The organism is Polaribacter sp. Asnod6-C07, assembly GCF_045063625.1.
Classification (GTDB): Bacteria; Bacteroidota; Bacteroidia; order Flavobacteriales; family Flavobacteriaceae; genus Polaribacter; species Polaribacter vadi_A.
The window spans coordinates 2,537,146-2,594,816 of sequence record NZ_JBEFOF010000005.1; the positions used below are offsets into that span (position 1 = coordinate 2,537,146).

Below are 57,671 nucleotides of genomic sequence, written 5' to 3' on the forward strand. Positions count from 1 at the left end.
AAATCAGTAGCCATTTTTAAAGCTTCTGGTTCTTCTGGGTTTGGCGATTTTACAGTAGGGAAATCTCCATCAGGTTTTCTTTGTTCTTCTACAATATGTACATCATTATAACCAGCACCAGCCAAAGCATCTGGCACAGACATAATTGATGTTCCGTGTAAAGAAGTAAAAACAATTTTTAAATCTTCTCTTTTAATATTTTCTGATAAAGAACCATTTTTTACAGATGCTTTAATAAAAACATCATCTACATCTTTACCAATTACTTCAATCAAATCTTCGTTTGCATCAAATTTAATTTCAGAAAAATCTAACGAATTTACTTTGTTGATAATTCCACCATCATTTGGCGGAACAATTTGACCACCATCTGCCCAGTACACTTTGTAACCATTATATTCTGGCGGATTATGAGAAGCTGTTAATACAATACCAGCATCGCAACCTAAATGGCGAACTGCAAAAGACAATTCTGGTGTTGGTCTTAAATCTTCGAAAAGAAAAACTTTAATGTTATTTGCAGATAAAACATCAGCAACAACCTTTGCGAATTTTTTACTATTATGTCTACAATCGTAGGCAATAACAACGCTTAATTGTTCTTTTTCTACATTTTCAATTAAGTAATTAGATAAACCTTGTGTAGCTCTACCTAATGTATATTTGTTAATTCTATTAGTACCAGCACCCATTAATCCTCTCATTCCTCCAGTTCCAAAAGCCATGTCTTTATAGAATCTATCTGCTAAATCATCAGGATTATTAGCAATTAATTCTTGAATTTCTGTTTGAGTTTCTTCATCAAAAATTGGAGTTAACCATTGTTTAGCTTTGTCTAAAATTTCGTTCATTTTAATAGATTTTTTTGAGTTGGTGATATTTTTAGTAATACAAATATACTATTTAGAAATTGAGTTTTTCTTTAATTTTGTAGTGTTTTTCACCGCTTTTTGTTTTTATGATTAGCTCTCCTATAAAACCAGCTAAAAATAATAAAGTTCCTAGAATCATAGAGGTTAAAGCAATATAAAACCAAGGATTGTCGGTTACTAAAATAGTTTTTATTCCGTTAAAAACTTTATAAAGTTTGTAAGCGCCAATGTAAAATGCAGATGTTGTTCCAAATATAAACATTAAAGTACCCCAAAGACCAAAGAAATGCATTGGTCTTTTTCCAAATTTTGATAAAAAGGAAATGGTAATTAAATCAAGAAAGCCATTTATAAAACGATCTATACCAAATTTAGTTTCGCCATATTTTCTGGCTTGATGTTGCACTATTTTTTCACCTATTTTATTAAAACCTTCGTTTTTTGCTAAAACAGGAATGTATCTGTGCATTTCTCCACTAACTTTTACGGTTTTTATTACTTCGTTTTTATAAGCTTTTAATCCGCAGTTAAAGTCGTTTAATTTTAATCCTGATGTTTTTCTGGCAGCTGCATTAAAGAGTTTAGAAGGAATGTTTTTAGTGATTACATTATCGTATCTTTTCTTTTTCCAACCAGAAATTAAATCGAAATCTTTATCAATAATTAAATGGTATAATTCTGGTATTTCTTCTGGATTGTCTTGTAAATCAGCATCCATAGTAATTACAACTTTACCTTTTGCTAATTCAAAACCTGCATCTAAAGCTTGGGATTTTCCGTAATTTTTTTGAAAACGAATTCCTTTAACTTCATTATTTTTTTTTGATAGTTGCTCAATAACATTCCAAGAAGAATCTGTGCTACCATCATCAATAAAAATAACTTCATATAAATAACGATTGGATTGCATAACTTTTGCAATCCAATCGAATAATTCTTGTAAAGATTCTTCTTCGTTAAGAAGTGGTATTACTACCGAAATTTCCATATAGTGAGTTCAAAAAAATTAATTTCAAAAAATCAAAGTTACAATTTTATGAATTATTGAACGCTAAACTTTAAATTTTAGTAAGTTTCTTCTTCTGATTTTTTCATAATTGCTGCTGTAATTGCAGTTATTACAAATCCCATAAATGCAGAGATAGCTAAAATCATTGCAGAAATTATTGCAGGGCTTTGAAACTTTTCTGAAGATTCTGTAAAAGTTTCAATTTGTTCTTGTGTTAAACCAGCATCTAACCATTTTTGTTGTTGAAACTCCATACCCATTTTCTGAAAATCAGGTTCAATCACAGTTGTAAATAAAAGGGTGTAAATAACGGTAATTACTGCACTAACCATTACAATACCCATTCCTATTTTTAAACCTTCACCCCAAGACATAAAGCCTCCATTATTAGTTTTAAAAGCTTTTAGCCCAAGAACAACAAAGGCTATAGTAGCAATTAAACCTACTACATTGCTTACCCATTGCAATTCAAAAGATTTGCCCATAGCATATAATACTAAAGCAACAATAACTCCTGTTAGTCCTAAGTATAGTCCATTATTTAAAATAATACTTTTACTATTTGTTTTGTTTTCCATTTGTGTTTTAAATTTAGTTAGTTGTACAAATATAATATATGAATTCATTTTGATACTTTTTTTTAAAAAATATTCAAAACATCTTATTAGTATACAATACTTTACAAATGTTACAATAAATTTATATTAATTTTTAATTGTTAGTATAAAAATAGATTGTAAATTTGCAGTGGCAAGTCCTACACAACTAGCTCCCTTTGAATCCCCCAGGGTGGGAACACAGCAAGGGTATTAGGTTGTAGCAGTGTGATGTAGATAGCTTGCCATTTTTTGTGCCTTAAATTTACGTTTCTTCTTTTATCTTTTCTGATATTTGTTTCATAATTATAATTTAAAAAAAACATGTCTAAAGTAGTCTTAGTTACTGGAGCTTCTTCTGGAATAGGAAAATCGATTGCAACTTTTTTAAGCGAAAAAGGCTTTACTGTTTACGGTACAAGTAGAAATCCAAAAAACATAGATAGTTTTTCTTTTCAATTAATTGCTTTAGATGTTTTAAAAGTAGATACAATTAATAGAGCAGTAGATTTAATTATAGAAAAAGAAGGCAGATTAGATGTTTTGGTAAATAATGCAGGAATGGGTATTACAGGTCCTGTAGAAGATACACCTACAAATGAAATGCGCGCTGTTTTTAACACTAACCTTTTTGGTGCTATTGATGTTATGAAAGCAGTATTACCACAAATGCGTAAACAAAAATCAGGTACAGTAATTAATGTTACTTCTATTGCAGGTTATATGGGGTTACCTTTTAGAGCTGCATATTCTGCATCTAAAGGTGCTTTAGAATTAGTTACAGAAGCAACAAGTATGGAGGTAAAAAACTTCGGAGTTAACGTTGTAAATGTAGCACCTGGAGATTTTGCAACTAATATTGCAGCTGGTAGATACCATACACCAGTTTTTGACAATTCTGCTTATAAAGAGAGTTACCAAGCAAGTTTAGATTTAATGGATGCTCATGTAGATCATGGAATGGACCCTATAGAAATGGCAAAAACAGTTTACAGAATCATCAACAATAAGAGCCCTAAAATTCACTATAAAGTGGGCGATTTTATGCAGAAATTTTCTATTGTTTTAAAACGTGTTTTACCAGATAAAATGTATCAGAAATTATTAATGAACCATTACAAGCTCTAGTTTTCTATGCTAATGTGTTCTTCTGCAGTTTCGCTTAAATAAGTTTCTAAAATGTTTATTTCGCAATTTATAGCATCAAAATCTAATTTTATATAGCCATAGAAATTTTGATCATTTCTAATGAGTTTTAGCGCATAATAATCATCTTTTTCGTTTGCAAATTCCTTTTTGTAAGTTAAATTATTCTGAAGAAAAAAGTTGTAGTTTTCATAAGGTGCATCAAATTCATAAAAAACATCTAGAGAGTTTCTAACATCAGCAGAATCGAATTTATTTGCATCATAACTTCTTGTATCTTCTGTAGAAAATGGTGGTTCAAAAATTACTGGAAAAGGAATGCTTACTCCTTTAGGAGAAAGAATTTCATTAATTTCTTCGTCTGTAGAAACCAATTTTATGTTATACGCTACAAAATTTGGTGTGTTTGCAAAGTCTACAACTTCATCAGCAAGTAGGGTGTAATCTGTTGTTCCGTCTTTGTCTAAATCTATTTCAATTGATAATTTGTCTGCAAAACAAGCTGAAAAGTAAGTGTAATTTGTGTCTTCTACTATATAATCATCAATAGTAAAATCTACCCAAAAATTAAGTGTTTTAATTAATTTATCATGATGATCTCTATAAGTTATTTGTCCAGAAAATTTTTCGTCAATTTCCCAATTTTGTACGCTAACTTCTAAAACATAAACTTGAGTTAAGGCACTTATATCTGCAGTGCTTCCTTCGTAAAACTCATAACCATGATCTATCTGTAAACAATCGTCTATCTTGTTAAAAACAAAATTTAGAGTTTCTGTAGTATTGTTATCATTTAAGTCTTTGGTGTAATTGATTCTAACAGAATTATCAGAATAACTTCCTTGCCAAATGGCAGATTCTGAGTTGTCTAGAACAACTACATTATCTGATGCTGTAACACCAATATCTGATAAGTCACATAAAATAGTGCCTTCTATACCTTCTTCTGTGTTTACAGTATCGCAAGAATATAAAATTGATAACAATAAAATTAATGTTAAGTATTTATAAATTTTCATTTAAGATTTAATTTTTTGAACTTTTAAAAAAGGTATTTGTTAAAGTTAGACACGTAAAAAATGACAAAGTTTAATTTAAAACAAAAAAAAGATCATATTTGTTATATTTTTAACCAATTTGTGTTAAAACTTATAATTATTTTTTCTGTTAAAGAAATCATTGTAACTATATTTGCTACAAATTAATCATAAATTTTCAAAAAGATGAAATTTTTTATAGATACTGCAAATTTAGAACAAATAAAAGAAGCACAAGCTTTAGGTATTTTAGATGGTGTAACTACAAATCCCTCTTTAATGGCTAAAGAAGGTATTACTGGTCAAGACAATATCATAAATCATTACAAAGAAATTTGTGATTTAGTTGAGGGTGATGTTTCTGCAGAAGTTATCTCTACAGATTTTGATGGAATGGTAAAAGAAGGTGAAGCTTTAGCTGCCTTAAATCCGCAGATTGTGGTAAAATTACCAATGATAAAAGATGGTGTAAAAGCGTGTAAATATTTTTCTTCTAAAGGAATTAAAACGAATGTAACTTTAGTTTTTTCTGTTGGGCAAGCATTATTAGCAGCTAAAGCAGGTGCTACTTATGTATCGCCATTTTTAGGACGTTTAGATGATATTTCTACAGATGGAATGAACTTAATTTCTGAAATTAGATTAGTTTTTGATAATTATAATTTTGAAACTCAAATTTTAGCAGCTTCTGTGCGTAATACAATGCATGTTGTAAATTGTGCTAAGTTAGGTTCTGATGTAATGACAGGTCCTTTAAGTGCAATAGAAGGATTGTTAAAACACCCTTTAACAGATAGTGGTTTAGCTAAATTTTTAGCAGATTACCAAAAAGGAAACTAGAAGCCCATCCTAACCTTCCCTAAGGGAAGGAACTGTTGTGGTAATTGAGTGTGGAAAATGTTTATTTGAAGCTATTTCCTGCTTTCCACTATATCTTTTTGCCAAAAAAGCAAAAAGGATGTCGTTTCAATCAGGGCTAAACTTGTTTGCTAATTAATAGCTCATTTAAAAGATACAGAAACTCTAAATTAATGTAATTTGGAGTTTCTTTTTTACCAAAATATATAAGTTAGAAATAAAATATTTCTAAATGAAACAAATAGAACAGCAAATTTTATCTAGTAACAGTTCCTCTCCTTTGGAGAGGTTAGGGGAGGTTATTTTTCCAAAAAAAGAACTCGCACAACTTGTAATATCTGCCTGTCATCAATTTAATATTGATACTATTGTTGTTTCTCCTGGTTCTAGAAATGCACCTTTAACTATTGGTTTTTCTAATCATTCAGAAATAGAAACGTTAAGTGTTGTAGATGAAAGATGTGCTGCTTTTTTTGCTTTAGGGATTGCTCAGCAAAAACAAAAACCAGTAGCAGTTTTATGCACTTCTGGTTCTGCTTTGTTAAATTATTATCCAGCAATTGCAGAAGCTTTTTACAGTAATATTCCATTAGTTGTAATTTCTGCAGACAGACCAAAACATTTAATAGATATTGGAGATGGACAAACGATTCGTCAAGAAAATGTGTTTGAAAACCATATTTTATTTTCTGCAAATTTAATCGAAAACCCAAAATTTATTGCGCGAAACTCGCAGTTAATTGGTGAAGCTTTACAAATTGCAACATCGCAAAAAGGCCCTGTACATATTAATGTTCCTTTTGATGAACCTTTGTATGAAACTGTTAAAGAATTAAAAACGTTTCATTTTCCTAATATTTCTATGAGTTCTTTGGACAACTCAAATATCAATTATCAAAATTTAGCAGAAATTTGGAATACTTCTGATAAAAAAATGCTAGTAATTGGTGTTAATTATCCAGATGAAGAATTACACAATTTAATGAATTTATATTCTGATGATGAATCTGTTTTAATTTTTACAGAAACAACATCAAACTTATATCATAAAAAGGCAGTAAATTCTATAGATCAATTAGTTTTCTCTTTAGATGATGCTCAATTTCAAGAATTACAACCAGATATACTAATCACTTTTGGAGGTATGATTGTTTCTAAAAGAGTTAAAAAGTTTCTTAGAGAATATCAACCAAAACATCATTGGAATATTGATGAGAAAAAAGCAACCAATACTTTTTTCTCTTTAAGTGAATTTATTCAAACAAAACCTGTAGATTTTTTCTCAAATTTTAATAGAATCATCACAAAAAAGAAAAGTGATTATCAACCAAAATGGTTAAAAATTAGAGATTATAGAAGGGAAAAGCATACTGAATATTTATCGCAAATAAAGCATTCAGATTTTAAAGTTTTTGAGCAAGTTTTAAAGAGTATTCCTCATAATTCAGATTTGCAAATTAGTAACAGCGCAATTATTAGATATGCGCAATTATTTGAATTAAAAAACACGTTACGTGTTTTTTGTAATCGAGGTACAAGCGGAATTGATGGTAGTACATCAACAGCTATTGGGGCTGCTTTTGCAAGTGAAAATCAAACGGTCTTTATTACTGGCGATTTAAGTTTTTTCTATGATTCTAATGCTTTATGGAATAAAAATATTCCTAATAACTTTAGAATAGTTTTAATAAATAATTCAGGAGGAGGAATTTTTAAAATAATTCCTGGTCCATCAACCACAAATGCTGCAAAATATTTTGAAACGCCACATTGTTTAACTGCAGAATATTTATGCAAAATGTATGGTTTCGATTATTTACAAGCATCATCAACAGAAATAGTTACAAAAACATTAAATGGATTTTATGCAAAGTCAGAAAAACCAAAAATTTTAGAAATTTTTACTCCAAGTGCAGAAAATGATTTAATTTTAAAAGAATATTTTAAATATATAAAATAATGGATTTACAAGACGAGTATCAAGAAGGAGATATCAATTTAAAGGAAGGAGAAAAAGTTCAGTTAGTTATAGAAAATGAAACTGGATTAGGATATTCTGTGTTAATAAATGAAGAATACGAAGGTTTACTTTTTAGAAGCGAAGTTTTTCAGGATTTAGAAGTAGATATGGAGGTTGTTGGATATATCAAACAAATTCGTGAAGATGGTAAAATAGATGTTTCTCTTAGACCACAAGGTTTTAGAAATGTAATTGATGCAGATGTAGAAAAAGTATTAGAAAAATTAAAAAGTAGTAGAGAAGGTTTTTTGTTATTAACAGATAAAAGTTCGCCAGATTCTATTCGTTTTCATATGAAAATGAGTAAAAAAGCCTTTAAAAAAGCGGTTGGTAATCTTTACAGAAATAAACTAATTGTAATTAAAGAAGATAGAATTGAGCTTTTAAATCAGTAAGTAGTATACCATCTAAAGTTGGCAGTCATTATTATTGAATAAAATTATTACTGCCAACAGCATACTAAAACACTATCAACTAAAATTACTGCCCACCTAATCTTAAAATATTTTCATAATAAGCATCAGAATTTGGGTCTGCAGGATCCATTTTTCCATAGCCAATTTTGTAATATTTTAATGCTTTTTTAGTCATTTTTGCAGACTCGTAATAACGACCAATATAATATTCGCCTAAAGGTGAAGTTGGAAATATCTTTAGAATCATATCACCAAAATCTCTTAATCTTTTTCCATCTTCTTTTTCAATGATAATGTTTTCAATTGCATAAATATCTCTTTCTCTAATACCTAAATTCGTTCCGAATAAAAATTCAATTTCTAAATATTTATTTTCTAAATAGTAAATAGCGTCTTTAGGTGCCAAGTCTTTAATTTTTTCATCATATTCTTCTTTCGATATTGCAGAATATACTTCAAACATTTTAGTCATTGCTCTAGGTATTGCTTCGTGAATTGCAGAAACAGTACTAGCAGTTGTAATTACATCATTTATTACATTAAAATTTTTAATTTCTAACTCAGATAATGCTTGCTGAACTTTACCAATTTTCTCTGATTTACTTTTAGAAAAAGAATCAGAATTATTAGTGTAAAAATAAAATGTATTGTCTTCTTTTGCGAATTTTGGTAAATTATAGGTTTGTAATTCGCCAATTATAAAATCAGAAAAATTAGGATTTATACAAATAAAAGAGTTGATAAAAGCAGTGTTTTCTTTTAGAAAATGAGAAACCATATTTGCAGAATAACCTTGCCCAATTAAAGAAATATAAGGTGATGTTCTGTAATTACTTTCCATATGAAAAATGACTTCATCTCTAATAAAATCATAAAAATAACGAGCTGTAGTTGTAAAAGTTCCATTAGATCTATTAAAAGAAATGTCTTCTTGTTTGGTTTCTTCCATAGAAATACCAACAACAATTTGTTTTGGTGCTTTATCTCTTTTTGCAAATAAAATTGAACTACCTACATAAGAATCAAACATATATTCCTCATCTAAAACTATGGTTAAAGGATAATTTTTTATGCTGTCTCTTTCATAGCCTTCAGGCAAATAAATCTTTATATCTCTGGTCGTTTCTAAAATATCAGATTCTAATGCTGTAACAATTGTTTTTTGAGAAAAACCGACAAAAGAAAAAAGAATAAATAATAATGTGAGTGTTTTCTTAATCATAAGTTAGAATGTTTATTTTTGCTGATGATGATTTTTGTTCTCTTAAAGAACGTACAAAATACAAAAATATGATACAACCTGAATGGGAAACTGCCAAAGTTTACGAAGATATAACTTATAAGAAATGCAATGGGGTAGCAAGAATAGCATTTAACAGACCAAATGTTAGAAATGCTTTTAGACCAAAAACTACAAAAGAATTGTATGATGCTTTTTATGATGCAGGTGAAGACACTTCTATTGGTGTAGTTTTACTTTCTGCAGAAGGACCAAGTACAAAAGATGGTGTGTATTCTTTTTGTTCTGGAGGCGATCAAAAAGCTAGAGGCCATCAAGGTTATGTGGGTGATGATGGTTATCACAGATTAAATATTTTAGAAGTTCAAAGATTAATTAGATTTATGCCAAAAGCAGTTATTGCTGTTGTTCCAGGTTGGGCAGTTGGTGGTGGTCATAGTTTACATGTGGTTTGCGATTTAACTTTAGCATCTAAAGAACATGCAATTTTTAAACAAACAGATGCAGATGTAACTTCTTTTGATGGTGGTTATGGATCTGCATATTTGGCAAAAATGGTAGGTCAGAAAAAAGCAAGAGAAATCTTCTTTTTGGGTAGAAATTATTCTGCTCAAGAAGCTTACGAAATGGGAATGGTAAATGCTGTAATACCTCATGATGAGTTAGAAGACACTGCTTATGTATGGGCACAAGAGATTTTAGAAAAAAGTCCGACTTCTATAAAAATGCTAAAATTTGCAATGAATTTAACAGATGATGGAATGGTTGGCCAGCAAGTTTTTGCAGGTGAAGCCACACGTTTAGCTTATATGACAGACGAAGCAAAAGAAGGTAGAGATGCTTTTCTTGAAAAAAGAAAACCAAATTTCCCTAAAAAATGGATACCATAGACAATTGTAAATTTTAGAATTATGAATTACGAATATTGAATTCGTAATTTAAAATTAATAATTCATAATTAAAAAGAATGAAATCACAAATAGTAACTTTTTTAATAAAATGTCCAGATCAAAAAGGATTGGTTGCAAAAATTACCAGTTTTTTTTATGAAAAAGGATTCAATATTTTAAGTTGTCAGCAATATGTAAATTCAGTAGAAGATATGTATTTTATGCGTATTCGTTTAAATGCTGAGGGTACAAATATCTCTAAAGTAGAATTAGAAAATAGTTTTTTAGAATTAGCAGAACCTTTACAATTTAATTGGTCTGTAAATTATGGCGATGAAAAGCAAAATGTGGCAATTATGGTTTCACATACAAGTCATAATTTATACGATTTATTAGAGCGTTATAAAGAAGGTAGTTTAAATTGTAACGTAAAAATGATAATTAGTAATCACAATAAATTAAGACATATAGCAGAAATGTTTAATGTGCCTTTTTATCATTTACCTGTTACTAAAGAAACCAAATCAGATCAAGAAGAACAAGTAAAGCAATTGTTAGACTCTAATGAAATTGATTTAGTTGTTATGGCTAGATATATGCAAATTTTATCATCAGATTTTATTAATTATTATAAGGATAGAATCATTAATATTCATCATTCTTTTTTACCAGCTTTTCAAGGAGCAAATCCATATAAAAGAGCTTATGAAAGAGGAGTGAAGTTAATTGGAGCAACTGCACATTATGCTACAGAAGATTTAGATGAAGGGCCAATAATTGAGCAAGATGTAAAACCGGTAACTCATGAAAGTACTACTCAGACTTTAAAAAGAATTGGTGCAGATATTGAGAAGTTAGTTTTAGCAAGAGCAGTTAAATGCCATTTAAACAATCAAATAATTGTGTCTGGAAATAGAGCAATTGTTTTTCCAGAAGCAGGAGAGTAAAAGCCCCTTTTAATTTATCTAAAGGGAAAAAAGTTAAAAGTAATAGTAATCTAATAAACTCAAATTTCACCCAGATTGGAGTTCCTTCCCTTTAGGAAGGCTAGGATGGGCTTTTGTAATGAAAATAATCTGTATTGGGCGCAATTACGCAAAGCACATAGAAGAGTTAGCAAACGAAAGACCAGAAAATCCGGTAGTTTTTTTAAAACCAGATTCTGCTATTTTACCAAGAAAAAATCCTTTTTTTATTCCTCCTTTTTCTGATGATGTTCATTATGAAGTTGAGGTTTTAGTCAAAATAAATAAAGTTGGTAAACACATAGATACTAAGTTTGCCCATAAATATTATGATGAAATCGGATTAGGAATTGATTTAACTGCAAGAGATGTTCAAGCTAAATGTAAAGAAAAAGGTTTGCCTTGGGAAAAAGCAAAAGCTTTTGATGGTAGTGCAGTTGTAGGTGAATTTTATCCAAAAGAAGAATTCGATATAGAAAATTTAAAATTCCAATTGTATAAGAATAATGAAATTGTACAAGATGGAAATACAAATGCAATGTTGTGGAAAACAGACGAATTAATTGCTTATGTTTCTCAATATTTCACCCTAAAAAAAGGAGATATCATTTTTACAGGAACTCCAGCAGGAGTAGGTAAAGTTGTAGAAAACGACACTTTAAAAGGTGTAATAGAAGGTAAAGAAGCTTTTAACATTAGAGTAAAGTAAAATTGGCAATAAAACTTCTTAGTTATATTTTTTTATTTTATGTAGGTTTTTATTTCTATAGACTTGCAGAGAATCATAACAAATATAAATGGCTATGTGGTTTTTTAGGAATTATTTCATTTTTCTTTGGTAGTATTTTATATTTATTATACGTCAGGTTTTTTACAGAAACAATTATAAATGAGTTTGAAATTACCAATTTATCTTTTAAATCGTCTATCTCAGGTTTTGTTTTTACCGTTATTTTATTTAAAACTTTAAATTTTATTTGGAGTAAAAAAAAGAAACTGAAAAATGAAGTTGATAAAATTGGTAAAGATTAAGTTGAGTTAGAAACAATTCTCAAAATTTAAAATAAAAAAATATGTTAGGATTAATATTAACTTATTGGCTTGGAAAAAAGTTTTACAAATTAGCAGAAGAATACAATAAAAGTCAGTGGGGTTTTGCTATTTTAGGAATTGTAGTTTATTACGCAGTAAGTATAGTTTCTGCTACAGTTTTACTACTAATAATAGAAAGTTTTTTTAATACTATAAACGATTATGTTTTAGGATTAGTTGCAATGCCATTTGGTCTTTTAGCATGTTATTTACTATATAAATACTTAGAAAAAACTTGGGAACATAAAAAACCTAAAAATGATATTTTAATAGATCAAATAGGAAAAAACGAAGAAGAAGTAAAAATATAAAATCATAAAACTTTACAACTTTGTAACTTATTATATGACAGCAGAAATTATTACAATAGGAGACGAGATTTTAATTGGTCAGATTGTAGATACAAACTCACAATGGATTGGTACTGAATTAAATAAAATAGGAGTTTCTGTATACCAAATATCATCAATTCAAGATGATAAACAACATATTTTAAATGCTTTAAAAGAAGCACAATCAAGAGTAGACATTGTAATTATTACTGGAGGTTTAGGACCAACAAAAGACGATATTACAAAATACACCATTGCAGAATATTTTAATGATAGCTTAGTATTAAATGAAGATGTAGTAGATCATGTAAAAGCTTTGTTCCAAAAATATAATATTCCTTTTGGAGAATTAAATCGCTTACAAGGTTTGGTGCCAACAAAAGCAACTGTTCTAAAAAATAATTTAGGTACAGCACCAGGAATGTGGTTTTACGAAAATGAAACCGTTTTTGTATCTTTGCCAGGTGTACCTAATGAAATGAAAGGTTTAATGGAGTTTGAAGTTTTACCTAAAATTCAAAAACAATTTAAATTACCTTCTATTATTCATAAAACAATATTGACTTATGGTTTAGGAGAAAGTTCTTTAGCAGAAAGAATTGAAGATTTCGAAAACAATTTACCATCATTTATAAAGTTAGCTTACTTACCTAATTATGGTAAAGTTCGTTTACGATTATCAGCCAAGGGCTATGATAAAAATTTGTTAGAAAAAAACCTTCAGAAATTAATAGAAGAATTGTATCAATTAATACCAGATATAATTACAGGTATAGGTGATGATGGAGAGATAGAAAAAACAGTTGGAGATTTATTAAAAGCAAAAGGAAAAACAATAGCAGTAGCAGAAAGTGTAACAGGAGGTGCAATTGCGTCAACCATAGTTTCAATTGCAGGTTCATCAGCATATTTTAAAGGAGGCTTTATAACTTATTCAGAAGAAACTAAAATTAATTTACTAGGTGTAAATCCAAAAACCATAAAAACACACACAGTAGTAAGTGCAGCAGTAGCAAAAGAAATGGCAAAACGTGCCAAAGAAAAATTACAAAGCGATTATGCAATAGCTGTTACAGGAAATGCTGGACCAACAACAGATAAAACAGACAAAAATGTAGGTGTAGTTTTTATAGCTTTGGCCACTGATTCAGATATTTTTGTAGAAGAATTTAATTTCGGAAAACCCAGAGGTAGAGTTATAGATAAAACCGTAAATACTGCCTTACAAATGCTTCAAAAAGAAATATTAAAAAATTAGTAAATTTCTTTTGTTCAGATATATAATTATTCGTAGATTTGCACCTCGTTTAGAGATAACACTATAAAACTGTCGAGAAGATGTCTAGAGTTTGTGAATTAACAGGAAAAAAAGCAATGGTTGGGAACAATGTTTCTCACGCAATGAATAGAACCAAAAGAAAGTTTGACGCTAATTTAATGACAAAGCGTTTTTACATTCCAGAGGAAGATAAATGGATTACTTTAAAAGTATCTGCATCTGCTTTAAAAAATATTAACAAGAAAGGAATTTCTGCAGTTATAAAAGAAGCTAGAGCTAACGGTTTTTTAACTAAATAAGCTAAGGCTAACTAAAATTTTATATAGAGATGGCAAAAAAAGGAAACAGAGTTCAGGTAATTTTAGAGTGCACAGAGCACAAAGCAACTGGTAAACCAGGTACTTCTAGATACATTACAACTAAGAACAAAAAGAACACTCCAGATAGAATGGAAATTAAAAAATTCAATCCTATCTTAAAGAAAATGACTGTTCACAAAGAAATTAAATAATACAACTATCTAGAACTCAGAATAGAGCACATAGATTTAAAACATTTACAAAATGGCAAAGAAATCAGTAGCATCGTTACAAACAGGATCAAAAAGATTAAGTAAAGCAATCAAAATGGTTAAATCTCCAAAAACAGGAGCTTATATGTTTGTAGAAGCAATTATGGATCCATCTAAAGTAGACGCTTTTATATCAAAAAAGTAATAAACTACTAAACAATATTTTAAAGCTACTTTCTTTTAGAGAGTAGCTTTTTTTATATCTTTACATTTGAGTCATTTAAAGCTTATTTTTTAAAATGGGCGTTACCTAAAGGTCGGGCTTTACGCTAAATCTTTTTTTAATAAGAAACTGCTAGCGCTGTTACTTATTAAAAAAAGGATAACGCTTCAATCCCTAACGCAACTTGTCTGCCATTTTAATTGATAATCAGCCAATTTGACAAATATTTAATTTGGTACAATTTTAGACAACCAAATAGTAAGAACTAAAAACTAACAACTCAAAAATATGAGTTTTTTTAAAAAGATTTTTTCGAAAGAAAAAAAGGAAACACTAGACAAAGGTTTAGAGAAAACAAAAGAAAGTTTTTTTGGTAAACTATCTAAAGCAGTTGCAGGTAAATCTAAAGTAGATGATGACGTTTTAGATAATTTAGAAGAAGTTTTAGTAGCTTCTGATGTTGGTGTAAATACCACATTAAAAATTATCGAAAGAATAGAAGAACGTGTTGCCAAAGACAAATATGTAGGTACAGACGAGCTAAATAGAATTCTTAGAGAAGAAATTGCTGGTCTATTATCAGAAACAAATATTGGTAACGAAAGCGAATTTATAATACCAGAAATACCAAAAAAGGATGGCAATAAAATGCCTTATGTTTTAATGGTTGTTGGTGTAAATGGAGTAGGTAAAACCACAACCATTGGTAAATTAGCAAGTCAATTTAAAAAACAAGGCTTAAAAGTTGTATTAGGTGCAGCAGATACGTTTAGAGCAGCAGCCATAGATCAATTACAAGTTTGGGCAGACAGAACAGATGTGCCAATAATTCGTCAAGAAATGGGTTCTGATCCAGCATCAGTAGCTTTTGATACTTTAAAATCTGCAGTAAATCAAGATGCAGATGTTGTAATTATAGATACTGCAGGTCGTTTACATAATAAGGTAAATTTAATGAATGAGTTAACCAAAATAAAACGAGTAATGCAAAAAGTGGTAGATAATTCACCTCATGATGTTTTGTTAGTTTTAGATGGTTCTACAGGTCAAAATGCATTTGAACAAGCCAAACAATTTACAAAAGCAACAGAAGTAACCTCTTTAGCAGTTACAAAATTAGATGGTACTGCAAAAGGTGGAGTTGTAATTGGCATTTCTGATCAATTTAAAATTCCTGTTAAATATATTGGAGTAGGTGAAGGTATAGACGATTTACAAGTTTTTAACAAAGTTGAGTTTGTAGATTCTTTTTTTAAGTAAACATCTTCAGTTTTTAAAACTGTATTAAAAATTTTACTTAAAACTTGATAATTCTAATCTATCAAAGCATTAATTTTTTCCCATAAATCATTATCAAAAGAAGATAATGCAAAATTAGAAGTGTTTGCAGCTTCCCCCATTCTAATAATTACCAAATCTTTGGCAGGAACTATATAAATTTTCTGATCGTTTTTACCCAAAGCACAAAACATATCTTCAGGCGCATTTGGTATTAATTCTCCAGTAAAGGTAATTTGACTTTGTGGTAAATGGTAACTTTCTTTTCCATTTAACCACCATAAATATCCGTAAGAATTATTAATGTTTTGTGATGTATTTGTTGCTTCAGTTATAAAATTTTCAGAAACAATTTGAGAGTTTTCCCATTTACCATTTGCAGAAATTAACAACCCAAAACGAGCCATACTTCTTGTGTTGCTCCAAAAGACATTTAAATCATCTAAATTTTGCCAAATACCAGACATTCCAATTTTATCTTTTAATTTACTGTTAAAATAATTAGTAAAGGTTTGTTGACTAGCATTGGCAATAACGTCTTGCATTTTTACATACACATTATGGTATGCCCATCTTTGTTCTGCATCTGTTATGTATTTTAAGTTTGATGGAGAAACGTCTTCTCCCAAACTATCATCTAGGCCAGAATTCATAGATAAAAGGTTTTTGCAAGTAATTAAATTTTCCTTTTCCAGAGGAATACTTGTCCAGCCTAACCCTAAATAATCAGAAACTTTAGCATTAATATTTATTAAATTTTCGTCTTGAGCAATACCAGATAATGTTGATGTAAGTGTTTTACCAGCACTTGCCCAATACCAAATAGAAGTATTGCTATGATTATTAAAATATTCTTCGACTACAATTTTTCCTTTATAAAGTACTATAAAACTCTTGGTATTTTTTGTGTCTAAAAAATCTAATAAAGGCTGTAATTGAGTTGTATTCCAGTTAAGTTCAGTAATAGATTTTTTTTTCCAAACATTAGAGTCTAAATCTGGAAAATATAATGTTTCTATTGTATTATCAACTGTATCATTTAATTCAGAATTTTCTTTAGAACAAGAAAAAATTATTAAAAAGAAGAAGATTTTTAACAAGGTCTTATTAATTATTTTCATATGGTAACTTCTTTGTTATTAGACAACTTGTAAGCTGAAAGGTTTAAAATGTTATCTTTGGTTATAAAAATAAATATAATGAAAAATAACTTTTTTTTACTTGTTACCCTATTCTCTATTTTTTCTTGTAAAGAGAAACAAGATCTAATTATTTTTAAAAAATATGATGAAACTGCTCAATTAGTTGAACAGCAAAATCACGAAAAGAAAAGAATGCAGTTTAAGCTTTTTCAGTCTAAAGTATTAGATATGAATGAAGTTTTTAAACCATTTAAAGATGATTTAGCCTATTTTTCTGAAGAAGATTATCAATCTTTAAAACCATTAATTTTAGAACAAGATATTCCATCACTTCAAAAAAATGTAAAGGAAGGTAAATTGAGTTATGAAAAACTAACCCTGTTTTATTTATACAGAATTAGAAAGTTCGAAAGTGATTCAACCTTATCTTTAAATTCAATTATCGCTTTAAATCCAGAAGTTATAAAAGAAGCTAGAGCTAAAGACAAAAATAAAGATAAGGTATCTCAATACTCAATGTATGGAATGCCAATTTTATTAAAAGACAATATCAATACTAAAGAAATGCCAACAACAGCAGGTGCAATTGCTTTGCAAAGAAATTACACAAAAAAAGATGCTTTTATAGTTGAAAAGCTAAAAGAAAATGGCGCAATTATTTTGGGTAAAGTAAACTTGAGTGAATGGGCCTATTTTTTCTGTTCTGGTTGTCCTTTAGGCTATTCTGCAATTGGTGGGCAAACCTTAAATCCTTATGGAAGAAAGGTATTTGAAACTGGGGGAAGTTCTTCTGGAAGTGGAGTTACAGTTGCTGCAAATTTTGCTGTTGCAGCAATTGGTACAGAAACTTCTGGCTCTATTACTTCACCATCAAGTTTAAATTCTGTTGTTGGTTTAAAACCTACTATAGGTGTTTTAAGTAGAACAGGTATAGTACCAATTTCATCAACTTTAGATACTCCTGGGCCAATGACAAAATCAGTGATTGATAATGCTATTTTTATGGATGCAATGTTAGGTTATGATGTAACTGACAACGCATCAAAAGAAACAAAAGGGATGGATTCTCAAAATGGATTTCATATTAATTTTAAAGGAAAAAGGTTAGGGGTTTTAAAACCTTTGTTATCAGATTCTATTTATGCCTTAAATATCAAAATATTAAAAAAAGCTGGAGCAGAAATTATAGAAATAACACCACCAGAAATTTCTTTTAATGATTTTAGAACATTATTAAATATAGATATGAAACATGATTTACCAAAATATTTATTACAACAAGCAGATAAATCTATTTTCATAAAAAATGTAAAAAATGTTGTAGATTTTAATCTAAAAGATTCTTTAATTAGAGCTCCTTATGGGCAACAGTTATTTGACGGGATTATAAAAGATTCAACAACTTTAGAAGAGTTAGAAGTAGTAAAAGGTAATTTAAAAAAAGAAGGAGAAAAATATTTACAGTTTTTAAAATCTGAAAATTTAGTAGCAATTTTATCGATTAATAATTATCATTCAGGTATTGCTGCAGTTGCTTTACACCCAACATTAACAGTACCTATGGGTTACAAATTAACAGGAGAGCCTTTAAGCTTAACTTTTATTGGACAGCCTTTTTCTGAAAGAAAATTATTAGAAGTTGGTTACGCTTTTGAGCAATTAACTAAATCCAGAAAGATCCCAGAAAACTATCAATAGAAAGAATAGCAATCATTTAAAAAGCACTATTTTTGCAATCGTTTTAATTTGATTTCAAATTAATCATAAATTTTAAAGATTATACCGCTAAAAAGCCAATAGCGAAAAGCGAAAAGTTAAAAAATATGCGTACAAAATCCATCAAACAAAATAAGATAAACGTTGTTACTTTAGGTTGTTCTAAAAACATTTACGATAGTGAAGTTTTAATGGGGCAGTTAAAAGCTAATGGTAAAAATGTAGTACATGAAGATGAAAATGACGATGGTAATATTGTAGTTATTAATACCTGCGGATTTATAGGTAAAGCCAAAGAAGAATCTATTGATACTATTTTGCATTATGCGCAAAGAAAAGAAGCTGGTGAAATTGATAAAGTTTTTGTTTCTGGATGTTTAAGCGAGCGTTATAAACCAGATTTAGAAAACGAAATTACAAACGTAGATCAGTATTTTGGTACACACGATTTACCAAATTTGTTACAAGCATTAGAAGCAGATTATAAGCACGAATTAATTGGAGAACGTTTAACAACAACTCCAAAACATTATGCATATTTAAAAATTGCAGAAGGTTGTGATAGACCTTGTTCTTTTTGCGCAATTCCTTTAATGAGAGGAAAACATGTTTCAACTCCAATAGAAGATATTGTTACTGAAGCAGAAAAGTTAGCAGAAAAAGGAATTAAAGAAATTATGTTGATTGCCCAAGATTTAACCTATTATGGTTTAGATATCTATAAAAAAAGAGCTTTAGCACAATTATTAGAAGCACTTGCAAAAGTAGAAGGAATTGAATGGATTAGAATGCATTATGCTTTCCCTACAGGTTTTCCTATGGATGTTTTAGAGGTGATGAAACGTGAGCCAAAAGTGTGTAATTATTTAGATATTCCTTTACAACACATTAATTCTGAGTTGTTAAAATCGATGAAAAGAGGAACAACTCACGAAAAGACAACAGCTTTAATCCATAAATTTAGAGAAGTTGTGCCAGAAATGGCAATTAGAACTACTTTAATTGTAGGTTATCCAGGAGAAACAGAAGAGATGTTTCAAGAATTAAAAGATTGGGTAGAAGAGATGCGTTTTGAAAGATTAGGTGCTTTTGAATATTCGCACGAAGAAAATACGGGTGCTTATGTTTTAGAGGATGATGTACCTGCTGATATTAAGTTTAAAAGAGTTAACGAAATTATGGAAGTTCAGTCTCAAATTTCTTGGGAATTAAATCAGCAAAAAATAGGAAAAACTTTTCGTTGTTTGTTTGATAGAAAAGATGGAGAATATTTCTACGGACGTACAGAATTCGATTCACCTGATGTAGATAATGATGTTTTAGTTGATGCTAGAGAACATTACATAAAAATTGGTGAATTTATTGATATAGAAATTCACGAAGCAGGAGATTACGATTTATATGGAACACCTGTTAAGAAATTGGAGAGACCTACTTCTTTAAACCAGAAAAGAAAGTAAATAACTTATAGAATCAAAAAAAATACCTCAGTAATATAAAATTACTGAGGTATTTTTTTTTGCCTTTTAATTTATTAAAATTGACCTGAGTTTCTCAAGAATACAGCATTAGCAAAAAATAGTTTACCATTTTCCCAAAAAGCTCTAAATAATGGATTATCAACCATATAAATAATACTTCCTCTTCCCATTTGGTCTTCACCAAAAAGTAAAGATTCAGGTACATTTTCTAAAGCTTTTATTCCTGCAAAACCAGCTACGTTTTTGGCATCTTTGGTAAAGTAAGCCACATTACCTCCATTTTTTAAGTATTCGTAACTTCTGCTACTAGATTTTAATGAGAAATAACTATTAGAATAACCAAATGCTAAAGGATGACTCGCATCAACTTTACTATTAAAAATAGCTCCAATAATTATATTATTTGTGCTTTCTCTTTCTAAATCTTCGTAAGGTATAAGGTTTGCTTTATCAGATTTATCTTTATCTCCTTTATTTTTTTTCGATTTTAAAGAAAATCCGTCTTTATCAGCAAAACTACTTAATGCATTTTTTAATGCAATTAATGTTCCACCAGATCTAACCCAGCTTTTTAGTTTATCTAAAGTGCTTTTGTTTAAAACTCTGCTGTAATATCCGTCAGGTAAAATAATTACATCATAATTAGAAAAATCTACTCTACTAAAATAATCAGTATCTAAAATAGAAACTGGGTATTTTAATTCGGTTTCAAAGTAATGCCAAATTTGACCAAATGACAAAGAAGAGGTTCCAGAACCAGAGAGCAATGCAACTCTTTGTTTAAAAATTGGTTTTACATTACCAGAACCAAAATCTTTACCAGAATCTACAAAACCAGTAGAAACAGGTGTAACTTTTCTGCCCAATTTGTTGGCAATTGCAACTACGTTTGTATCAAATTTTTCATTTTTAAGATTATCGTGTCTTAAAATAATTAAAGAACCTTTTTGGTAATTTTTACCTTCTAAAGAAAAATCTTTTTCAGAAAAACGAACTTTAATGTCTGCGTTTAATAATTGTGCTAAAAAAGTAGCATCATCAATACTATTCCATTTAGAAATATAAGCGTAAGATGAAGTATTTACAGTGTTTAAAACATTATTATTCATTTCTTTTTTTGATGAACTAACTGTATTTTCAGAAGCTACAGCATTAAAACCATGTGCATAAGGTAAAGCCCAAGCAGTACTATCATAAGTTAAAGAATCTAAGATTTTAGTTTGTGGTTCAAACAAAACTTTTACCATTCTTCCTTTTGGTTGATTGGTGTGTATAACCAAATCACTTGTAGTTACATTTAGGCTTTCTTCTTTTAAGGTAGCATAATTGTATCCTTTTACTTTTCCAGAATTTGCAAATTCATACGTAATTTCATGCTTATCAAGTAAATTAATTAAACGTTGTGTTTTATCAGAATTTTCGTTCTTTAAAACATAACTTTTGTATTTGAAACTTTTATCAGCAAAGAATTTTGTAAATTCAGTATTTAGTTTTTCTGCATTTTTAGAAGAAATTTCTACTGTAGATAAACCAGTTGTATGATGATGTTGTGCTCTATCTATTAAAGTTAATTCAATACCTTCATCATTATCAATACCTAAACCAGCTCTTCCATGGCCTGCTTGTTCGTATGTCATACCAATTGCTCCCATAAAAGTTGGGTAAGTGTCACCATAACTTGGGTATAATAAATCGAAAGATTCTTTGGTAAAATACATCCAATTGTTTTTATCAAAATAAGAAGCGTGGTTTTTACCAATTTGTGTTTGAAAATCAATTTGCCAATCAGTAATATCTTCATGATAAGGTTTAGCTGCAGGTGCAAAATAATAAGGACTGTTAATACCTTGTTCATGAAAATCTACATGTACATGAGGCAACCATTTGTTGTATACCTTTAAACGTTGCTGGGTTTCTACTTGTGTTGCCCAAGCCCAATCTCTATTTAAATCGAATAAATAATGATTAGGTCTTCCTCCAGGCCAAGGTTCATGGTGTTCTTTAGAATCTTGTGAGCTATTATAAGGTGAATTTTGAACTTGGTTATACCAGTTTACATACCTGTCTCTACCATCAGGATTTATACATGGATCTATAATAACCACTGTGTTTTCTAACCAAGCTTTTTTAGTTGTAACTAATTCATATAGAGTTAGCATAGAAGCTTCTGTGCTAGATGCTTCATTTCCATGTACGTTATAACTTAACCATACAATAGCTTTTTTGTTCTCTGTATCTGCTTTTAAAATACCAGTTTGTGAAAGGTTTGCTTTTCTAATTGTTTCTAAATTATCTATATTTTCTTGCGATGAAATATAGGTAACATATAAAGGTCTGTGTTCGTTTGTTTCTCCATATTTTTCTAACTGAACATTTTTTAAAGTGTTGCTTATGTATTTAAAATAATCAACAACTTTATGATGTCTTGTAAAACGTGAACCAATTTCGTAACCTAAATACTCTTGTGGAGATTTAATTTCTTGAGAGAAAAGGGTACAAAATGAAAAAATAGAAATAATGAGTAGTGCTTTAATTTTCATTGATAAGAATTTGAATTTTATCAAAAGTAAGGAATTTAAAGCACTATTTTAAAGACGATTTATTTTAGAGACGTTAAAAATTTGTTAGTATGATTTTCTGTATTCAGAAGAATTTAAAATAGTTGTATTTTTATCGAAATTTAGTAAATTTTATGAATTCTACATCAGAAACTGATTGTTGTAAAAATTGTGTGCTTTAATTATGAAAGTAACACAAATCCCATTTAAAAAAACCGGTTTTTTCTCTAAAACAATGCTAGATTATTTAGAGCAAAAAAAAACTATAAATCCATTTTATAACAATTTTCCAGATATAAATGGTTTTCAAAAACAAATAGAAGAAAAGCGAAAAACGTTTGCTTTAGAAACAAGATTGGTTTTGGCTGATGCTTTAAAAAATCAATATAATTCTTTTGATATATCAGATAAAACAGCTGCTAATATTGAGTTGTTAAAGCAAGAAAACACGTTTACTATAACTACAGGTCATCAACTAAACTTATTTACTGGGCCACTTTATTTTTTGTATAAAATTATTTCTACGATTAATTTAGCAGAAGAATTGTCAGAGAAATTTCCAGAACAAAATTTCATTCCAATTTATTGGATGGCAACAGAAGATCACGATTTTGATGAAATCAATTATTTTAATTTTGATGGTAAAAAAGTAACTTGGAACAGAAATGATGGTGGAGCAGTAGGTCGTTTTTCTACAGAAGGTTTAGATGAGGTTTTCGAAGTTTTTTCTGAACATTTAGGAAATTCTAAAAATGCAAAATATCTAAAAAATCTTTTTTCTGATGGTTATATTAAACATAATAATTTGGCAGATGCTACTCGTTTTATAGCTAACGAATTATTCAAAGATTTTGGTTTGGTAATTGTTGATGGAGATGATAAAAGCTTAAAACAAGTATTTGCGCCTTTTGTAAAAGATGAATTAGAAAAAGAAACTTCTTTTAATATTGTTTCTAAAACCATTATTGAATTAGATAAAAATTATAAAATTCAAGTAAATCCTAGAGAAATTAATTTATTCTATTTAGGTGATGATTTTAGGGAACGCATTATTTTTGAAGATAATTGTTACAAAGTAAATAATACCGATATTAGTTTTTCTAAGGATGAAATTCTGAAGGAAGTTGATACAAACCCTTTGGCTTTTTCGCCAAATGTAATAATGAGACCTTTGTACCAAGAAGTAATTTTACCAAACCTTTGTTATCTTGGTGGAGGAGGAGAGATGGCTTATTGGTTAGAATTACAAGATTATTTTAATAAGGTAAATGTTACTTTCCCTATTTTATTGTTGCGTAATTCTGTGCAAGTAGTATCAGAAAAACAAGCTAAGAAACTATCTAAATTAGATATTTCTTTAGAAGAAATGTTTTTAAATCAATATGATTTAATCAGTAAAAAGGTAGTTGAAAATACAGCAATAGAAACTAATTTTGCTGATAAAATTAACTTTTTAAAAAAACAGTTTTCAGATTTAAAAGAAGTTGCAGTAAAAACTGATATTTCTTTTTTAAATGCTGTAAATGCACAAGAAAGAAAACAAATTAAAGGTCTAGAGAATTTAGAAAAACGTTTGTTAAAAGCAGAAAAAAAGAGACAAAAAGATTTAGTAGATAGAATTACTTTATTACAAAATGAGATTTTACCAAATCAATCTTTAGAAGAGCGTCAACGTAATTTTTCTGAGTATTATTTAGAGTATGGATCTGGTTTTATTACTGCTTTAAAGCAAATTTTAAAACCTTTAGAATTAGAATTTACAATACTAGAATTATAATGAAAGAGAAAAGCCTTCATCAGAAAAATAAATTTAATAAAGGGTATAATTTTGATGACTTAGTTCAGCAAAATCCTGATTTAGCAAAGTTTGTAACAAAAAATAGATTTGGTAAAATCACGATTGATTTTTCGAATCCGAAAGCTGTAAAAGAGCTTAATAAAGCTTTATTATTTACTTATGATAAAATTACTGTTTGGGACTTTCCTGATGATAACTTATGCCCTCCAATTCCTGGTAGATTAGATTATATTCACCATTTATCTGACTTAAATTCATCCGAAGAAAATAGAACAGTTTTAGATATTGGTACAGGAGCTACTTGTATTTATCCGCTTTTGGGTGTTGCAGAATACAATTGGAATTTTGTGGCTACAGATATCGATTTAGATTCTTTAGATACTGCACAAGATATTATTGATGATAATGATTTAGATGCAAAAATTGAGTTAAGACAGCAGTTTAATGAGCAACATATTTTAAAAGATATTTTAGAAGAAGAAGATTCTTTTTTTGCAACAATGTGTAATCCGCCTTTTTATAAATCTGCAGAAGAAGCTAGAGGAGCAAATAGAAGAAAATCTAGAAATTTAGGGAATAATGCAATCCGTAATTTTTCTGGTAACAATAATGAATTGTGGTATGTAGGAGGTGAAAAAGCATTTTTACACAATTATTTATATGAAAGTTCACTTTATAAAGATAAAAGTGAATGGTTTACAAGTTTGGTTTCTAAGAAAGAAAACGTTGAAAGCTTGCAAAAATCATCAGAAAAATTGGGGGTAAAAGAGTTTAAAATTATTCCTTTAAGTCAAGGAAATAAAGTAACTAGAATTGTTTGTTGGCGATTTTAAATTGTTTTTTTTGATATTTTAATTGTACACAATATCATCAATTTTATATTTTTTACATGCATAATGTAATATGGTGTAAACTAGCATGTGTACAAATAGCAAACATAAAAAAGCGTACAAAGGCACACCAAATAGTTGATAAGGCCAATAATAGGTCCAAACACCTAAAAGAATTGTAATTACTTCACCAAAAGCAGGTAAAATTAGCGCTAAAATTATTGCTAAAACAATTTTGTTTCTTTGAGTTTGATGCTTTAAATAAGGTATTATATTTCGTTCTAATTTGTAGAGGTAATGAAAAGCCAACATCCATGCAAAAGGCACCCATAATGGGATTTCTCTAGACACTTGATGATATTCCCAATAACCATTTGCAACTCCCCAAGTTTCGCCAACTACACCTCCAAAACCAGTTAATAACATACCTGATAATAGCAACCAGTTTTTATCGGTTTTTGGTTTTATAATTTCTTTATAAATATTATGTATAATTTTTAAGATTAAAAGTACAGCAATAATTAAATCGTATTTTTTTAAAACACCAATTAAAACACCTGCAATTATTAGTTTAAGCAATGCTTTTAAAATTTCTGTGTAGAATTTCTTTTTATTAGTAATCAATTTTTTAAAGCTCTTTTTTTAATTTTTCATATTTTTTTTCATGCAAATTAAATTCGATAAAATACACATAGAGTCCGTAAATAACAGAAATCATAAGAAAACAAATAGGAAATACTTTAGAAGCTTCTGCTGTTAAACCATATTTAATAACACAATACAATGCACTAAAAATAAAACTAAATACAGCACTATTTTTTATGGTATACTCTTTTTTGTTTTTCCTCTTTTCTTCCCAATATTTAAGGAATTTTTGATTCCTTTTATCCATATAACTGTTTGGCTCCATTCTTTTTTTCAAATATAAAAAAACCGAAACAATTTGTTTCGGTTTTAGTTTTCTGTTTTTTAAAAATTATAGATTTGGAATTACCAATTCTTGACCTGGATGAATTACATCTGGGTTTTTTAAAATGTCTTTGTTCGCTTCAAAAATAGCAACGTATTTCATTGGTTTTCCATAATAGTGTTTTGCTATTTTTCCTAAAGTTTCACCTTTTTCTACTGTATGCGTTGCATAAATAGAAGTATCAGCAACTTTAATATCTGCTATAATATCTTCTGGATTATCTCCACCAATATTTTTTATTTCATCCCAAATAAGATTTTTCTCATATTGGTTTTTTGCAGTTCCATTAACAATTAATTTTCCATTTTCTTCTTTAACATCACCATCTTGAATGTTTAATTTTTGTCCTAGATCTAATACACTTTGATATTTTGCTTTCATTTTATTTCTGATTTTAATTACTTTTTTATCTCACTGTTTTTTCATCATCTACATAGTAACCTTGTTGTGTAAGGTCTCCATCTACTTCACCAGCTAATTTTTCTTTTCTTCTTTCTAAGTAGATTTCTTCATAATCTTGTGTATAATGAGGAGAAGTTACTACATTTAAATCGAATTTAATTGTTGTAAAAACGTCTTTTTCTGTATTGGCAACTATAGTTACATAAAACTCTACGTAACCAATATTTTTTGCACTATCGTAATCTAGAACAATATAACCAAAATCATCTTTACCAATAGATGTTGAAGGGAAATCTATTTCTATACAACCACAAGATGCTTGCACATCATAAATAATTAATGGTTCATTACCTCTATTATAAAGCTTATATTCTGCTGTTAGTTCAGATCCACGTAAAATTGGATAATAATGTCTGTCTGGATTTTCAATTTCCATTTTTGTTTTTCTAACATTTTCTATATCAGGTTTTCTAAAAGAACAAGAACTGATAGTTAATGCTAATACTAAGAGTAATAATAAATTTTTCATTGTTGTAAATTTAATCTTTTTTTAATTAAATATAATTTCATCACAAGCTAAAGTATTTTTACCACCAATATTGTGTTTTTTTACTTTAACTATAAAGCTTTCAGGGAGTTGCTTATCATCGTATTTTGTTGGGAGTTCTATAGAAACTTCTTTTATATCTAAATTAGAATCGTCTTTTTTTACTTTTAATTTTTTAATGATGTTATTATTTGTATCTAAAATTTCTATCACTCCTGGATAATAAATATGATGTTTTACATCTTGTAAAAAAGAAAATGTAATTTTTTTAGATTTAGAAATACCTGCTTTATCAATTTTTAGAATTAAATCATCTACAGAAGAAATGTGCCAATTTGTATTATAATCATTTAAACCAAAAGCACCATCATTTAATATTTTTGTATTTGTATAATCTTCATCTAATTTAGATAAAACCTCGAATTTCTTTTTATAAAAATAATGTTTTCTTTTATGATATTTATAAATTGTTTTTCGCCAGTTATTAATATAATCTCTAATATTATATTTTCTTTCGTTATAAGTTTTAAGGTTTGCAGATCTGCTATATGATGCTAAATTATCTAAAAGAATTCCAGCTTCGTTTTTTACAATAATTTCTTTGTCATTGTTCAAAATACCAAAACCATAAATACCAAGACCATAATCTCTCATAATTTCTAATTTAAGAAAAGTAAGAGCTGTAGCTAATTTTAAATAGTCTTTATCGTATTTATTACTTTGTGTATGGGTATTAAATTCGTCATAAAATTCAAAAAAAACTTTAGGGTCTAAATATTTTTTTACAGTTTTATCTATACCACTATAAATACTTAATTCTTTAGTACTTGCAAAAAATGAGTTGTCTATATGTGTATAATAATTAGTTAAAATACTGGCTAGTTTGTTAGAATATTTATCATTAAAATAATTGCTAATTTCCTTATCAATATCAATATTAGTTTTCCATAATAATTTAGCAAATATTGTAGATTTTAATCCTTGAAAAGTACTATAATCATATTCACTACCATGTAAGAATACACCATTAATACCTAATTTTTTATAGAGTTTTAAATTCTGTTGTGTAACTTTTAAAATAGGGTAAACATCAAAATAATTATCATAATTTACGGTATAATCCCAGATGTATACATTATCTAAATAATCGCTCCATTTCTTAATTTTGTTTTCAAAATCTTTAAATTTCTTTGTGTTTTCTAAAGGGATTCCTTTTTGTACATCAATAGTGCTGTAAAAAATACCTGTATTCTCTTCAGCTTTAAATTTAGGAATATCTTTTACAGTTATATATGCTGTTGTAAAAAATGTAGCTCTACTATTGTCTTTAGCTAATTTGTTTAAAAATGTAAATACTGCAGGAGCTGCATCTTGTGATGTATTACCAACTGCTTTACAAGTACTACAGGTACATACAATACTGTTGTCATTAGGTAGAATCATGTATTTATTAAAAGCATGATCGCTATCAAAAATTCTTTTTACGTTTTCATTTACATATTTATATAAACTATCACTTGTAAAACAGAACTGTTTTTTAGTTCTTACACTACCTACTTTAGCATAAACTGATTCTGGTAAATTATAGTTTTTAAGAAGTTTAGGTAAATTATGTCCCCAAATTCCCCATTCTAATTCAAGAGAACTTGTTTTGTTCCATGCTCTAAACTCTGTATCATTGTTAGTAGCATAATAAGGTTCTCTGTATTCAAATTCGGGCGAAGAACAATTACTAAACTTTTCAGGGATATCTATTTCTGATGTAAAATCTTCTTTTGGTTTATTTAATTCATTGTAATTTAAATTAGTATATCTTTTAAAAAAATCGCTAATTGCATACATTAAATTCTGTGCATTAGACCCCTGTAGAGTAATATTTCTACCTTTTCTATACATACAAAAATTATCTTTCTGAGTAGGGTTGATTCTCAGTAAAATATAATTGTAATTTTTATTTAAACTATTACTTCTTTCTATTTTTAAAGTTGTGCCTGTAACTGTTTTAAATTTTTTATTAAAATCTTCTGCAGCATTACTCACTAAAATATCAGCAGTTAAAGGGATACTTATTTTTGGTGATATTTTATTTTCTTTAGAAAACAATGTTATTTTGTTTTGAGCACAAGATGATAAGCTTAAAAAAAATATAAAAATTAATATGTATTTTTTAAACATAATATTTGGGGAATAAAAAGTTATTAGAATCTTGTAATTATAGATACTGATAAATTATATTGATTAATATATGCCAAAGCAGTACTATCTGTTACAGGACTTTTAAAGTTAATCCAAGATCCGTTTACTAATAACAAAGTTTTAGGTGATATATTATAACCATAACCAGCCCCAACTAAAACATTAGAAAAATCTAAGAAAGCAGTTTCACCTTCTGCTAATTGATCGTTAAAAGGCGCACTACCAAAGGAGACTATAAAACTAACATAATCTTGCCTGGCATTTACATTTATTCGTGTTTGTGCAGCAAAATTAAAATAGTTGAATTGATCGTCTCTCATCAATATTCCTTTAGCACTAACCCAAATGTCTTCCCAGGTTTTAGAAAGACCTAAGTTTAAACTTAAAAAGTTTATATCGTTTTGTAATCGAGAAAAACGAAGGCCTGCTTGAGCTTCATAACCATTGTCTAGACCTTTGTATGCATTACCATATAAGATAAATTTAGGGAAAAATTTCGATCCTAATAATACACCAACATCTGCATATAGAGTAGGAGTAAAGACTCTTGAATAATTTACACCTCCTTGTACACCAACTCCAGATCTTCTTGCAGCATAATTTAAGTCTGCACCAAATGTATTTTTCTCATCATACTTATGGCTATAACCTAAACTAGCTAAAGATGTACTAAATGCAGTAGAATCTGATGAAGCTTGCGTATAAGTTGCTGCTAATTTATTTTTAAGCTTAGCTGCTTTTAATACTTCTAAAGCATTATTCCATTCATTTCTTTCAAAAGGGTCATCAATTTGTCTAAAACTTTGGTAATAGTAAGCAGAGTCGTATTGTTCCATTAATTCAAAAACAATACCTTTTTTATATTTTAAGAAATTATCATTAGGGTATTGTTCTAATTTTTCATTAACAATCTCTAATGCATCTTCATTTGGCTTTTCTTGAATGTATAAGTTTATCATTCTTTGTAAAGCATAATCTTCTGTAGAATTTAAAGAATCAGATATTCTGTAGTCTTCTATTGCTTCATCTATTAAACCTTCTTCTTCTTTATTTTTTCCTCTAAACCATAATACTTCCGCTAAAGAATTTTTAATTTTTCTATCGTATTTGTAAACGGTTTTTAAAGAATCTAAAACATTTATAGCATCATCATATTGATTATTTTGAGCTAATAAGTTAGATAACTTTAATTTAAAATTTTTGTTATTTGGGTAAAAACTTAAAGCACTTTTACTATAGTTAACTCCTTTTTCATAATCAGGAATTGCAGAAGAAGCATTTATGGCAATTTCTAACAATCTTTTGTTATTGTTTTCTCTTGTAAGGCCATCTTCTACAACAGGTAAAACAGCTCTAAACCTTTGCTCTCTCATTAAATAAGTTGCATAAGCTTCTGTTTGTGTAACGTAAATTCTTGGGTATTTTTCTTCTAAAGGATATTGTTGTTCCAATCCTCTAGTTATTTCTAGAGCATCTTCAAATAATTCCATTTCTTGATATAATGTAGATTTTCTAACTAAATAATCAGGATTATCTGGTTCTAAACCAATCAATTTATCAATTTGATCTGTAGCTTCATCATACTTTTGTAAAGCTAAATAGATTCCGAAAATTTGTTGTTCAGCTTCTTTTTGAAAATCTGGTGATGATACTAAGTCTTCAAAAATTGGTAAAGCTTCATCAAATTGTCTGTTTTCTACTAAAGTTTTTGCTCTACCATACATTACTAAATTATAATCGTAAGTTATATCAGCATCATTTGGGTATTTTTCGTGAAGTATTAATACTTCTCTTTCAAAACGATCTTTATCTTTTATAGGTCTGTATAACTCTTTTAATTGTACTAAAAGCTTTTTGTTATTCGGACTTCTTTTTATTCCTTTTTTAAGAAAATATTCAGCATCTACATCATAACCTTTACCTAATGCATTGTTAATTACATAAGTTTGTGACTCTGAATTACCATTAAGATCTAATAATTTTTTCTGAATTTCATAAGAATCATTATATTCATTAAAATTAGCAGATTGCTGCATTAAATAAGGTAATGTTTCAGAATGTATTGTTGGAAATTTGGCTTTATCTACCTCTGTTTTTATATAAACAATAGCTTCTTCATGTCTTCCTAATTCTTCTAATAAACCAATTTTCTTTTCAATTAATTCTGAATCTTCACGTAGTTCTAATAATGCTCTGTTTGTGTATTGTAAGGCAATTTCAGGATCTCCTTTTAATAACTCATTTCTAATGATACCTATGTATGCTTGTTTGTTTGATGGATCATTATCTATAACTGTTTTATAAACTTGGTTTGCATCATCATACCTTCTATTTTCTACAGCACTATTACCATCATTAAGCATTATGTAGTTATAGTCGTTTTGTATTTCTGTATCATCTGGATAGATTTGATACAATCTTTTTAAAGCTCTTTCTGCTTCTTCATAGTTACCCATTTCTTTATAAATAACTATTTTTCTACGCCACCAACCTCTACTGTAAGGTGTAATTTCTAAAAGCTCATTTACAAAACAAATTGCATCAGAATATCTTTTTGTAGTTTGTTCTATACTTACTAAAAAACCTAAAACATCAATATCTTTTCTTCTTCTATCGTAAACTTGTTTTAAAACATATCTTGCAGTATCATATCTACCCAATTGCATTTGAGCTTTACCTAAAAGTGTTTTTAAATCTAAATCTTCTGGAGCTAATTGTAACCCTCTCCAGCTCATTTTTGCTGCTCTAGTAAAGTTTTGTTCAGCAATATCTCTTTTGGCCTCCTCAAAATATAAATCCGAAGAATCATATACTTCTTGAGAAGATATATTTAATTGTGAGATGAGTGCCACAATTAATAATAAAATTGACTTATTAATTTTCATAATAATTATATGGTAATTTATGTTTTAATAGGCTCAAAATCTGAGTTTGAGCTTTTTCCTTTCTTTAGTTTTTCAAAAATACTTTGTTTTTTACCTCCAGCATTTCCAGAGCTATCTCCACCATCATTATTGCTTCCAGTATTACTGTCAGATTTTTTCTTTTTGTCATCTTCATTATCAAATCCTTTTCTTGTCATTGTTCCCCAAGCAAGTTCTCTAGAAGTTACGTAACTGAAATATCCTTTTAAAGAGAAAAACATAATCATTGGGTGATAAATGAATGGCTCAATAAATGCTGTTAGAAACAGTGTTAATACCTCTCTAGTTGTGTTGTAATATTTAAATGTCATTTGATCCCAAATAATTACAATTGAAGAAATCATTATGGCAAATGTGTAAGAATACAATAAGATTAATGGTGCAAAGTTCCAGTTTACATATCCATAAAATAATAGGAATATTGAGAATAAGATACCAAACGCTTCTATAATTGGCGCTAAAAACTCAAAAATAAAAATGTACGGAAAAGTAATTAAACCTAATCTTTTATAGTTTGGATTGAATAGAATTTTTCTGTGTTCACTAAACATTTGAAATAATCCACTGGCCCATCTTGTACGTTGTCTACCTAAAATTTGAATATTTGGTGGTCCTTCTGTCCAACAACAAGAAAGAGGTATATAACCAATTTTATAATCAAGTCTGTTATTCATCATATGAGCAGCCATTCTTGTCATCATATCCATATCTTCTGCATGAGAATCTGCTCCATAACCCCCAGCTTTAATAGCTATATCTTTATCAAACATTCCTAATCCACCAGAAACATTAGGTACAGAGTTTATTAATTCCCAACCCATTTTTCCTAATAAATAAGATCTAATGTATTCTAGTTCTTGAAAACGAGGTATAAGTGCTTTAGGTGGTCTTACTCTTGTAATAATTCCTTCTTCAATCTCACAGTTATTAGACATTCTTAATGTTGCACCAACAGCAATTACAGTTGTTTTAGAACTTAAGATTGGCTTAATCATTTTTGTAAGTGTATTTCTTGCCAAAATACAATCTACATCAGTATTTAAATAGTATGGAAAAACTGAAGCGTTTAAACCCGCATTAAAAGCATCTGCTTTAGTACCACCATTTTCTTTATCAATTATAGTTAAAATGTCGTACTTAGGGTTTTGAGATTTAAATGTTCTTTTATATGGCTTTGTTTTAATTTTTTCTACATATGCAAAAGGAGCTTCAATTAAATCGAATTCTTCAATTAATAATTTTAAGGTATCATCTTTACTACCATCGTTTACAATAATTACCTCAAAAAGAGGATAGTTTAATGTAAGTAAAGATTTTACATTTACAATAATTGTTTTCTCCTCATTATAAGCAGGTGCAATTACGGAAATACCAGGTGCTAGATGAGAAGCTAATAATTCTTCATCATCAATATCTGTATTATAACTTTTATATTTATTAATAGCGATAAAAGAAAATATGGCTAATACTATGTAACTTAAAATTAATGAAGTTGCATAGAAAAATATAAAATACTCGTATATTTTTACAAAAATTTCAAACATTTATTTGTATTTTATTAAGGGTGTTTCTACGTGTTGTAAAATGATAAGATCAAACCCTTTTAATGTGTTTTTTAAATTTTGAAAAGCAATCTTTCCTTCGTAACTATAGTTTAATATAGCTTCTGCAATAATCTTTTTAGTATCTGTATTATTAGAGTCTGAGAAGATTTCTTGTAAGAATTTAAGTGATTTTCCTGTATTAAATTTTCTAATTGTTTTTACAATTGCTACCTGACAAATTTCGGGCTCTGTATAATATCTATCAATTAATTCTTGTTCTGTTTCAGAGATGTTTAGTTCTCCTAAAGTTGTAATTGCTTCAGCTCTTACTAGTTCGTTATCGTCTTCTAATTTTTCTATTAAAATTTCGTTAATCCCTTTTTGTTTAAAGAAACCAACCATTTTAATTAAGAAAACTACTAATGAATCATTTTTAGAATAGTTAATCCATTTTCCTAATCCTTCTAGATTTCCTCTTTCTTTTTGTAGTTCTAAATATTGCATTAATTCAATCTGATCCCATTTACTTAAGTCTCGATCAAATTCATCAAAAAATCGATATGGATCATTAGTACTTAAAGCTAGGTAAGAGTTTCTAGCTTCACTACGAATTAATTTATTTTTACTGTAGGCGTATCTTAATACTTTAGAATCAAATTTATTTAAATCTAATACAAAAGCTTCTTGAAATGCATCAATTTTTTCACTGTTAGAACGAGAGTCAAATTTAGATTCTAAATGTTCTACAATACCTAATGCACTAATTATTAAAGGATATTTTTCAGAATCTCTATTATCATTTTTAAAATCTACTAAAACACCAACTCCAATATCTAAAGATTCTTTATTAACCTCTTCTACAATATCTTCAAATTTGGTAAAGATTTCTTGTTCAGAATAATTTTTTTCTGTGAATAAAATATCTTCAAATAATTTAACGATTTCAGGTACACTATTTTTTAGTGTTTTCTGTAATCTATTATGTCTTCTTCTAATTGTATAGATAGTTATCATAAGAGCTAACGTAGCAACTATAAATGCCATTGTTAATACAATAGTTATCTGTATAATTAGAGGAAATGTTTTTATCTTATAGATAAAAGAAAGTAGCCACTCAACGAAACCCATCTTGTATTATGTTTTTATTAGTCGTTTAAGTGGGGGATATTTATTTAATGTAACTGGTACAAAAGTAACTAAATTTATACCTTAATAATATTTTTTCTTTGAATTAACATACTTTATAGGTGAATAACTTCATCATAAGCATCTGCAACTGCTTCCATAACAGCTTCACTCATTGTTGGGTGAGGATGTATTGTTTTTAACACTTCATGACCAGTAGTTTCTAACTTACGTCCTAAAACTGCTTCTGCAATCATATCTGTAACTCCAGCACCAATCATATGACAACCTAACCATTCTCCGTATTTTGCATCAAAAATTACTTTTACAAATCCATCTGGAGTTCCAGCAGCTTTTGCTTTACCAGAGGCAGAGAAAGGGAATTTACCAACTTTTAACTCATAACCAGCTTCTTTAGCTTTGGCTTCAGTTAAACCAACAGATGCAATTTCTGGTGTTGCATAAGTACAACCAGGTACATTACCATAGTCTATTTTTTCTGTATGTAAACCAGCTAATTTTTCTACACAAGTAATACCTTCTGCAGAAGCAACATGTGCTAAAGCTTGGCCAGGAACAACATCACCAATAGCATAATAGCCAGGTATGTTTGTTTGGTAATAATCGTTTACTAAGATTTTATCTCTATCAACAATAATACCTACATCTTCTAAACCAATGTTTTCGATGTTAGATTTAATTCCAACTGCAGATAATAAAATGTCTGCTTTTAAAGTTTCTTCTCCTTTTTTAGTTTTAACAGTTGCAACAACTCCTTCACCAGAAGTATCAACAGACTCTACAGAAGAGTTTGTCATAACTTTAATACCAGCTTTTTTAATAGAGCGTTCGAACTGTTTAGAAATATCGATATCTTCTACAGGAACAACATTTGGCATAAATTCTACAATAGTAACATCTGTTCCCATTGAGTTATAAAAATGTGCGAATTCTACACCAATTGCTCCAGAACCTACAACAATCATAGATTTTGGTTGTGTTGGTAAGGTCATTGCTTGTCTGTAACCAATAACTTTTTTACCATCTTGTGGTAAGTTTGGTAATTCTCTAGAACGTGCACCTGTTGCAATAATAATATTATTAGCAGCATATTCTGTAACTGTACCATCTGCAGCAGTAACATCTACTTTTTTACCAGTTTTAATTTTTCCAAAACCGTCAATAATGTCGATTTTGTTTTTCTTCATTAAGAAAGCAACACCTTTGCTCATTCCTTCTGCAACACCTCTACTACGTTTAATTACGGCATCAAAATCCTTATCAAAAGCTTCTACTTTTAAACCATATTCATCAACATGCTTTAAATAATCATAAACTTGAGCAGATTTTAATAATGCTTTTGTTGGGATACATCCCCAGTTTAAACATATACCACCTAAAGATTCTTTTTCTACAATTGCAACTTTAAAGCCTAATTGAGATGCTCTAATTCCTGTTACATAACCTCCAGGTCCACTTCCGATAATAATGATGTCGTATTTCATAAATGTAATTGTTTATCTTGTTCTTTTTGGGCGTTTTAACAGGCTTTCACTACTCGCTTTTTTTATTTAGAAAAAGAATAAAAAAGAGCTCAATCAGATTGTTCAACCCTTAACGCGTGCTAATTTACTAACTTTAGATTTATTTTACTTTATTAATGCTAATTTTTTAATTACAATGAGAATTATAGTAAGTAATCATATCTATTAACCTTGAGTCTTTATTTGTAAAATCTCTTTCACTTATTTTTTTCTCGAAAAAATATTCGATATTCTCTTTATCTTTTATCATATTTAAGAACTCTTGACAATCAGAAGTTTGTTTTGATAGAGTTTTAATAAATTTTTTTTCATCTATGCTAGGGAGTACTTCTATATAATCAGAGTTTTGTTTTCCTACATAATAAATAGTTTTTGTACCTGCTCCTATAACAGGTGATCCAGGATTTCCCATTGACAAACCTGTATTATAACTTATTAATGAATATAAATTCAATTTACCTTTAACTACTCTTTTAATTAGTAGGTGTCTTTTGGTTTTGATACTTATTTTATAAAGAAATTCTTCTTCAAAAAGGAATTTTACTCGACTAACTTCTTTATAGTCAAAAGTTTGTTTCTTGTCTTTTTTTGTTTTTTTAAATTTTATTTTGTTTCCACTGGTAAGTTTTAATAAACCCCTTAAATCTGAACCATCTCTCATATGTAAAGTTCCTTTTTTATAGGTGTTAAAAAAGGATTGTGAGGATATACTTAAAGAGATAAAAATTAAAAAGATTGTAAATTTCTTCGTCATAACTTATTTTTTACATTCTCTCAGGAACCTTTATTCCTAATAATGAAAATGATTGTTTTATTGTATCTGCTACTTTTTTTGCCAACTGTACTCTAAATATTTTTTTATCTTGATGCTCTTCTCCAAGGATAGATACATTTTGATAAAAAGAGTTGAATTCTTTAACCAAATCATACGTGTAGTTTGCAATAACTGCTGGCGAATAATTTGCTGCAGCTTGCTGTACAGTTTCAGGAAATAATTCTAATTGTTTTAATAATTCTTTCTCTTTTTCGTGCAAATCAATAGTAACTGGTTTTGAATAATCAAAGTTTGCTTTTCTAATTATTGATTGAATTCTAGCGTAAGTATATTGTATAAAAGGCCCTGTGTTTCCTTGAAAATCTACAGAAGATTTTGGGTCGAACAATATTCTTTTTTTAGGATCTACTTTTAAAATAAAATATTTTAAAGCACCTAAACCAATAGTTTTATACAACTCATTTTTTTCATCATCAGAATAACCATCTAATTTGCCTAATTCTTCAGAAATATCTTGTGCAGTTGTTGTCATTTCTACCATTAAATCATCTGCATCTACAACAGTTCCTTCTCTAGATTTCATTTTTCCTGAAGGTAAATCTACCATTCCATAACTTAAATGATGCAATTGTTTTGCCCAATCAAAACCTAGTTTTTTTAAGATTAAAAATAAAACTTGAAAATGATAATCTTGCTCATTACCAACAGTATATACCATTCCTCCTACATCTGCATAATCTTTTACACGTTGTATGGCAGTACCAATATCTTGAGTCATATAAACAGCAGTTCCATCAGATCTTAAAACAATTTTTTCATCTAAACCATCATCAGTTAAATCGCACCAAACAGAACCATCTTCTTTTCTGTAAAAAACACCTTTTTCTAAACCTTGTGCAACAACATCTTTACCTAATATATAAGTGTTGCTTTCATAATATAAATTGTCAAAATCTACACCCATGTTTTTGTAAGTGATGTCAAAACCAGTGTAAACCCATGAGTTCATTTCTTTCCAAAGAGCAACTGTTTTTTCATCTCCAGCTTCCCATTTTAAAAGCATTTGTTGTGCTTCTACTAAAAGGGGAGCTTCTTTTTTTGCTTCATCTTCGGTTTTTCCTTCAGAAATTAATTGCGATATTTCTTTTTTATATTCTTGGTCGAATTTTACGTAATAATTACCAACCAATTTATCGCCTTTTAAACCTGTAGATTCTGGAGTTTCTCCTTTTCCGAATTTCTGCCAAGCCAACATCGATTTACAAATATGTATACCTCTGTCGTTTATAATTTGAGTTTTATAAACTTTTTTACCAGCTGCTTTTATAATTTCTGCTACAGAATACCCAAGTAGATTATTACGAACGTGTCCTAAATGTAGTGGTTTGTTGGTGTTAGGTGATGAATATTCTACCATTACTGCTTTTTCATCCGCCTTTGGCGATACAAAACCATAAGTTGAATTATCGTAAATTGTATTGAAAAAATTTGTGTAATAACTATCATCAATAACCAGATTTAAAAAACCTTTTACCACATTGTAATTTGTAATTTCAGTTACGTTTTCAACTACATACTTTCCTAATTCTTCACCAATTTGAACAGGATTTCCTTTTTTGTATCTTAACATAGGGAAAACAACAACTGTAATATCGCCTTGAAACTCTTTACGAGTGGCTTGGAATTCTACTGTTGGTATTTCTGTATTATATAAAGCTAAAAAACCTTCTTTTACTTTGGTTTCTATAGTGTTTTGTATGTTCATTTTTGTCGAAAAATTGAAATGCAAATTTACATAATTTTAGCATATATTTTTGTAGAATTAATTGTATTTTTCGTGGATGCAAAAACGGTTAGAACAATTGCCAAAATTGGCTCAAGAAGCTTTAAAAGAAAATAAAAAATATTTTACAAATTTAAGAAAAAGAACACCTAGAGATTTAGATGTTGTTGTACAAGATTTACATAATAAAGAATTCAAAAAAACAGATTGTTTAGATTGTGGAAATTGTTGTAAAACAACGAGTCCTATTTTTACTGATAAAGATATTGAGCGTATTTCTAAGTATTTAAAAATGAAAGTTGCAGATTTTATTAAGATCTATCTAGAAAGAGATTCAGATGATTTTATGGTGTTAAAAACTTCTCCTTGTTCTTTTTTGGACGAATCTGATAATTCATGTTTTATTTATGATGTAAGACCAAAAGCGTGTGCAGAATATCCGCATACAGACAGACGTAAATTTATTCAAATTACAGATTTAACCATTGCAAATACTTTTATTTGTCCTGCAACTTATAACATTGTAGAAGCTTTAAAACAGCGTATACCTTACGAATATAATGAGAAAAAGAGAAGAAAATAGTTTGTAAAATTTTTAATAAGTGAACTATGTCTGATAAAATTAAAGAGCTAGAAAGAGAAAATTTAATCTTAAAAGAACGCTTAGCAAAACTAGAAAAATCAAAACCATCTAAAAAGAAACGATGGCAATTTTTTGTAAAATTTACAACTACTTTTATGGCTGGTAAAAAGCTAAAAACGAGTATTTATAATTCCATTCAAGAATTTAATGAGCAGAAAAGAATTTCATTACAAACTACGTCAGATTTAATAGCCAGCATTATTAGAAGGTTAACAAGGATTGGAGTAGTGGCGTTGTTATTTGCATTGTTGCCTACTACTTTAATGATTTATCAAAATAGTTTATTAAAAAAACAAAACAGAAAAATTCAAGAGCAAACTCATTTGGCTGAAGCTTCAAGAAGATCGGCTCAAATGTTTATTATGGGCGATATTTTAAGTGATATTAATACTGAACTTGAAACCAAAAAAAACAAGAAACTATCAAAAACTTTAGTGAGTAGAATTGTGGGTTTAAGCAGAGCAATGAAACCTTACAGGTATTTGGTAGATGATGCTTTAATTGTAAATTCAATAAGCCCAGAAAGAGGACAGTTGTTAATTACTTTGTGCAAAAGCGATTTGAATCCTGCTTTTTTTGAAGACCAAATTTTGCAAGAAAGCGATTTTACTCAGGCAGAACTTAAAGGCGCAAATTTATATAACGTTATTTTAAGAGGGATTAATTTAAAAGATGCAGATTTATCTGATGCAATTTTGGTAAATATAGATGCTAGAAGAGCAATTTTTGAAAATGCCAACTTAAAAAATGCAGATTTGGGATATGCTAATTTAAGTAATGCTGTTTTAAAAAACAGCAACCTTTCTAGTGCTATTTTATTAAAAACAAAGTTAAATAAAGCCAATTTTACAAATGCTGTTTTAGATAGTGCAGTGGTTGATAGTTTAAATTGGTTAACTTATATAAAAGATGATTTAAAACTAAAAGGAGCAGAAACGCTTTATGAAAAATATAAAGTTGATAGTGTGTATTCAAAAGTTTTTGATAAAAAAGTGGCAACTGTTTTGAGTAGGTAGATATATTAGAAATCAATAATTTCTGTCCTAATTTTAAAATTACCATTTCTTTTAAGTTTATTGATTTTTTGGTTTAAAAGTAGAAAATCTGTTGTGCTTAAATTAATATTTATACTTATTAAATAGGTAGTATTAATTTTTGTGTTTTCTAATTTAACCAAATCTTTTTTTGATTTTATATTTATTAATTTAGGATTATTAGTTTTTATATATTCTTGTTTAGAATTCAATCCAGGAATTTTTGGCATTATTGTTTTTTCTAATTTATTTTTTTCGATGAATTGTTCAAGATCTTCTTTCCATACTTCGATTTTTGCATGGTGAAAATCATAATAATTATTTTGAAAACTCATTTTTGTGATAAATTTTATTGACAGAAGGTTATAATAAGTCAATTCCAAATAAACATTTTTTAATTCCCTTAAACTAAAGTTTTTTCCAAGAAAAATTACGTGTCCCCATCTTTCATTGTGCAACCCTAATGAGTATATGTATTCAGGGAACTCAACAAATTGATTATTAAGTTTAATTTTTACGCTATCATTATATTTTAATAAAATAAAATTACCTTGATATTCGTCGATTTCACTTGCGTTTTTTTTGATTTCTGACCTTATATTTATCAGTTCTATTTCATCGTATTTCTCTTTATAGAAATTTTCGGTTTTTTGAAAGTTATTTGAATTAAGAATTAATGAAGAATTGTGTAAGAAAATTTTTCTTTTTATTGTTTCATCTTTTAAGCTAATTATTATTGAATCTTTTTTTAATTTATAAATTCCTTTTTTCGAATTAAAAAAGAAATCAGTTAGAGTAACTGAATCATTTTTTATTATAATTTCGTCCCAATTTGATTTGTTATTTTCTTGATAATTCCAAATCCAATTGCCTTGTAAATCTTTTTTGTTAATTTTATTTGAACAAGAAGAGGTAATAATAATTAAAAGAAGTACAATCCTTTTCATAGAATTAATTTCTAATCATATATCAAATATCGTTCCCTAATTTTTTGAAACTTTTGCAATTCATTTTGCCAAGTATTTCTAATTTCTTTGGCAGATAATCCTTGTTCTATTTGTTGTTGTAATTTGGTGTTTCCTGCGTGTATGGTAAATGTTTCTCCAAAGAATTTTTCTGTTTTTGGAGTTTTATTGTAAGCGTCAATTAACCATTCTAAATTTATTGAGTTTAGTTTTTTTTCATCACTCAAATCTATACCATAACACAATTTTCCTTTTTCTTTCGGGTATTTTGCTCCAAAGTTAGCTTTAGGAGTGTAGCTGAAATTATTTTTAGGAAAAAAAGATGCTCCATATCTTTGAAACTGAAATTCAGTTCCTCTACCAGCATTAATAATTGTACCTTCAAAAAAACCTAAACTTGGGTAAAGGTTTATAGATTTATCATTAGGTAAGTTTGGTGAAGGTCTAATTGTTAAGCTATATTCAGAATTGTGATTGTAATTTTTTAAGGGAATCACTTTTAAATCACATTGAATTCCGTTTTTTAACCATTTTTCGCCATTTATCATTTGCCCATATTCACCAATTGTCATTCCATAAACCACAGGAACTGGATGTTTACCTACAAAACTAGTATGTTTCATTTCTAAAACAGGACCATCAACATAATGTCCATTTGGGTTGGGTCTGTCTAAAACAATTACAGGGATTCCAGCTTCTGCACAAGCTTCCATAACATAATGTAAAGTAGAAATATACGTGTAAAAACGAACACCCACATCTTGAATATCAAAAACAACAACATCAATATTTTTTAGTTGTTCTGGCTTAGGTTTTTTGTTTTTACCATATAAAGAAATAATGGGTAAACCAGTTTTAGTGTCTTTGCCATCTTTAACAATTTCTGCTGCATCTGCTTTTCCTCTAAAACCATGTTCTGGGGCAAATACTTTTTTTACGTTAATGTTTTTATTTTGATGTAAATAATCTACTAAATGATGTGTTACTTTTTTAGAGCCCATTACATTTGGTGCAACTTCAGCTCTTTGTATAACAGATAAAACTGATGTTTGATTGGCAACAATAGCAATGTTTTTACCTTTTAAAAGATCGAGGTATAATTCTGTGTTTTCTGCTCCTGTTTTAATTTCTAATTGTTGCTTTGTATCGTTTTTAACAGACAATTCAGAATTTTGAACACGTTTAGCGCAAGAAATCAGCTGAAAATTCATCAACAAAAACAAAAATAAATAGGTACTTTTACGAAGTATAAAAAGAGTCATCAGTTTGAATTACGAGTTATTTATTGCAAAACGCATTATTGCTGGCAAAAAGTATAAAAATAGTATATCATCACCAATAATAAAAATTGCAATTACAGCAATTGCAATGGGTATAATTATTATGTTGATTGCTGTGGCTACAGGTTTGGGGTTGCAATATAAAATTCGCGATAAAATGGCTGGTTTTAAAGGGCATATTCAAATTGTAAACTACGATAACAATAATTCTGAGGTTTCTACAACTCCTGTTAAAAAAAATCAAGAATTTTATCCGAAGTTTAAAAACATTTCAGGTATAAAAAATATTCAAGTTTTTGCAAATAAAGGCGGAATATTAAGAACCAAAACCGATTTTGAAGGTGTAATTTTTAAAGGAGTTTCTACGGATTACGATTGGTCTTTTTTTAAAGAATATTTGGTAGAAGGTGTTGTGCCAGACTTTAATCAACCAAGAACAAGAGAGGTGTTATTATCAGAAACTGTTGCAAATCGTTTACAATTAAAATTGAACGATACTATTTTAGCTACTTTCTTAAAAACATCTACGAGTAAATTACCATCTAACAAAAAATACATTATTTCTGGAATTTATAATTCTGGCTTTGCCCAGTTTGATAAAAGTGTGATGATTGGTGATATTAGAGAGGTGCAGAAATTAAACAAATGGACAGAGAATGAAGTTGGTGGTTTTGAGGTTTTAATTGATGATTTTAATTCTATTGATGTTATTGGTGAGCAAATCTACAGAGAAATAGGAGTAACTTTAAATAAGAAAACAATTGTTGAAACTTATCAAAATGTATTTGAATGGATTAAGCTTTTTGATAATAATGTTTGGTTTATTATTGCAATTATGATAGTAATTGCAGGTATAAATATGATAACAGCTTTGTTAGTTTTAATTTTAGAACGCGTACAAATGATTGGTATTCTTAAAGCTTTAGGTAGTTATAATACTAGTATCAGAAAAATATTTTTATATAATGCCTCTTACCTTATCTTAAAAGGACTTTTTTTGGGGAATATTATAGGGTTGTCTTTAATTTTTATACAGCACTTTTTTAAAATAATTACATTAAATCCTGAAACATATTATGTTACTACAATGCCAGTTTATATCTCTTTTACTGCTATTTTATTATTAAATATAGGTACATTGTTTTTATGTTTTTTAATGTTGATAATACCATCTTATATTATCACTAAAATTGAGCCATCTAAATCTATAAAGTTTGCTTAATTCATTATTTGGGTTGTTTTTAAGTTTGTTTTTTTTAAGTGTTAATGTCACTTTATTAATATATAATTGATGGAATTTTATCAAATGAAATTCAGAAAAAATATATTAGAAACTATTGTATAATACAACTTTGGTTCGGTTAAATTCTGTAATAAAAGAAATGGATGCTTTAGTTTAAACCTAAGTGGAAACTTTTTAATCCTCGTAATTCTTTAGATGATAATATGAAGGAGTTTAAAGTGTTTCAGCTTTCTGTTAGATGTGTATATGGTTTTGTTGATTCTGTAGATGAAACAAAAATATTGCAGATAAACCAATTAAAGAAATTATGTTATTTTAAATAAACTACTAAGGTCGATGAAATATCAAAATTGATGTCTAAGTAAAATAAAGATGTTTTGGTTGATTTAGAAAATGGAAATTATCATATAATTACATAATATTATTAGTGCTACATAGGTGAGGAAAAATTAAACGAATAATTAATACTTGTTAACGCTCTAAATACACCAGTCAACGAAAATTAGATTTTTTATTTTAATAAGTTTCTTTTCTTTGAAGTGGATTTATAAAAAAGTGTGTTATTAAAAGTTAAGGGGTTTAATAATACCATATATCAAAAAATCGCTCAAGTAATCTTGAGCGATTTTTTTTACTTAAGAAATAGTTTTTTTTAACGCTTATTAATTACGCTTCAGCTTCTATATATAATTTTTTAGCGAAAAATAGAATTTTAATTATATAATATTTGTTTATTTACAGTGTATTTATTGAAATACAAACTAATTATAAGTTGGGGAATTTATAATATGTAACTATTAAGAGTCGTTTAAAATTAATTTTTTAAACGATTCTTTTTTTTTATGAGATAGATATATTTCTCTAGGATTTCTTCTTAAAAAAATAATTATAACGTTTAATAAATGCATTTTAACGAGGAGTTTTAAGCACTTATCGAAAAAGATTAAATTTATTAGCATAGTAGTTGTTTCTTTGTAGTGTATTTATCGAGGTAAATACCGATTAATTATAAGTTGGGGGATTTATAATATGAAACTAAGAAATCGTTTAGAATTAATTTTCTAAACGATTTTTTCTGTAATAAATATATTCATTTAGTATTTCTCAACGAGTTCTTCTCAAAAAAATAAAACGTTTTATTTTTACATTTTAAAGAGTAATTTTAAGCGCTTGTCGAAAAAGATTAAATTTATTCTTGTAGCAATTGTTTATTTGTAGTGTATTTATTTAAATACAAAACTATTTATAAGTTGGGGAATTTATAATATGTAACTAAGGAATCGTTTAGAATTAATTTTCTAGACGATTTTCTTTTTATTTAATGAACTTATGTAATTTATTATAAAATAAAAACCATCTCTTTACAGAGATGGTTTTTTAAATCAACTAATTCAAATAATTTACACAATGAAAACAATTAACTAATTTGCTTTCATTTATGTGTAATCAACTTTTATGCCAAGAATAATTTACTCTTTTTTTTTGGTAATATTTTAACTCTTTTTTGTTAAAACTTTAAAAGACGATTGTTAAAGTTTAAAATAGGTGTTGTTTTAATTTTGAATTGGTCTACTTTTAAAAAATGGATAAAAGGAATCTATTAATTTTTCTATTCATTTTGGCTTTACAGGCTAAAACAACAAATATCTATGCCCAAATAGATTTAGGTGCAAAAGACTATTATGTTTGGTTTGATACTACAATAGGAAATGGAAATTCAGGGATATATAATGGAACTATATTTGTTGAAAAATATATAACTAAACCAGATAATCATCGTTTTTTTGAAGAGAATATATATAAGTTGGGTAATTTAGTTTATGATGATCAAACTTATTATAACATTCAATTAAAATATGATATTCATGATGATCAATTAATTGCAAAATTACCTTATCAATCTAACTTTTTATTTATCAAATTGATAAAAGAAAAAATTGATTTTTTTGAGATTTATATTGATGAAATCAATTTACCAAAAGAAAAACATACGTTTATAAACAGTAGTACTAATTTAGATATTGTAGATACATCTTTTAAAGGTTTTTATCAAGTTTTATACAAAGTAAAATCAACCATTTTAATAAAAAAGAATTACAAAGACATATCAAAATTTATTGATGATAACTTGGCCTATATAAGGTTTTCAGATAGAAGCTATTTTGCACTTTTAAAAGACAATACGTATCATATTATAAATTCTAAAAAAGATTTAATTAGAATTTATCCAAAGCAAAAGAAAAATATTTCTATTTTTTACAGAAAAAACAGAAAGCTTTTTAAGTTAAACGAAAGCATTTTTTATCAGAAATTACTAGAAGACATTCAAACATCAATAAATAAAACAGAAATTTAATAAGATGAAAAAACACATATTCTTTGTTTTATTTTTCTGTGCTTACTTAACTAATGCACAACAAAAAATCACTTTAACTTATACAGACTTAACTAGGGTAGAAGTAATAAAAAAAATAGAAGAAAAATCGTCTTATCGCTTTTATTATGTTAAAGATTGGCTAAAAGACAAAACCTTAGTTTCTGGTAGTTTTATAGACAAAGATTTATCTGATGTTTTAAATAATCTTTTTAATGGTACCCTTGTTAATTATTACATTCATACAGAAAACAAGGTAATTTTATCTTTGAATAGCGTTATACATACTAGTTTCCCAAATTTAGTTTGGGTAGATACAAAAGAGCAAAAAGAAACAAATAATAATCTAAAAAGTACACCTATTTTTTATAGTGAGGTTGCAAAGGATAAGTTATCGAATTCGAAAATAATTAGAATAGGTAAGGAGTCTAAAAATTCAACAAAAAAAGAATATACGCTTAAAGGTTATGCTAAAAATGTAACTACAGGAGAGCTTATACCCAACCTTGCTTTAATAGTAAAAAATACAAATCTTTCTGCTGTAACAAATGAAAATGGTTTCTATTCAATTAAATTACCTATTGGTGTAAATGAAATAGAAGCAACATCTTTGGGTTATACTAATCTAAAGCAAACCATTATTATTTATAATAATGGTAAACATAATTTTTTACTAAAAGAAAGTTCTGTGCTTTTAGATGAATTAATTATTGAAGCAGGTAGAGATAAAAATGTAAATGAGGCAATTACAGGTGTTTCAAGTATTAAGATTCAGAATATTAAAAACATACCTTTAATTTTAGGAGAAAGAGATATTTTAAAAGTAGCTACTGCTTTACCTGGAATTAAAAAGGCAGGAGAAGGTTCAGCAGGTTTTAATGTTAGAGGTGGTAAAGAAGACCAAAACTTAATTCTTTTAGATGATGCTGTTCTATATAATCCTTCACATTTTTTTGGTATTTTTTCAGGGATAAATCCTTTTACAGCTGGAGATGTAGATATTTATAAAGGCTCAATTCCATCAGAATTTGGTGGTAGATTATCTTCTGTTTTTAATATTAAAACAAAAGAATCAGATTTTAATGAATTTAAAGGGGAAGCTGCAATAGGGCCAGTTACAAGTAATTTAGCATTACAAATACCTATTGTAAAAGAAAAAGCAAGTTTAATAGTTGGTGGTAGAGGAACTTATTCTAATTGGATTTTAGATTTGTTAGAAGATGAAAATCTAAAAAATAGTAGTGCCTCTTTTTATGATACCAATTTAAAATATACCCATAAATTAAGTGATAATGATAAGCTAGAGGTTTCAGGTTATTATAGTAATGATTCTTTTAGTATTACTTCAGATTCATTGCAAACCTATTCTAACAGGTTGTTATCTGTAAAATGGAATCATAAATTTAACGAAAAGAATAGTGGAGATTTAATTATAGCTAATAGTGAATATAAGTTTAACTTAGATTTTGATGAAAATTCTATAAACGATTTTGAGCTTGATTATAGAATTACAGAAACTGAATTAAAGCTAAAGATGAAATATTTGGCTAATGAAAAACATAAGTTTGAATACGGAGTGTCTAATAAGCTGTTTAATGTATCACCAGGAAACATAAAACCAAAAGGCACCCAAAGTATTGTAAGTGTTTTTGATACTCCAAAAGAAAGAGGTTTAGAATCTGCTTTGTTTTTTTCTGATAATTTTAAAGTAAATAAAAAACTGTTATTAAACCTTGGTTTTAGACTTTCTCTCTTTACAGTTTTAGGACCATCATCGCAAAATGTATACGACCCAAGTTTACCAAAAAACGAAAGTTCTATTCTAGAAGTTAAAGATTTTGGAAATAACGAGGTTATTAAAACTTATGGAGGTCCAGAAATAAGATCATCTGTAAGATATGCTTTAACTCCAAGTTTTTCTATTAAAGCTGGGTTTGACAATACATATCAATACATTCATACATTATCTAATAATACAACAGCATCTCCTACAGATACTTGGAGGTTGTCTAGCCTAAATATAAAACCACAACAAGCAAATCAACTTTCTTTTGGTTTGTTTAAAAATATTAATGGTAATGAGTATGAATTGAGTTTAGAAAGTTACTATAAAACAAGTAAAAATATTCTAGATTATAAAGTTGGCGCTAATTTATTATTAAACCAAAATATTGAATCTGATATTTTACAAGGAAAAGGAAAAGCTTATGGAGTTGAGTTTTTAGTGAAGAAAAATAAAGGTAGATTAAATGGTTGGTTTGGTTATAGTTATTCGCGTTCTTTTATTCAGTTAGATAGCGAGTTTGGAGAAGAAAGAGTAAATAATGGTAATTTCTTTCCAACTAATTTTGATAAACCTCATGACTTAAACATTATAGCCAATTATAAAATTACAAGAAGATATAGTGTGTCTGCTAATTTTTCATATCAAACAGGTAGACCTGTAACCTATCCAATAGGTAGTTTTTTATTAAATGGAGAAGAAAGAGTTTTATATAGTGATAGAAATAAATTTAGAATTCCAGATTATTTTAGGTTAGATATTGGTTTTAATGTAGAAGGAAATCATAAAATTAAAAAACCAGGTCATGGTTTCTGGAATATTTCAGTTTATAATGTTTTAGGAAGAAACAACCCATATTCTGTGTTTTTTGTTACTGAAGCAGGAGAAATTAAAGCATATAAGAGTTCAATATTTGCGTTTCCTATTCCAACAATAACGTATAATATTAGTTTTTAAATAAGTATTAATTATGAAAAAAATAATTTATTTTATTTCAATAAGTATTCTTCTAACAATTACAAACAGTTGTATTGAAGAATTTGATGCTGCTACTGAAGAGTTTGAAGACGCATTAGTAGTAGAGGCTACAATTACAAATCAATTAAAATATCATAATATAACACTAACAAGAACCTATAGTTTCGAAGAATATGAACCTAATGTAGAAACTGGTGCAACAATTACAATTGAAACCAGTAATAACAACACTTATAATTTTAGTGAGTATACTTCTGGTGTGTATACATCAACAACAATGTTTAAAGCAGAACCAGGCTTAGAGTATACTTTATCTATAAAAACGCAAGATGGTAAAGAATATATTTCTCAAAATACACAACTTACAAATGTAGCATCTATTGATAAAGTGTATGCAGAAAAAGTTATTGATGATGATGGAGTAGAAGGCATTGGTTTATATGTAGATAGTTACGATGCAACTAACAATTCTAAATACTATGGATACGAATTTGAAGAAACCTATAAAATTATTGCTCCTTTTTGGACACCAGATGATTTAATTTTAAATTCTTCTGGAGGCTTTTCTGTTGTACCAAGATCTCAAGAAGAACAAATTTGTTATAATACAGTAGCATCTAAAGGTAGATTGTTAACCAATACAGATCTTTTAGAAGAAGATAGAATTTCTAAGTTTTTAATAAAATTTATTCCTAATAATAGTATTAGTATAAATACTAGATATAGTATTTTGGTTAAACAATATATACAGTCAGGAGAGTCTTATAATTACCTTAGAGTTTTAGAAGAATTCTCTAGTTCACAAAGTTTACTATCTCAAAGTCAACCAGGCTTTTTAACAAGTAATATTTATTCTGTAAATAATAGTAACGAAAAAGTTTTAGGCTTTTTTGAAGTATCATCTATTTCAGAAAAAAGAATATTTTTTAACAGAGAAGATGTTTTAGATACACCTTATCCTTGGGTTTGTAATATTATAGATCCACCAGTAAATGAACTAACAACACTTGTAAGGTTAGATAGAGTAACATTGGTTTACGAAAAACCAGCGGGTGAAGATGGAGGGCCTTATGATGTAGTAACACGAGTTTGTGGAGATTGTACAATGTCTGGTTCAAATATCAAACCAAATTTTTGGATAGATTAAATTTTTAAAATGAAAAAAACAGCTTTTTTACTTTTCCTAATATGCTTTTTTTCTAAGAGCCATTCACAAAATATACAGCAAAATTCAAGTATATTTAAAAGCATACCACAAGAAAAAATATTTGTACATTATAACACAACTTTTTTACTTTCTGGTGAGCAATTGTTATACAAAGTATATTGTTTAAATTCAAAAACAGAAAAGTTAACAACTTTAAGTAAAGTTGCTTATGTAGAATTAATAGACAAAGATTTTAAAGTTCATTTTAAACATAAGGTTTTATTAAATTCAGGTTTAGGTCAGGGTGATTTTTTTATACCTACTACTTTAAAATCTGGGAATTATAAGATAATAGCTTACACCAAATGGATGAAAAACGGAGGAGAGAACAATTTTTTTCAAGGAGATATTTCTATATTAAATCCGTTTGCAGATAATTCTCAATATTTAAGTAAAGACAAGGAAATTAAGAATTTAGAAACTGAAAAAAATAATATAAATGATAATTCTGATATCATAAAGCTATCTTTAAATAAACAAGAATTTAAAAATAGAGAAAAAGTTATTTTACAGTTAGATACAGATAATAACGATATTTTAAATGGTAATTATTCATTATCTGTACGTAAAGTAGGTGAATTTAATATCCCAAGAAAACAAACTACAAATACTTATCAATCTCTATACAATAGCAAAACTTTAAGTAAAGAGAATAGTTCTAAAATATACCTTCCAGAATTTAGAGGAGAGTTAATTTCTGGTAAAATTATTCACAAGGATTCTAAAGAAGCAATTTCTGATGTAAATATTTCTATTTCAATACCAGGTAATGATTATATTTTTAAAGCTTCTAAAACAGACAATTCAGGTACATTTTATTTTAATATTGATAAAACCTACAATTCATTAAAAGCCGTTTTAGAAATAGATGATAAAAATAAAGAAGATTATGAAATTATTCTTGATGAAGATACAGCTATAGATTATAAAAACATTGTATTTAGTAACTTTAGCATATCAGAACAAGTTAAAAAAAGCATCGAAAAAAGAAGTGTTTTTAATCAAATTGAAAATGCTTACAACATAAAAAAACAAGATTCAGTAAAGAGATACATAAATTCTGATAAGTTTTTTGGAACCAATGTTTATACATATTATTTAGATGATTATACTAGGTTTAATACTTTAAAAGAAACCTTAACAGAAATAACAGGAAATATTTATTACTCTAAAAAAGGGAGTGAATATTCAATAAAGATTTTAGGTGTAGATTTTTTATATAAAAACCTTAAACCTTTAATTTTAATTGATGGTATTCAAATATTAAATCATAATGATGTTATCGACTTTAAAACAAAACAAGTTAATAAGATAATAGTTCTACAAGATAATTATGTTTATGGTACAAAATTATACAATGGTGTTGTTATACTTGAAACATTTAAAGGAGATTATAGTAATTTGGTAAGTAAATCGTATCAAAAAAATATAGATTTATTTAAACCTTTGGTACCAAAAAAGTATTTTAAACAAAATTATGATTTAGGGAGTCAAGAAAGAATTCCAGATTTTAGAAGTCAGTTATTTTGGCAGCTAGATTGTAAATTATCTAATAGAACAAATTCGTATAACTTTTACACTTCAGATAATGTAGGTCTTTATGAAGTAAGTTTAGAAGGCTTTACCAAACAAGGAAAGCCTATTTCATTAAAAACTACATTTAAAGTTAAATAGCGTGTTTATGTGCTTTGTAAGAAGAACGTACTAAAGCACCACTTTCTACGTACATAAAGCCCATTTCTAAACCAATAGTTTCGTATTTTTTAAACTGTTCTGGAGTTATAAATTCTTTAACAGGTAAATGCTTTTTTGTAGGTTGTAAGTACTGGCCAATTGTAATAATATCACAATTTACAGCTCTTAAGTCTTTCATGGTTTGTATTACTTCATCTTCTTTTTCTCCCAAACCTAGCATTAAACCAGTTTTGGTTCGCATTCCTTTTTCTTTTAAGTATTTTAAAACACCTAAACTTCTATCGTATTTTGCTTGAATTCTAACTTCACGAGTTAACCTTCTAACAGTTTCCATATTATGAGAAACTACTTCTGGTGCAACTTCTATAATTCTATCTATTTGTTTTGTGTTTCCTTGAAAATCAGGAATTAAAGTTTCTAAAGTTGTGTTTGGGTTTGCTCTACGAATTGCATCTACAGTTTCTGCCCAAATAATAGAACCACCATCTTTTAAATCGTCTCTATCTACAGAAGTAATAACAGCGTGTTTAATGCTCATAATTTTTATAGAACGAGCCACTTTTTCAGGTTCATCCCATTCTACAGTTTCTGGTCTACCAGTTTTTACACCACAAAAACCACAAGAACGTGTACAGATATTTCCTAAAATCATAAATGTAGCTGTACCTTCTCCCCAGCATTCACCCATATTTGGGCAACTACCACTTGTACAAATTGTGTTTAATTTATACTTATCAACTAAACCTCTTAATTCAGTATATTTTTTACCCACAGGTAATTTTACACGCAACCATTTTGGTTTTTTTGCTCTTTCAGGAAGTACTACAGATTCTACAGCCATTATCAATCTTATTTAAAGTGCAAATTTACGAAGAAAAGATTAACAAGGTAATACAACTCTTAAGAATTAATTAAGTCGTTTTTTTCTTTTTGATAAAATGCTTAAAATGAATGATAAAAAAAGAATAGAAAATAATACTAAGGCTATTTTTTTAATTGTAGAACTCGTTTTATTAGAATATTGTTTTAATCCGTTTTTATCATCTAAATGAATGTTAGTGAAGAATTTGTTTATATCAATTTCTTGCAATCCAATAGTATCAATCAGTATAAGAAAAAATTAAATACTACTTAAAAACCAAATACTAAAACCTATTAAAAATACAATACCAGCAATACTTAAAATTCTAATAAATATTTTTGGTTGATGTTCTTTGGGCGTGTGTTTTCCTGTTATTAATAAGTAGTTCATTATCGCATAAAAAGGAGCAGTTAAAAACGATAAAATTGTGGCAATTTTTATCAAACTACCCATGTTTGCCAAAAAGAATTGTAATATAATTATTGTACCAATAAAAAGGAAGAAAATCCAAAACCAATATCCGAATTTAAATTGTTTATCAAACAATAATTTAGAGCTTCTGTTCATAGCTCTTGGTGATGCATCTAAAGTAGTTAATGTTGTGCTAAACATTGTTGTAAATGCAGCTAAAGCTATAAATACATAAGAAAAATCACCTAAATTTTTAGTGTATAAGTTTATTAACTGACTAGCAAATTCTACGCCTTTGTTAGAAAAAGTTTCTCCAGATTTATACATAACAAGTGTGCCTAAAAGTACAAAGCAAACTCCTAAAATAAGTGTGCCAATATAACCTACATTAAAATCGAAAATAGCATCTTTAGGTTTTATTTTTGTTAAGGTATTTTTACTTTTTTCTACAGACCAAATGGAGTGCCAAATAGAAATGTCTAAAGAAGTAGGCATCCAACCTAAAAAGGCAATCATGAAAGTGACTTCTACAGAACCAGAAGGTAAAATCTGAATAACATCAAAAGCTTCTTTAGAACTAAATAATGCTACAGAAACTGCTGCAACTGTACTTATTGTTAAGGTAATAATAATGTATTTCATTAAATTATCTAACAATTTATATTTTCCAATTAGTAAAATAACAATGCTAATTGCCATTAAAATTGTAGACCAAATAACCAAGTTATTGGTAAAGCCAAAAATTTTTGAAGCCAATCCAGCAGTAACAATAGTAACTGCAGCTTGAATTGTAAACATTGTAGCGAAATTCAAAATATAATAGATGGCTAAAACACCTTTGCCTAATTTTCGATAACCATCTAATAAAGTTTCGCCAGTTGCTGCTGCATATCTAGGGCCAAATTGAAAAAATGGATATTTTATAATATGAATTAATAATAAAGCCCAAAGTAAACCAAAACCAAATTCTGCACCTGCTTTTGTAGATTGCACCAAATGAGATACACCAATTGCTGCACCAGCAAATAATAAACCAGGTCCTAAAGATTGTAAGAATGATTTTTTCATTTGGTTTTTAATTTAGCAATTTCTTTTAATAATTTAGACCTATTGTTTTTAGAAGTCATCCATTTTGGCAATCTACTGCCAATAGAAATATTCGATATTTTTTCTAAATTTCTTTCTCTTAAAGTAGCATTAATATGGTTTTCTATAAATTTTAAATGATCTAAATTATATGCCCAAAGTTTACCTTCATTTAATTCAGTTGTAAACCATAATTCATAGTTAGGCAAATTTAGTTGGTCACTTACTAATTTATTGTAACCACAATTTGTGCATGTTATTTGTAAATTATTATTAATTTGCTTTGCTAAAGCTTTATTCTTACAATTTTTACAAACAATTACAATGTCATCAAAAAAATCATTTATATTTTTTTGGTAAGCGTTAAATCTTTTCATAATTAAGATTTACTAATAATCTCTGCCAATAATTTTTTTGCTCGTAATAATTTTACTTTAACATTGTTCATTGGTTCGTTAATTTGAGAAGAAATTTCTTTATAACTCAATTCTTGAAAATAACGTAACTGTATTACTTGTTGGTATTTAGGTTTTAATTGTTTAATATCTCTTAAAAGTTTTGCTAAATTCTGCTCTCTTATTATTTTGTCTTCTGGAGTAGGGTTTTCATCAACCACCAAATACACTTTTTCTTCTTGTTCTATGGTAGTTTCTGTAGATATAGATGATTTTTTTTTACGAAGTAAATCAATATAAACGTTTTTAGAAATGGCAATTAACCAAGTTTTAAAAACATATTTATCATCAAAAGTATGTATTTTATCAAAAGCTTTAGAGAAAGTTTGTATAGTAATATCTTCTGCATCATTTTCGCTTTTTGTTCTTTTTAGTTGATAACTATAAACATCACCCCAAAAAGAATTAAGTAAAAAACGAAAAGCAGATTGATTGCCTTCTTTTGCTTTTAAAATATTTAATGAAATTTTATTATTGTCTATTTCCAATGATTTGGTTTTGAAATCAAATTGACACTAAAGATACTAATTTGAATCAATAATAAACCGATTTCTAAAAATGGTAGTAAAAAAATGATATAGGGTTCTTTTAATTTTTTTGCAGATAAGCCCACTACAATAAATTGTACTAAATAATAAGTAAGTATTATTGGTAGTATTATCTGCCAAGGATAAAAGAAAAATAAGGTAATACCTAAAACATAAAATATAAATTTAGAAAAATTAAAAAAGGTTAATAAAAAACGATTTTTAAATTTATAATGTTTTTGAATGGAATTTTTAAGTCTTAAATTTTGAAACCAAGTACTAAAAGAATCTGGTTGCTTTGTTTCTATAAAACTTTGCTCTGAAATTGTAAAAGAAGTATTAGTTTTATGAGCAGCATCTTTTATAAAAAGATCACCATTATCGTTTTTTATTTTAATGTGATTAATAAACCCTTTTACATTAAAAAACTCATCTTTTTTGTAGGCTAAATTATCGCCAAAAGCCATAAAAGGAATACCCAATTTAGTAAATGAAAAACATTGTATAGCACTAAATAAGTTTTCGAAACGAGTAAACAAATTTAAGAATGTTTTCTTGTTCGAAAATTTACTGTAACCCAAAACTATTGTTTTCTTAGCTGTAAAATGTTTGCTCATTTCTGCAATCCAAGAATCAGAATTTGGTTTAGAGCCTGCTTCAGTAAATAATAATTGATCGTATCTGGCAGCTTTAATACCTAAAGTTAAAGCATATTTTTTGTTGCCCCAAAAAGCCTCATTATTTTCAATATCTAAAATTTTAACGTTCTCGTTTTCTTTTTTAAAAGTTTCAATTATTTCTGCAGTGTTATCTGAAGAGGCATTGTTTAATAAAAGAATTTCGAATTTCGAATATTTTTGAGAAAGAATAAGAGGTAAATTTTCTTGTAATTCTTGGGCGCAATTTTTGGCAAAAATAATTATAGATACTGGAACTTGTTCAGTAAGTTTTTTTCTGTTTTTATTTACAGTAAGAAAAGTAGAAAAAACAAGATAGTAAATAACTTGTATTACTGTAAATACTACAAAAGTGTAGAAAACTACAGCTAATACCATTGTACTATTATAAATTAATTATGTTGTGGCTCTGCACAAGAATCAAATTGGTCTGGGGTTTTACCACAAAAACCACAAGCTTCACCAGTTTCATTTAACATAGGGTTTTGGCTAGCACAAGTACCAGCAAATTCACCATCTTTTTTTGCCCAAATTTTAATAGCAATTCCTGCAACACCAAGAGCCAATAATCCTAAAGTAAGCAATAATAATTTCATAAATAATAATTGTGTTGCAAAGATACGTATTCTAAATTTTTAAGCTAAAAATTCTATCAGAAATATTTTGTGTTAGTGACTTTTTAAATTTTCTAGTGTCGAAAAAAGTGTAACTAATTAAAAATCAAAAAATACAATGGAAACATTTACAGAATCATTAAAAAACTTTTACAATACTATTTCAGCTGGTTTAGGAAACTGGGGTTTACAATTAATTGGTGCAATTGCTGCCTTAATTATTGGCCTTTGGGTTATTAGAATGGTAATGAACGGAATTTCTAAAGTTTTTGAGAAAAGAACAATAGACGAAACTCTACAACCTTTTTTATTAACCACTTTAGGTTTTATTTTAAAATTATTATTAATTATTTCAATTGCAGGTATAGTAGGTTTACCAATGGCTTCTTTTGCAGCATTATTAGCAGGTGTAGGTTTGGCTCTTGGAGCTGCTTTTAATGGTTCTTTAGGGCATATAGCTTCTGGTGTTATGCTTTTAATTTTTAGACCTTTTAAAGTAGGCGATTTAATAAAAACGAATGGTGCTTTTGGTTTTGTAAAAGAAATATCGGTTTTTGTTACAGTTATAGAAACTTTTCAAAACGAAACAGAAATTATACCTAATTCTGCAATTACAGCAAATAAAATTACAAACCTTACTAAAATTGGTAATTTAAGAATAGATATGCCTTTTGCAATTCGTTATGGAGCAGATATTACAAAGGCTAAAGAAATTGTAATGAATATTCTTAAAAATGA

General features: G+C 28.0%; 52 protein-coding genes and 1 other RNA gene (2 of these 53 only partly in view). 27 read left to right on the plus strand and 26 right to left on the minus strand.

What is annotated here, in order from left to right; translation table 11 throughout:
• From ACJJVK_RS10850 to ACJJVK_RS10860, 3 genes are all read right to left on the minus strand, one after another.
• A protein-coding gene (locus ACJJVK_RS10850; RefSeq protein ID WP_405565937.1) for a phospho-sugar mutase crosses the window boundary here: on the minus strand, positions 1 to 851 show its start. It extends 865 nt beyond the left edge of the window; only the first 851 of its 1,716 coding nucleotides appear in the window; it begins with the start codon at positions 849 to 851; its stop codon lies off the left edge, out of view.
• Between the two features lie 52 nt (positions 852 to 903).
• Positions 904 to 1,860: a glycosyltransferase family 2 protein gene (locus ACJJVK_RS10855; RefSeq protein WP_405565938.1), complete on the minus strand. Its 957-nt coding sequence runs from the start codon at positions 1,858 to 1,860 to the stop codon at positions 904 to 906.
• Between the two features lie 77 nt (positions 1,861 to 1,937).
• Complete coding sequence (locus tag ACJJVK_RS10860; protein ID WP_405565939.1) at positions 1,938 to 2,507, minus strand: DUF4199 domain-containing protein; 570 nt, start codon at positions 2,505 to 2,507, stop codon at positions 1,938 to 1,940.
• Between the two features lie 122 nt (positions 2,508 to 2,629).
• Here ACJJVK_RS10860 and ffs point away from each other — a divergent pair.
• Together ffs and ACJJVK_RS10870 are read left to right on the plus strand one after the other, a co-directional pair.
• An RNA gene (ffs, locus tag ACJJVK_RS10865) (signal recognition particle sRNA small type) lies at positions 2,630 to 2,728 on the plus strand.
• 73 nt (positions 2,729 to 2,801) lie between these two features.
• Positions 2,802 to 3,605, plus strand: coding sequence for an SDR family oxidoreductase (locus ACJJVK_RS10870; RefSeq protein WP_405565940.1), 804 nt, complete (start codon positions 2,802 to 2,804; stop codon positions 3,603 to 3,605).
• Here the strand turns inward: ACJJVK_RS10870 and ACJJVK_RS10875 are convergent.
• On the minus strand, positions 3,602 to 4,642 hold the full coding sequence (locus tag ACJJVK_RS10875; RefSeq protein ID WP_405565942.1) for a hypothetical protein: 1,041 nt from the start codon (positions 4,640 to 4,642) through the stop codon (positions 3,602 to 3,604). The genes ACJJVK_RS10870 and ACJJVK_RS10875 overlap by 4 nt on opposite strands.
• Before the next feature lie 204 nt (positions 4,643 to 4,846).
• On the opposite strand from ACJJVK_RS10875, the gene fsa reads away from it, so the two are divergent.
• The 3 genes from fsa (at position 4,847) to ACJJVK_RS10890 (ending at position 7,933) form a co-directional block, all read left to right on the plus strand.
• Positions 4,847 to 5,500: a fructose-6-phosphate aldolase gene (gene fsa, locus ACJJVK_RS10880; RefSeq protein ID WP_215993078.1), complete on the plus strand. Its 654-nt coding sequence runs from the start codon at positions 4,847 to 4,849 to the stop codon at positions 5,498 to 5,500.
• 319 nt (positions 5,501 to 5,819) lie between these two features.
• Positions 5,820 to 7,478, plus strand: coding sequence for a 2-succinyl-5-enolpyruvyl-6-hydroxy-3-cyclohexene-1-carboxylic-acid synthase (gene menD, locus ACJJVK_RS10885; RefSeq protein ID WP_405568354.1), 1,659 nt, complete (start codon positions 5,820 to 5,822; stop codon positions 7,476 to 7,478).
• The gene (locus ACJJVK_RS10890; RefSeq protein WP_215993077.1) at positions 7,478 to 7,933 is read left to right on the plus strand and encodes a DNA-binding protein; all 456 of its coding nucleotides are present in this window, start codon (positions 7,478 to 7,480) and stop codon (positions 7,931 to 7,933) included. Before menD ends, ACJJVK_RS10890 begins: the two co-directional genes overlap by 1 nt.
• 85 nt (positions 7,934 to 8,018) lie before the next feature.
• On the opposite strand, the gene ACJJVK_RS10895 is transcribed toward ACJJVK_RS10890, so the two are convergent.
• On the minus strand, positions 8,019 to 9,176 hold the full coding sequence (locus ACJJVK_RS10895; protein ID WP_405565944.1) for an alpha/beta hydrolase-fold protein: 1,158 nt from the start codon (positions 9,174 to 9,176) through the stop codon (positions 8,019 to 8,021).
• 68 nt (positions 9,177 to 9,244) lie between these two features.
• On the opposite strand from ACJJVK_RS10895, the gene ACJJVK_RS10900 reads away from it, so the two are divergent.
• From ACJJVK_RS10900 to ftsY, 10 genes are all read left to right on the plus strand, one after another.
• Positions 9,245 to 10,084 carry a 1,4-dihydroxy-2-naphthoyl-CoA synthase gene (locus tag ACJJVK_RS10900; protein ID WP_405568356.1) on the plus strand — a complete coding sequence of 280 codons (840 nt, stop codon included), beginning with the start codon at positions 9,245 to 9,247 and terminating at the stop codon, positions 10,082 to 10,084.
• Between the two features lie 77 nt (positions 10,085 to 10,161).
• Positions 10,162 to 11,031 carry a formyltetrahydrofolate deformylase gene (gene purU / locus ACJJVK_RS10905; protein ID WP_405565946.1) on the plus strand — a complete coding sequence of 290 codons (870 nt, stop codon included), beginning with the start codon at positions 10,162 to 10,164 and terminating at the stop codon, positions 11,029 to 11,031.
• A 118-nt stretch (positions 11,032 to 11,149) separates the two neighbouring features.
• Positions 11,150 to 11,758 carry a fumarylacetoacetate hydrolase family protein gene (locus ACJJVK_RS10910; RefSeq protein ID WP_215993074.1) on the plus strand — a complete coding sequence of 203 codons (609 nt, stop codon included), beginning with the start codon at positions 11,150 to 11,152 and terminating at the stop codon, positions 11,756 to 11,758.
• Between the two features lie 2 nt (positions 11,759 to 11,760).
• A complete protein-coding gene (locus tag ACJJVK_RS10915) occupies positions 11,761 to 12,081 on the plus strand; it encodes a hypothetical protein (protein WP_405565948.1) in 321 nt (106 codons plus the stop codon).
• Positions 12,082 to 12,122: 41 nt separating this feature from the next.
• Complete coding sequence (locus tag ACJJVK_RS10920; protein WP_405565950.1) at positions 12,123 to 12,452, plus strand: hypothetical protein; 330 nt, start codon at positions 12,123 to 12,125, stop codon at positions 12,450 to 12,452.
• Between the two features lie 34 nt (positions 12,453 to 12,486).
• Positions 12,487 to 13,731, plus strand: a complete 1,245-nt coding sequence (locus ACJJVK_RS10925) for a competence/damage-inducible protein A (RefSeq protein WP_405565951.1) — start codon at positions 12,487 to 12,489, stop codon at positions 13,729 to 13,731.
• A gap of 80 nt (positions 13,732 to 13,811) precedes the next feature.
• The gene (gene rpmB / locus ACJJVK_RS10930) at positions 13,812 to 14,051 is read left to right on the plus strand and encodes a 50S ribosomal protein L28 (RefSeq protein ID WP_068364895.1); all 240 of its coding nucleotides are present in this window, start codon (positions 13,812 to 13,814) and stop codon (positions 14,049 to 14,051) included.
• 29 nt (positions 14,052 to 14,080) lie between these two features.
• Entirely contained in the window at positions 14,081 to 14,263 is a 183-nt protein-coding gene (gene rpmG / locus ACJJVK_RS10935) for a 50S ribosomal protein L33 (RefSeq protein ID WP_068364892.1), read from the plus strand.
• A gap of 52 nt (positions 14,264 to 14,315) precedes the next feature.
• The gene (locus ACJJVK_RS10940) at positions 14,316 to 14,468 is read left to right on the plus strand and encodes a DUF4295 domain-containing protein (protein WP_215993070.1); all 153 of its coding nucleotides are present in this window, start codon (positions 14,316 to 14,318) and stop codon (positions 14,466 to 14,468) included.
• A 306-nt stretch (positions 14,469 to 14,774) separates the two neighbouring features.
• Complete coding sequence (ftsY, locus tag ACJJVK_RS10945; protein WP_068364885.1) at positions 14,775 to 15,746, plus strand: signal recognition particle-docking protein FtsY; 972 nt, start codon at positions 14,775 to 14,777, stop codon at positions 15,744 to 15,746.
• Positions 15,747 to 15,799: 53 nt separating this feature from the next.
• Here ftsY and ACJJVK_RS10950 read toward each other — a convergent pair whose 3' ends face one another.
• Positions 15,800 to 16,885 carry a serine hydrolase domain-containing protein gene (locus ACJJVK_RS10950; protein ID WP_405565954.1) on the minus strand — a complete coding sequence of 362 codons (1,086 nt, stop codon included), beginning with the start codon at positions 16,883 to 16,885 and terminating at the stop codon, positions 15,800 to 15,802.
• Positions 16,886 to 16,963: 78 nt separating this feature from the next.
• Between ACJJVK_RS10950 and ACJJVK_RS10955 the strand changes: the two genes are divergently transcribed.
• A complete protein-coding gene (locus tag ACJJVK_RS10955; protein ID WP_405565956.1) occupies positions 16,964 to 18,604 on the plus strand; it encodes an amidase family protein in 1,641 nt (546 codons plus the stop codon).
• A gap of 125 nt (positions 18,605 to 18,729) precedes the next feature.
• A complete protein-coding gene (rimO, locus tag ACJJVK_RS10960; protein ID WP_405565958.1) occupies positions 18,730 to 20,082 on the plus strand; it encodes a 30S ribosomal protein S12 methylthiotransferase RimO in 1,353 nt (450 codons plus the stop codon).
• A gap of 74 nt (positions 20,083 to 20,156) precedes the next feature.
• Here rimO and ACJJVK_RS10965 read toward each other — a convergent pair whose 3' ends face one another.
• Positions 20,157 to 22,643: a M14 family metallopeptidase gene (locus tag ACJJVK_RS10965; RefSeq protein ID WP_405565959.1), complete on the minus strand. Its 2,487-nt coding sequence runs from the start codon at positions 22,641 to 22,643 to the stop codon at positions 20,157 to 20,159.
• Between the two features lie 202 nt (positions 22,644 to 22,845).
• Between ACJJVK_RS10965 and bshC the strand changes: the two genes are divergently transcribed.
• Both bshC and rlmF read left to right on the plus strand, forming a co-directional pair.
• Entirely contained in the window at positions 22,846 to 24,438 is a 1,593-nt protein-coding gene (gene bshC / locus ACJJVK_RS10970; RefSeq protein WP_405565961.1) for a bacillithiol biosynthesis cysteine-adding enzyme BshC, read from the plus strand.
• The gene (gene rlmF, locus ACJJVK_RS10975; protein WP_405565963.1) at positions 24,438 to 25,292 is read left to right on the plus strand and encodes a 23S rRNA (adenine(1618)-N(6))-methyltransferase RlmF; all 855 of its coding nucleotides are present in this window, start codon (positions 24,438 to 24,440) and stop codon (positions 25,290 to 25,292) included. Before bshC ends, rlmF begins: the two co-directional genes overlap by 1 nt.
• 18 nt (positions 25,293 to 25,310) lie before the next feature.
• Here rlmF and ACJJVK_RS10980 read toward each other — a convergent pair whose 3' ends face one another.
• From ACJJVK_RS10980 to argS, 11 genes are all read right to left on the minus strand, one after another.
• The gene (locus tag ACJJVK_RS10980) at positions 25,311 to 25,913 is read right to left on the minus strand and encodes a hypothetical protein (RefSeq protein ID WP_405565964.1); all 603 of its coding nucleotides are present in this window, start codon (positions 25,911 to 25,913) and stop codon (positions 25,311 to 25,313) included.
• Positions 25,914 to 25,917: 4 nt separating this feature from the next.
• The gene (locus ACJJVK_RS10985; protein ID WP_405565966.1) at positions 25,918 to 26,199 is read right to left on the minus strand and encodes a hypothetical protein; all 282 of its coding nucleotides are present in this window, start codon (positions 26,197 to 26,199) and stop codon (positions 25,918 to 25,920) included.
• A gap of 66 nt (positions 26,200 to 26,265) precedes the next feature.
• Positions 26,266 to 26,640 carry a LysM peptidoglycan-binding domain-containing protein gene (locus ACJJVK_RS10990; protein ID WP_405565967.1) on the minus strand — a complete coding sequence of 125 codons (375 nt, stop codon included), beginning with the start codon at positions 26,638 to 26,640 and terminating at the stop codon, positions 26,266 to 26,268.
• Positions 26,641 to 26,665: 25 nt separating this feature from the next.
• Entirely contained in the window at positions 26,666 to 27,190 is a 525-nt protein-coding gene (locus ACJJVK_RS10995) for a DUF1573 domain-containing protein (protein WP_405565968.1), read from the minus strand.
• Positions 27,191 to 27,211: 21 nt separating this feature from the next.
• Positions 27,212 to 29,311 carry a DUF4838 domain-containing protein gene (locus tag ACJJVK_RS11000; RefSeq protein ID WP_405565970.1) on the minus strand — a complete coding sequence of 700 codons (2,100 nt, stop codon included), beginning with the start codon at positions 29,309 to 29,311 and terminating at the stop codon, positions 27,212 to 27,214.
• A gap of 95 nt (positions 29,312 to 29,406) precedes the next feature.
• Positions 29,407 to 32,289 carry a tetratricopeptide repeat protein gene (locus ACJJVK_RS11005; RefSeq protein ID WP_405565971.1) on the minus strand — a complete coding sequence of 961 codons (2,883 nt, stop codon included), beginning with the start codon at positions 32,287 to 32,289 and terminating at the stop codon, positions 29,407 to 29,409.
• A gap of 17 nt (positions 32,290 to 32,306) precedes the next feature.
• A complete protein-coding gene (locus tag ACJJVK_RS11010) occupies positions 32,307 to 33,872 on the minus strand; it encodes a glycosyltransferase (protein WP_252726743.1) in 1,566 nt (521 codons plus the stop codon).
• Positions 33,873 to 34,916, minus strand: coding sequence for a HEAT repeat domain-containing protein (locus ACJJVK_RS11015; protein WP_405565973.1), 1,044 nt, complete (start codon positions 34,914 to 34,916; stop codon positions 33,873 to 33,875). It abuts the gene before it with no gap.
• A gap of 197 nt (positions 34,917 to 35,113) precedes the next feature.
• A complete protein-coding gene (lpdA, locus tag ACJJVK_RS11020) occupies positions 35,114 to 36,502 on the minus strand; it encodes a dihydrolipoyl dehydrogenase (RefSeq protein ID WP_405565975.1) in 1,389 nt (462 codons plus the stop codon).
• A 166-nt stretch (positions 36,503 to 36,668) separates the two neighbouring features.
• A complete protein-coding gene (locus ACJJVK_RS11025) occupies positions 36,669 to 37,295 on the minus strand; it encodes a hypothetical protein (protein WP_405565977.1) in 627 nt (208 codons plus the stop codon).
• 10 nt (positions 37,296 to 37,305) lie between these two features.
• Positions 37,306 to 39,081: an arginine--tRNA ligase gene (gene argS, locus ACJJVK_RS11030; RefSeq protein ID WP_405565979.1), complete on the minus strand. Its 1,776-nt coding sequence runs from the start codon at positions 39,079 to 39,081 to the stop codon at positions 37,306 to 37,308.
• A 76-nt stretch (positions 39,082 to 39,157) separates the two neighbouring features.
• Between argS and ACJJVK_RS11035 the strand changes: the two genes are divergently transcribed.
• Positions 39,158 to 39,682: a YkgJ family cysteine cluster protein gene (locus ACJJVK_RS11035; RefSeq protein ID WP_405565980.1), complete on the plus strand. Its 525-nt coding sequence runs from the start codon at positions 39,158 to 39,160 to the stop codon at positions 39,680 to 39,682.
• A 26-nt stretch (positions 39,683 to 39,708) separates the two neighbouring features.
• Positions 39,709 to 40,758 (plus strand): pentapeptide repeat-containing protein, encoded by a 1,050-nt coding sequence (locus ACJJVK_RS11040; RefSeq protein ID WP_405565982.1) that lies wholly within the window; start codon positions 39,709 to 39,711, stop codon positions 40,756 to 40,758.
• A gap of 5 nt (positions 40,759 to 40,763) precedes the next feature.
• On the opposite strand, the gene ACJJVK_RS11045 is transcribed toward ACJJVK_RS11040, so the two are convergent.
• Positions 40,764 to 41,723 (minus strand): hypothetical protein, encoded by a 960-nt coding sequence (locus ACJJVK_RS11045; RefSeq protein ID WP_405565984.1) that lies wholly within the window; start codon positions 41,721 to 41,723, stop codon positions 40,764 to 40,766.
• A gap of 11 nt (positions 41,724 to 41,734) precedes the next feature.
• Positions 41,735 to 43,003, minus strand: coding sequence for an exo-beta-N-acetylmuramidase NamZ domain-containing protein (locus tag ACJJVK_RS11050; protein WP_405565985.1), 1,269 nt, complete (start codon positions 43,001 to 43,003; stop codon positions 41,735 to 41,737).
• Between the two features lie 4 nt (positions 43,004 to 43,007).
• On the opposite strand from ACJJVK_RS11050, the gene ACJJVK_RS11055 reads away from it, so the two are divergent.
• From ACJJVK_RS11055 to ACJJVK_RS11075, 5 genes are all read left to right on the plus strand, one after another.
• On the plus strand, positions 43,008 to 44,243 hold the full coding sequence (locus ACJJVK_RS11055) for an ABC transporter permease (protein WP_405565987.1): 1,236 nt from the start codon (positions 43,008 to 43,010) through the stop codon (positions 44,241 to 44,243).
• A gap of 1,603 nt (positions 44,244 to 45,846) precedes the next feature.
• Positions 45,847 to 46,620 (plus strand): hypothetical protein, encoded by a 774-nt coding sequence (locus ACJJVK_RS11060; protein WP_405565989.1) that lies wholly within the window; start codon positions 45,847 to 45,849, stop codon positions 46,618 to 46,620.
• 4 nt (positions 46,621 to 46,624) lie between these two features.
• Positions 46,625 to 49,378 (plus strand): carboxypeptidase-like regulatory domain-containing protein, encoded by a 2,754-nt coding sequence (locus tag ACJJVK_RS11065; protein ID WP_405565990.1) that lies wholly within the window; start codon positions 46,625 to 46,627, stop codon positions 49,376 to 49,378.
• A gap of 13 nt (positions 49,379 to 49,391) precedes the next feature.
• The gene (locus ACJJVK_RS11070; RefSeq protein ID WP_405565992.1) at positions 49,392 to 50,546 is read left to right on the plus strand and encodes a DUF4249 domain-containing protein; all 1,155 of its coding nucleotides are present in this window, start codon (positions 49,392 to 49,394) and stop codon (positions 50,544 to 50,546) included.
• A 9-nt stretch (positions 50,547 to 50,555) separates the two neighbouring features.
• Complete coding sequence (locus ACJJVK_RS11075) at positions 50,556 to 52,280, plus strand: hypothetical protein (RefSeq protein WP_405565994.1); 1,725 nt, start codon at positions 50,556 to 50,558, stop codon at positions 52,278 to 52,280.
• Here the strand turns inward: ACJJVK_RS11075 and lipA are convergent.
• From lipA to ACJJVK_RS11105, 6 genes are all read right to left on the minus strand, one after another.
• Complete coding sequence (gene lipA, locus ACJJVK_RS11080) at positions 52,273 to 53,142, minus strand: lipoyl synthase (protein ID WP_215993045.1); 870 nt, start codon at positions 53,140 to 53,142, stop codon at positions 52,273 to 52,275. The two genes, ACJJVK_RS11075 and lipA, sit on opposite strands and share 8 nt — an antisense overlap.
• A 279-nt stretch (positions 53,143 to 53,421) precedes the next feature.
• Positions 53,422 to 54,642 (minus strand): Nramp family divalent metal transporter, encoded by a 1,221-nt coding sequence (locus ACJJVK_RS11085; protein ID WP_405565996.1) that lies wholly within the window; start codon positions 54,640 to 54,642, stop codon positions 53,422 to 53,424.
• A complete protein-coding gene (locus tag ACJJVK_RS11090) occupies positions 54,639 to 55,037 on the minus strand; it encodes a hypothetical protein (RefSeq protein ID WP_405565997.1) in 399 nt (132 codons plus the stop codon). The genes ACJJVK_RS11085 and ACJJVK_RS11090 overlap by 4 nt, the downstream gene beginning before the upstream one ends.
• 2 nt (positions 55,038 to 55,039) lie before the next feature.
• Complete coding sequence (locus ACJJVK_RS11095; protein ID WP_215993042.1) at positions 55,040 to 55,603, minus strand: RNA polymerase sigma factor; 564 nt, start codon at positions 55,601 to 55,603, stop codon at positions 55,040 to 55,042.
• Positions 55,594 to 56,697 carry a glycosyltransferase gene (locus ACJJVK_RS11100; protein ID WP_405565999.1) on the minus strand — a complete coding sequence of 368 codons (1,104 nt, stop codon included), beginning with the start codon at positions 56,695 to 56,697 and terminating at the stop codon, positions 55,594 to 55,596. The genes ACJJVK_RS11095 and ACJJVK_RS11100 overlap by 10 nt, the downstream gene beginning before the upstream one ends.
• 14 nt (positions 56,698 to 56,711) lie before the next feature.
• Positions 56,712 to 56,915, minus strand: coding sequence for a membrane or secreted protein (locus tag ACJJVK_RS11105; protein ID WP_215993040.1), 204 nt, complete (start codon positions 56,913 to 56,915; stop codon positions 56,712 to 56,714).
• A 136-nt stretch (positions 56,916 to 57,051) separates the two neighbouring features.
• On the opposite strand from ACJJVK_RS11105, the gene ACJJVK_RS11110 reads away from it, so the two are divergent.
• Positions 57,052 to 57,671, plus strand: partial view of a mechanosensitive ion channel family protein gene (locus ACJJVK_RS11110; RefSeq protein ID WP_405566001.1) — the 5' portion only. The gene runs 211 nt beyond the window's last position; only the first 620 of its 831 coding nucleotides appear in the window; its start codon is at positions 57,052 to 57,054; its stop codon lies beyond the right edge, outside the window.

Bases quoted from the DNA above. Each gene is read 5' to 3' on its own strand.
- ACJJVK_RS10855 (WP_405565938.1), bottom strand. From the start codon at position 1,860: ATGGAAATTTCGGTAGTAATACCACTTCTTAACGAAGAAGAATCTTTA.
- ACJJVK_RS10860 (WP_405565939.1), bottom strand. From the start codon at position 2,507: ATGAATTCATATATTATATTTGTACAACTAACTAAATTTAAAACACAA.
- ACJJVK_RS10870 (WP_405565940.1), top strand. From the start codon at position 2,802: ATGTCTAAAGTAGTCTTAGTTACTGGAGCTTCTTCTGGAATAGGAAAA.
- ACJJVK_RS10875 (WP_405565942.1), bottom strand. From the start codon at position 4,642: ATGAAAATTTATAAATACTTAACATTAATTTTATTGTTATCAATTTTA.
- fsa (WP_215993078.1), top strand. From the start codon at position 4,847: ATGAAATTTTTTATAGATACTGCAAATTTAGAACAAATAAAAGAAGCA.
- ACJJVK_RS10890 (WP_215993077.1), top strand. From the start codon at position 7,478: ATGGATTTACAAGACGAGTATCAAGAAGGAGATATCAATTTAAAGGAA.
- ACJJVK_RS10895 (WP_405565944.1), bottom strand. From the start codon at position 9,176: ATGATTAAGAAAACACTCACATTATTATTTATTCTTTTTTCTTTTGTC.
- ACJJVK_RS10900 (WP_405568356.1), top strand. From the start codon at position 9,245: ATGATACAACCTGAATGGGAAACTGCCAAAGTTTACGAAGATATAACT.
- purU (WP_405565946.1), top strand. From the start codon at position 10,162: ATGAAATCACAAATAGTAACTTTTTTAATAAAATGTCCAGATCAAAAA.
- ACJJVK_RS10910 (WP_215993074.1), top strand. From the start codon at position 11,150: ATGAAAATAATCTGTATTGGGCGCAATTACGCAAAGCACATAGAAGAG.
- ACJJVK_RS10920 (WP_405565950.1), top strand. From the start codon at position 12,123: ATGTTAGGATTAATATTAACTTATTGGCTTGGAAAAAAGTTTTACAAA.
- ACJJVK_RS10925 (WP_405565951.1), top strand. From the start codon at position 12,487: ATGACAGCAGAAATTATTACAATAGGAGACGAGATTTTAATTGGTCAG.
- rpmB (WP_068364895.1), top strand. From the start codon at position 13,812: ATGTCTAGAGTTTGTGAATTAACAGGAAAAAAAGCAATGGTTGGGAAC.
- rpmG (WP_068364892.1), top strand. From the start codon at position 14,081: ATGGCAAAAAAAGGAAACAGAGTTCAGGTAATTTTAGAGTGCACAGAG.
- ACJJVK_RS10940 (WP_215993070.1), top strand. From the start codon at position 14,316: ATGGCAAAGAAATCAGTAGCATCGTTACAAACAGGATCAAAAAGATTA.
- ftsY (WP_068364885.1), top strand. From the start codon at position 14,775: ATGAGTTTTTTTAAAAAGATTTTTTCGAAAGAAAAAAAGGAAACACTA.
- ACJJVK_RS10950 (WP_405565954.1), bottom strand. From the start codon at position 16,885: ATGAAAATAATTAATAAGACCTTGTTAAAAATCTTCTTCTTTTTAATA.
- ACJJVK_RS10955 (WP_405565956.1), top strand. From the start codon at position 16,964: ATGAAAAATAACTTTTTTTTACTTGTTACCCTATTCTCTATTTTTTCT.
- rimO (WP_405565958.1), top strand. From the start codon at position 18,730: ATGCGTACAAAATCCATCAAACAAAATAAGATAAACGTTGTTACTTTA.
- ACJJVK_RS10965 (WP_405565959.1), bottom strand. From the start codon at position 22,643: ATGAAAATTAAAGCACTACTCATTATTTCTATTTTTTCATTTTGTACC.
- bshC (WP_405565961.1), top strand. From the start codon at position 22,846: ATGAAAGTAACACAAATCCCATTTAAAAAAACCGGTTTTTTCTCTAAA.
- rlmF (WP_405565963.1), top strand. From the start codon at position 24,438: ATGAAAGAGAAAAGCCTTCATCAGAAAAATAAATTTAATAAAGGGTAT.
- ACJJVK_RS10985 (WP_405565966.1), bottom strand. From the start codon at position 26,199: ATGGAGCCAAACAGTTATATGGATAAAAGGAATCAAAAATTCCTTAAA.
- ACJJVK_RS10990 (WP_405565967.1), bottom strand. From the start codon at position 26,640: ATGAAAGCAAAATATCAAAGTGTATTAGATCTAGGACAAAAATTAAAC.
- ACJJVK_RS10995 (WP_405565968.1), bottom strand. From the start codon at position 27,190: ATGAAAAATTTATTATTACTCTTAGTATTAGCATTAACTATCAGTTCT.
- ACJJVK_RS11005 (WP_405565971.1), bottom strand. From the start codon at position 32,289: ATGAAAATTAATAAGTCAATTTTATTATTAATTGTGGCACTCATCTCA.
- ACJJVK_RS11010 (WP_252726743.1), bottom strand. From the start codon at position 33,872: ATGTTTGAAATTTTTGTAAAAATATACGAGTATTTTATATTTTTCTAT.
- ACJJVK_RS11015 (WP_405565973.1), bottom strand. From the start codon at position 34,916: ATGGCATTTATAGTTGCTACGTTAGCTCTTATGATAACTATCTATACA.
- lpdA (WP_405565975.1), bottom strand. From the start codon at position 36,502: ATGAAATACGACATCATTATTATCGGAAGTGGACCTGGAGGTTATGTA.
- ACJJVK_RS11025 (WP_405565977.1), bottom strand. From the start codon at position 37,295: ATGACGAAGAAATTTACAATCTTTTTAATTTTTATCTCTTTAAGTATA.
- argS (WP_405565979.1), bottom strand. From the start codon at position 39,081: ATGAACATACAAAACACTATAGAAACCAAAGTAAAAGAAGGTTTTTTA.
- ACJJVK_RS11035 (WP_405565980.1), top strand. From the start codon at position 39,158: ATGCAAAAACGGTTAGAACAATTGCCAAAATTGGCTCAAGAAGCTTTA.
- ACJJVK_RS11040 (WP_405565982.1), top strand. From the start codon at position 39,709: ATGTCTGATAAAATTAAAGAGCTAGAAAGAGAAAATTTAATCTTAAAA.
- ACJJVK_RS11045 (WP_405565984.1), bottom strand. From the start codon at position 41,723: ATGAAAAGGATTGTACTTCTTTTAATTATTATTACCTCTTCTTGTTCA.
- ACJJVK_RS11050 (WP_405565985.1), bottom strand. From the start codon at position 43,003: ATGACTCTTTTTATACTTCGTAAAAGTACCTATTTATTTTTGTTTTTG.
- ACJJVK_RS11060 (WP_405565989.1), top strand. From the start codon at position 45,847: ATGGATAAAAGGAATCTATTAATTTTTCTATTCATTTTGGCTTTACAG.
- ACJJVK_RS11065 (WP_405565990.1), top strand. From the start codon at position 46,625: ATGAAAAAACACATATTCTTTGTTTTATTTTTCTGTGCTTACTTAACT.
- ACJJVK_RS11070 (WP_405565992.1), top strand. From the start codon at position 49,392: ATGAAAAAAATAATTTATTTTATTTCAATAAGTATTCTTCTAACAATT.
- ACJJVK_RS11075 (WP_405565994.1), top strand. From the start codon at position 50,556: ATGAAAAAAACAGCTTTTTTACTTTTCCTAATATGCTTTTTTTCTAAG.
- lipA (WP_215993045.1), bottom strand. From the start codon at position 53,142: ATGGCTGTAGAATCTGTAGTACTTCCTGAAAGAGCAAAAAAACCAAAA.
- ACJJVK_RS11085 (WP_405565996.1), bottom strand. From the start codon at position 54,642: ATGAAAAAATCATTCTTACAATCTTTAGGACCTGGTTTATTATTTGCT.
- ACJJVK_RS11090 (WP_405565997.1), bottom strand. From the start codon at position 55,037: ATGAAAAGATTTAACGCTTACCAAAAAAATATAAATGATTTTTTTGAT.
- ACJJVK_RS11100 (WP_405565999.1), bottom strand. From the start codon at position 56,697: ATGGTATTAGCTGTAGTTTTCTACACTTTTGTAGTATTTACAGTAATA.
- ACJJVK_RS11105 (WP_215993040.1), bottom strand. From the start codon at position 56,915: ATGAAATTATTATTGCTTACTTTAGGATTATTGGCTCTTGGTGTTGCA.